Source organism: Pararhizobium capsulatum DSM 1112 (assembly GCF_030814475.1).
GTDB classification, from domain to species: Bacteria; Pseudomonadota; Alphaproteobacteria; order Rhizobiales; family Rhizobiaceae; genus Pararhizobium; species Pararhizobium capsulatum.
In genome coordinates, this window is record NZ_JAUSVF010000001.1 from 2,204,157 (window position 1) to 2,259,219 (window position 55,063).

Annotated in this window: 61 protein-coding genes (2 of these 61 only partly in view); 37 read left to right on the forward strand and 24 right to left on the reverse strand. The window is 58.8% G+C overall.

Features of this window, described 5'->3' with window-relative positions:
- The 4 genes from QO002_RS10765 to QO002_RS10780 all read right to left on the reverse strand — a co-directional run.
- Positions 1–338, reverse strand: partial view of an ImuA family protein gene (locus tag QO002_RS10765; protein WP_307229427.1) — the beginning only. It extends 454 nt beyond the left edge of the window; 338 of the gene's 792 nt are visible here — the first part of the coding sequence; its start codon is at positions 336–338; its stop codon lies beyond the left edge, outside the window.
- Positions 339–379: 41 nt separating this feature from the next.
- Entirely contained in the window at positions 380–1,423 is a 1,044-nt protein-coding gene (gene ligD / locus QO002_RS10770) for a non-homologous end-joining DNA ligase (protein ID WP_307229429.1), read from the reverse strand.
- A 402-nt stretch (positions 1,424–1,825) separates the two neighbouring features.
- Complete coding sequence (locus tag QO002_RS10775) at positions 1,826–2,044, reverse strand: hypothetical protein (protein ID WP_307229431.1); 219 nt, start codon at positions 2,042–2,044, stop codon at positions 1,826–1,828.
- Positions 2,041–2,370 carry a hypothetical protein gene (locus QO002_RS10780; RefSeq protein ID WP_307229433.1) on the reverse strand — a complete coding sequence of 110 codons (330 nt, stop codon included), beginning with the start codon at positions 2,368–2,370 and terminating at the stop codon, positions 2,041–2,043. Before QO002_RS10780 ends, QO002_RS10775 begins: the two co-directional genes overlap by 4 nt.
- Before the next feature lie 170 nt (positions 2,371–2,540).
- On the opposite strand from QO002_RS10780, the gene ku (QO002_RS10785) reads away from it, so the two are divergent.
- Both ku (QO002_RS10785) and ku (QO002_RS10790) read left to right on the forward strand, forming a co-directional pair.
- Positions 2,541–3,398, forward strand: coding sequence for a non-homologous end joining protein Ku (gene ku / locus QO002_RS10785; protein ID WP_307229435.1), 858 nt, complete (start codon positions 2,541–2,543; stop codon positions 3,396–3,398).
- Positions 3,399–3,401: 3 nt separating this feature from the next.
- Positions 3,402–4,211: a non-homologous end joining protein Ku gene (ku, locus tag QO002_RS10790; RefSeq protein WP_307229437.1), complete on the forward strand. Its 810-nt coding sequence runs from the start codon at positions 3,402–3,404 to the stop codon at positions 4,209–4,211.
- Positions 4,212–4,758: 547 nt separating this feature from the next.
- On the opposite strand, the gene QO002_RS10795 is transcribed toward ku (QO002_RS10790), so the two are convergent.
- Positions 4,759–5,259: a peptide deformylase gene (locus QO002_RS10795; RefSeq protein WP_307229439.1), complete on the reverse strand. Its 501-nt coding sequence runs from the start codon at positions 5,257–5,259 to the stop codon at positions 4,759–4,761.
- Positions 5,260–5,518: 259 nt separating this feature from the next.
- Here QO002_RS10795 and mgtE point away from each other — a divergent pair, with 259 nt between their 5' ends.
- Positions 5,519–6,937 carry a magnesium transporter gene (gene mgtE, locus QO002_RS10800; protein ID WP_307229441.1) on the forward strand — a complete coding sequence of 473 codons (1,419 nt, stop codon included), beginning with the start codon at positions 5,519–5,521 and terminating at the stop codon, positions 6,935–6,937.
- A 134-nt stretch (positions 6,938–7,071) separates the two neighbouring features.
- Positions 7,072–7,458, forward strand: a complete 387-nt coding sequence (locus QO002_RS10805) for a MerR family transcriptional regulator (protein ID WP_307229443.1) — start codon at positions 7,072–7,074, stop codon at positions 7,456–7,458.
- Between the two features lie 105 nt (positions 7,459–7,563).
- Here QO002_RS10805 and QO002_RS10810 read toward each other — a convergent pair whose 3' ends face one another.
- The 3 genes from QO002_RS10810 to QO002_RS10820 form a co-directional block, all read right to left on the reverse strand.
- Complete coding sequence (locus tag QO002_RS10810) at positions 7,564–8,040, reverse strand: methyltransferase family protein (protein ID WP_307229445.1); 477 nt, start codon at positions 8,038–8,040, stop codon at positions 7,564–7,566.
- Between the two features lie 3 nt (positions 8,041–8,043).
- Positions 8,044–9,048 (reverse strand): heparan-alpha-glucosaminide N-acetyltransferase, encoded by a 1,005-nt coding sequence (locus tag QO002_RS10815; RefSeq protein ID WP_307229447.1) that lies wholly within the window; start codon positions 9,046–9,048, stop codon positions 8,044–8,046.
- Between the two features lie 68 nt (positions 9,049–9,116).
- Positions 9,117–9,800 carry a DUF599 domain-containing protein gene (locus tag QO002_RS10820; protein ID WP_307229449.1) on the reverse strand — a complete coding sequence of 228 codons (684 nt, stop codon included), beginning with the start codon at positions 9,798–9,800 and terminating at the stop codon, positions 9,117–9,119.
- A gap of 240 nt (positions 9,801–10,040) precedes the next feature.
- On the opposite strand from QO002_RS10820, the gene QO002_RS10825 reads away from it, so the two are divergent.
- Both QO002_RS10825 and QO002_RS10830 read left to right on the forward strand, forming a co-directional pair.
- A complete protein-coding gene (locus tag QO002_RS10825; protein ID WP_307229451.1) occupies positions 10,041–11,441 on the forward strand; it encodes an L-serine ammonia-lyase in 1,401 nt (466 codons plus the stop codon).
- Positions 11,442–11,531: 90 nt separating this feature from the next.
- A complete protein-coding gene (locus QO002_RS10830; protein WP_307233316.1) occupies positions 11,532–11,969 on the forward strand; it encodes a DUF1489 family protein in 438 nt (145 codons plus the stop codon).
- A gap of 77 nt (positions 11,970–12,046) precedes the next feature.
- Here the strand turns inward: QO002_RS10830 and QO002_RS10835 are convergent, their stop codons facing one another.
- The 4 genes from QO002_RS10835 to QO002_RS10850 all read right to left on the reverse strand — a co-directional run bounded on the left by QO002_RS10835 (position 12,047) and on the right by QO002_RS10850 (position 15,631).
- Entirely contained in the window at positions 12,047–12,316 is a 270-nt protein-coding gene (locus tag QO002_RS10835) for a hypothetical protein (RefSeq protein WP_307229453.1), read from the reverse strand.
- Positions 12,317–12,391: 75 nt separating this feature from the next.
- Entirely contained in the window at positions 12,392–13,846 is a 1,455-nt protein-coding gene (locus QO002_RS10840) for an SPOR domain-containing protein (RefSeq protein ID WP_307229455.1), read from the reverse strand.
- Positions 13,847–14,014: 168 nt separating this feature from the next.
- Positions 14,015–14,743, reverse strand: a complete 729-nt coding sequence (locus QO002_RS10845; protein ID WP_307229457.1) for a hypothetical protein — start codon at positions 14,741–14,743, stop codon at positions 14,015–14,017.
- A 276-nt stretch (positions 14,744–15,019) separates the two neighbouring features.
- Positions 15,020–15,631: a transglutaminase-like cysteine peptidase gene (locus QO002_RS10850; RefSeq protein WP_307229459.1), complete on the reverse strand. Its 612-nt coding sequence runs from the start codon at positions 15,629–15,631 to the stop codon at positions 15,020–15,022.
- A 311-nt stretch (positions 15,632–15,942) separates the two neighbouring features.
- On the opposite strand from QO002_RS10850, the gene QO002_RS10855 reads away from it, so the two are divergent.
- Positions 15,943–16,200 carry a hypothetical protein gene (locus tag QO002_RS10855; RefSeq protein WP_307229461.1) on the forward strand — a complete coding sequence of 86 codons (258 nt, stop codon included), beginning with the start codon at positions 15,943–15,945 and terminating at the stop codon, positions 16,198–16,200.
- 43 nt (positions 16,201–16,243) lie between these two features.
- Here QO002_RS10855 and QO002_RS10860 read toward each other — a convergent pair whose 3' ends face one another.
- Together QO002_RS10860 and QO002_RS10865 are read right to left on the reverse strand one after the other, a co-directional pair.
- Positions 16,244–16,852: a PilZ domain-containing protein gene (locus QO002_RS10860; RefSeq protein ID WP_307229463.1), complete on the reverse strand. Its 609-nt coding sequence runs from the start codon at positions 16,850–16,852 to the stop codon at positions 16,244–16,246.
- Between the two features lie 122 nt (positions 16,853–16,974).
- Positions 16,975–17,610: a PAS domain-containing protein gene (locus QO002_RS10865; protein ID WP_307229466.1), complete on the reverse strand. Its 636-nt coding sequence runs from the start codon at positions 17,608–17,610 to the stop codon at positions 16,975–16,977.
- A gap of 361 nt (positions 17,611–17,971) precedes the next feature.
- On the opposite strand from QO002_RS10865, the gene QO002_RS10870 reads away from it, so the two are divergent.
- Positions 17,972–18,706 carry a rhomboid family intramembrane serine protease gene (locus tag QO002_RS10870; RefSeq protein ID WP_307229468.1) on the forward strand — a complete coding sequence of 245 codons (735 nt, stop codon included), beginning with the start codon at positions 17,972–17,974 and terminating at the stop codon, positions 18,704–18,706.
- Between the two features lie 214 nt (positions 18,707–18,920).
- Positions 18,921–19,349 (forward strand): CBS domain-containing protein, encoded by a 429-nt coding sequence (locus QO002_RS10875; protein ID WP_307229470.1) that lies wholly within the window; start codon positions 18,921–18,923, stop codon positions 19,347–19,349.
- Positions 19,350–19,404: 55 nt separating this feature from the next.
- Here QO002_RS10875 and QO002_RS10880 read toward each other — a convergent pair whose 3' ends face one another.
- From QO002_RS10880 to folE, 3 genes are all read right to left on the reverse strand, one after another.
- On the reverse strand, positions 19,405–20,370 hold the full coding sequence (locus QO002_RS10880) for a patatin-like phospholipase family protein (RefSeq protein WP_307229472.1): 966 nt from the start codon (positions 20,368–20,370) through the stop codon (positions 19,405–19,407).
- 210 nt (positions 20,371–20,580) lie between these two features.
- Positions 20,581–21,033 carry a phosphoribosyl-AMP cyclohydrolase gene (gene hisI, locus QO002_RS10885; RefSeq protein WP_307229474.1) on the reverse strand — a complete coding sequence of 151 codons (453 nt, stop codon included), beginning with the start codon at positions 21,031–21,033 and terminating at the stop codon, positions 20,581–20,583.
- Positions 21,034–21,056: 23 nt separating this feature from the next.
- Positions 21,057–21,674 carry a GTP cyclohydrolase I FolE gene (gene folE / locus QO002_RS10890; protein ID WP_307229477.1) on the reverse strand — a complete coding sequence of 206 codons (618 nt, stop codon included), beginning with the start codon at positions 21,672–21,674 and terminating at the stop codon, positions 21,057–21,059.
- Positions 21,675–22,017: 343 nt separating this feature from the next.
- Between folE and QO002_RS10895 the strand changes: the two genes are divergently transcribed.
- The 6 genes from QO002_RS10895 (at position 22,018) to QO002_RS10920 (ending at position 27,073) form a co-directional block, all read left to right on the forward strand.
- Positions 22,018–22,461, forward strand: a complete 444-nt coding sequence (locus QO002_RS10895) for an iron-sulfur cluster assembly scaffold protein (RefSeq protein ID WP_307229479.1) — start codon at positions 22,018–22,020, stop codon at positions 22,459–22,461.
- Positions 22,462–22,679: 218 nt separating this feature from the next.
- Positions 22,680–23,048 carry a membrane protein insertion efficiency factor YidD gene (gene yidD, locus QO002_RS10900; RefSeq protein WP_307229481.1) on the forward strand — a complete coding sequence of 123 codons (369 nt, stop codon included), beginning with the start codon at positions 22,680–22,682 and terminating at the stop codon, positions 23,046–23,048.
- On the forward strand, positions 23,045–23,587 hold the full coding sequence (locus QO002_RS10905) for a DUF1697 domain-containing protein (protein WP_307229482.1): 543 nt from the start codon (positions 23,045–23,047) through the stop codon (positions 23,585–23,587). The genes yidD and QO002_RS10905 overlap by 4 nt, the downstream gene beginning before the upstream one ends.
- 121 nt (positions 23,588–23,708) lie before the next feature.
- Entirely contained in the window at positions 23,709–25,712 is a 2,004-nt protein-coding gene (gene thrS, locus QO002_RS10910; protein WP_307229484.1) for a threonine--tRNA ligase, read from the forward strand.
- 98 nt (positions 25,713–25,810) lie between these two features.
- Positions 25,811–26,650 carry a lysophospholipid acyltransferase family protein gene (locus QO002_RS10915; RefSeq protein WP_307229487.1) on the forward strand — a complete coding sequence of 280 codons (840 nt, stop codon included), beginning with the start codon at positions 25,811–25,813 and terminating at the stop codon, positions 26,648–26,650.
- Positions 26,651–26,716: 66 nt separating this feature from the next.
- Positions 26,717–27,073, forward strand: a complete 357-nt coding sequence (locus tag QO002_RS10920) for a VOC family protein (protein ID WP_307229489.1) — start codon at positions 26,717–26,719, stop codon at positions 27,071–27,073.
- An 8-nt stretch (positions 27,074–27,081) separates the two neighbouring features.
- Here the strand turns inward: QO002_RS10920 and QO002_RS10925 are convergent, their stop codons facing one another.
- Entirely contained in the window at positions 27,082–28,086 is a 1,005-nt protein-coding gene (locus QO002_RS10925; RefSeq protein ID WP_370878479.1) for an RgsD C-terminal domain-containing protein, read from the reverse strand.
- 108 nt (positions 28,087–28,194) lie between these two features.
- Here QO002_RS10925 and QO002_RS10930 point away from each other — a divergent pair, with 108 nt between their 5' ends.
- Positions 28,195–28,779, forward strand: coding sequence for a nitroreductase family protein (locus tag QO002_RS10930; protein WP_307229493.1), 585 nt, complete (start codon positions 28,195–28,197; stop codon positions 28,777–28,779).
- The gene (locus QO002_RS10935) at positions 28,779–29,381 is read left to right on the forward strand and encodes a flavin reductase family protein (protein ID WP_307229495.1); all 603 of its coding nucleotides are present in this window, start codon (positions 28,779–28,781) and stop codon (positions 29,379–29,381) included. The genes QO002_RS10930 and QO002_RS10935 overlap by 1 nt, the downstream gene beginning before the upstream one ends.
- On the opposite strand, the gene QO002_RS10940 is transcribed toward QO002_RS10935, so the two are convergent.
- The gene (locus QO002_RS10940) at positions 29,333–30,025 is read right to left on the reverse strand and encodes a hypothetical protein (protein ID WP_307229497.1); all 693 of its coding nucleotides are present in this window, start codon (positions 30,023–30,025) and stop codon (positions 29,333–29,335) included. The genes QO002_RS10935 and QO002_RS10940 overlap by 49 nt on opposite strands.
- 72 nt (positions 30,026–30,097) lie before the next feature.
- Between QO002_RS10940 and QO002_RS10945 the strand changes: the two genes are divergently transcribed.
- Complete coding sequence (locus QO002_RS10945; protein ID WP_307229499.1) at positions 30,098–31,234, forward strand: DUF2336 domain-containing protein; 1,137 nt, start codon at positions 30,098–30,100, stop codon at positions 31,232–31,234.
- Between the two features lie 61 nt (positions 31,235–31,295).
- A complete protein-coding gene (locus QO002_RS10950) occupies positions 31,296–32,315 on the forward strand; it encodes an SDR family oxidoreductase (RefSeq protein WP_307229501.1) in 1,020 nt (339 codons plus the stop codon).
- A gap of 5 nt (positions 32,316–32,320) precedes the next feature.
- Here QO002_RS10950 and QO002_RS10955 read toward each other — a convergent pair whose 3' ends face one another.
- A complete protein-coding gene (locus QO002_RS10955; RefSeq protein WP_307229503.1) occupies positions 32,321–32,779 on the reverse strand; it encodes a hypothetical protein in 459 nt (152 codons plus the stop codon).
- Between the two features lie 219 nt (positions 32,780–32,998).
- On the opposite strand from QO002_RS10955, the gene QO002_RS10960 reads away from it, so the two are divergent.
- Complete coding sequence (locus QO002_RS10960; RefSeq protein WP_307233318.1) at positions 32,999–33,487, forward strand: GNAT family N-acetyltransferase; 489 nt, start codon at positions 32,999–33,001, stop codon at positions 33,485–33,487.
- A 63-nt stretch (positions 33,488–33,550) separates the two neighbouring features.
- Here the strand turns inward: QO002_RS10960 and parE are convergent, their stop codons facing one another.
- Positions 33,551–35,641: a DNA topoisomerase IV subunit B gene (gene parE, locus QO002_RS10965; RefSeq protein WP_307229505.1), complete on the reverse strand. Its 2,091-nt coding sequence runs from the start codon at positions 35,639–35,641 to the stop codon at positions 33,551–33,553.
- A gap of 217 nt (positions 35,642–35,858) precedes the next feature.
- On the opposite strand from parE, the gene QO002_RS10970 reads away from it, so the two are divergent.
- The 6 genes from QO002_RS10970 (at position 35,859) to QO002_RS10995 (ending at position 42,627) form a co-directional block, all read left to right on the forward strand.
- Complete coding sequence (locus tag QO002_RS10970) at positions 35,859–36,734, forward strand: alpha/beta fold hydrolase domain-containing protein (protein ID WP_307233320.1); 876 nt, start codon at positions 35,859–35,861, stop codon at positions 36,732–36,734.
- Between the two features lie 129 nt (positions 36,735–36,863).
- Positions 36,864–38,303: a UbiA family prenyltransferase gene (locus tag QO002_RS10975; protein ID WP_307229506.1), complete on the forward strand. Its 1,440-nt coding sequence runs from the start codon at positions 36,864–36,866 to the stop codon at positions 38,301–38,303.
- A complete protein-coding gene (locus QO002_RS10980; protein ID WP_307229508.1) occupies positions 38,303–39,625 on the forward strand; it encodes an FAD-binding oxidoreductase in 1,323 nt (440 codons plus the stop codon). Before QO002_RS10975 ends, QO002_RS10980 begins: the two co-directional genes overlap by 1 nt.
- A gap of 94 nt (positions 39,626–39,719) precedes the next feature.
- Entirely contained in the window at positions 39,720–40,151 is a 432-nt protein-coding gene (locus tag QO002_RS10985) for a DMT family transporter (protein ID WP_307229510.1), read from the forward strand.
- The gene (locus QO002_RS10990) at positions 40,148–41,158 is read left to right on the forward strand and encodes an NAD-dependent epimerase/dehydratase family protein (protein ID WP_307229513.1); all 1,011 of its coding nucleotides are present in this window, start codon (positions 40,148–40,150) and stop codon (positions 41,156–41,158) included. Before QO002_RS10985 ends, QO002_RS10990 begins: the two co-directional genes overlap by 4 nt.
- 17 nt (positions 41,159–41,175) lie before the next feature.
- Entirely contained in the window at positions 41,176–42,627 is a 1,452-nt protein-coding gene (locus QO002_RS10995; RefSeq protein ID WP_370878480.1) for an aspartate aminotransferase family protein, read from the forward strand.
- Between the two features lie 197 nt (positions 42,628–42,824).
- Here QO002_RS10995 and QO002_RS11000 read toward each other — a convergent pair whose 3' ends face one another.
- Complete coding sequence (locus tag QO002_RS11000; RefSeq protein ID WP_307229516.1) at positions 42,825–43,409, reverse strand: YceI family protein; 585 nt, start codon at positions 43,407–43,409, stop codon at positions 42,825–42,827.
- Positions 43,388–44,011, reverse strand: a complete 624-nt coding sequence (locus tag QO002_RS11005; protein ID WP_307229518.1) for a cytochrome b — start codon at positions 44,009–44,011, stop codon at positions 43,388–43,390. The genes QO002_RS11000 and QO002_RS11005 overlap by 22 nt, the downstream gene beginning before the upstream one ends.
- 183 nt (positions 44,012–44,194) lie before the next feature.
- Between QO002_RS11005 and tpiA the strand changes: the two genes are divergently transcribed.
- The 6 genes from tpiA to QO002_RS11035 all read left to right on the forward strand — a co-directional run bounded on the left by tpiA (position 44,195) and on the right by QO002_RS11035 (position 50,364).
- On the forward strand, positions 44,195–44,965 hold the full coding sequence (gene tpiA / locus QO002_RS11010; protein WP_307229521.1) for a triose-phosphate isomerase: 771 nt from the start codon (positions 44,195–44,197) through the stop codon (positions 44,963–44,965).
- A 154-nt stretch (positions 44,966–45,119) separates the two neighbouring features.
- A complete protein-coding gene (secG, locus tag QO002_RS11015) occupies positions 45,120–45,572 on the forward strand; it encodes a preprotein translocase subunit SecG (protein ID WP_307229523.1) in 453 nt (150 codons plus the stop codon).
- Positions 45,573–45,721: 149 nt separating this feature from the next.
- On the forward strand, positions 45,722–47,350 hold the full coding sequence (gene pyrG / locus QO002_RS11020; RefSeq protein WP_307229525.1) for a CTP synthase: 1,629 nt from the start codon (positions 45,722–45,724) through the stop codon (positions 47,348–47,350).
- Positions 47,351–47,373: 23 nt separating this feature from the next.
- Entirely contained in the window at positions 47,374–47,874 is a 501-nt protein-coding gene (locus QO002_RS11025) for a GNAT family N-acetyltransferase (protein WP_307229527.1), read from the forward strand.
- Positions 47,875–47,974: 100 nt separating this feature from the next.
- A complete protein-coding gene (locus QO002_RS11030) occupies positions 47,975–49,690 on the forward strand; it encodes a GH32 C-terminal domain-containing protein (RefSeq protein WP_307229529.1) in 1,716 nt (571 codons plus the stop codon).
- A 101-nt stretch (positions 49,691–49,791) separates the two neighbouring features.
- Positions 49,792–50,364, forward strand: coding sequence for a transglycosylase SLT domain-containing protein (locus QO002_RS11035; RefSeq protein WP_307229531.1), 573 nt, complete (start codon positions 49,792–49,794; stop codon positions 50,362–50,364).
- On the opposite strand, the gene QO002_RS11040 is transcribed toward QO002_RS11035, so the two are convergent.
- On the reverse strand, positions 50,361–51,275 hold the full coding sequence (locus tag QO002_RS11040; protein WP_307229533.1) for a LysR family transcriptional regulator: 915 nt from the start codon (positions 51,273–51,275) through the stop codon (positions 50,361–50,363). The genes QO002_RS11035 and QO002_RS11040 overlap by 4 nt on opposite strands.
- 136 nt (positions 51,276–51,411) lie before the next feature.
- On the opposite strand from QO002_RS11040, the gene QO002_RS11045 reads away from it, so the two are divergent.
- From QO002_RS11045 to eno, 5 genes are all read left to right on the forward strand, one after another.
- The gene (locus QO002_RS11045; RefSeq protein WP_307229535.1) at positions 51,412–52,176 is read left to right on the forward strand and encodes an SDR family oxidoreductase; all 765 of its coding nucleotides are present in this window, start codon (positions 51,412–51,414) and stop codon (positions 52,174–52,176) included.
- A 38-nt stretch (positions 52,177–52,214) separates the two neighbouring features.
- A complete protein-coding gene (locus tag QO002_RS11050; RefSeq protein ID WP_307229537.1) occupies positions 52,215–52,955 on the forward strand; it encodes an SDR family oxidoreductase in 741 nt (246 codons plus the stop codon).
- Between the two features lie 133 nt (positions 52,956–53,088).
- Positions 53,089–53,985: a VOC family protein gene (locus tag QO002_RS11055; protein ID WP_307229539.1), complete on the forward strand. Its 897-nt coding sequence runs from the start codon at positions 53,089–53,091 to the stop codon at positions 53,983–53,985.
- On the forward strand, positions 53,982–54,821 hold the full coding sequence (gene kdsA, locus QO002_RS11060; RefSeq protein ID WP_307229541.1) for a 3-deoxy-8-phosphooctulonate synthase: 840 nt from the start codon (positions 53,982–53,984) through the stop codon (positions 54,819–54,821). Before QO002_RS11055 ends, kdsA begins: the two co-directional genes overlap by 4 nt.
- Before the next feature lie 133 nt (positions 54,822–54,954).
- Positions 54,955–55,063, forward strand: partial view of a phosphopyruvate hydratase gene (gene eno, locus QO002_RS11065; RefSeq protein ID WP_307229542.1) — the start only. 1,166 nt of this gene lie beyond the right edge of the window; only the first 109 of its 1,275 coding nucleotides appear in the window; its start codon is at positions 54,955–54,957; the stop codon falls past the right edge of the window.

A 55,063-nucleotide genomic window follows, 5' to 3' on the forward strand; every position in this document is an offset into this window, starting at 1 on the left:
TGCGCCAGACCGGGCGCATAAAGGTCAGTCCGAGACAGACACCAAAAGACCGGTCCTTGTGTCCTGGCCGCAATGCCGGCTGCAAAGAGTGCGGATACCGCGCCTGCGACGGCACCCTGCCCGCCACCGCCGATCTCATGGATGGCGCCAAAGCTCAGTCCGCCATTTGGCAGGCGGCGGTCTATTTCGGGGACGCCGAACGCCAGCGTCTTGCGCACGCGCCTTGTCGAGCCGTCGATCCTGTCGATGGCTTCCCGTAATTCGGCAATAGTTTGTGCGTTCGCGCGCGATGGCACGTTGCGTATCCTGTGGATAGAGAGTGGATAACGCCGGCGCATGCATGGCGTTTGTTCTAATTATGTTCTCGCCTGAGGAAGAGTCAAGCTTCGTCCGTCAGCTTGTAGATATCCGCGTTGTCCTGACGCTCTCTGAGCCCTTTGTATGAGGCGTGCCTTAGCTTGCCATCGTCGGTCCACGCTCGATATTCGATCTCAGCGATGAGTGTAGGGCTGACAAGGACGACGTTTTTACCCGGTACCTTTACCTCAGGGGATTTCGTCTTCAGCCTGTCCAGCGTGGCCCGAAGCTCCTGCGCTTCTTTGTGTTTGAAGCCCGTTCCCACACTGCCTACATACCGGTAGCCGGTTTTATATCGTGCGCCGAGGAGGAGGCTGCCGACGGCGCCCGGAACGGAGGTTGACGGTTCGTATCCGACCACCACGAAACTGTCGCTTTGGATGCACTTGATCTTTAGCCAGTCGCCCAAGCGTCCAGAGCGATACGGCCTGTCACGATGCTTCGCGATGATGCCCTCAAGTCCGAGGGAACATGCCTGTGCAAGTAGCACATCAGGGTCGGCATCGATCTCCTCCGACAATCTGACAGGTCCGACTTTTTCGGTCACGACGTCTTCCAGGAGGTGACGGCGGGAACCGTACTCGACATGCGTCAGGCCGTGACCGTTGAGATATAGCAGATCAAAGGCATAGAAGATGGCTTCGTTTGACTTTAACTTTCCCCCGCGACCACCCAGTGATTTTTGCAAAGCGCCGAAATCGGAGCGGCCTTGCTCATCGAGGACGACGGCCTCGCCATCCAAGATCATGGTTGTCGGCCCCATGGCGGCTGCCGCTGCGGCGATGGCCGGAAATCGGTGGGTCCAATCGTGGCCGCCACGCGTGAGGATGCGAACGCCGCTCGGTTCTATGTGCACCGCAAGCCGGTAGCCGTCCCATTTAATTTCATAAGACCACTCAGCGCCGATGGGCGGCTTTGATTTCAGCAGTGCCAGGCAAGGTTCGATGCGGCTTGGCATCGGGTCGAACAGCAGTTCCGGTTGTTTTGGATCGCGCTTGCGCACACGCCGGCTTTGTCGCGGCGCATGGTCGTCTATCAGCAACTGCTTTGTAGGGCGCTTGGTCATGCGCCTATTGCAGCATTAAAGCATTAACGACTGCTGATCGCTCAGCAATGGGAAATCCTCACGCGGCTTCGCACGTATTTCGGAACTATTGAATGTATCGGTAGTTGGTCAGATACCGAAATCCATTGGGTTTCGGTGTAACTATGACCAAATACTTTAGGCCCGCTGGTGCAAGTAGCGCCAGCGGGCTGGTGCTCAATGAAGTCGCCGTCGCAACCTTTAAACGAGTAGATTGATACTGCAAGTGAGGGGCCAGTATTCCTCACTCAACGAAGTCGTTTGATCATCTCGTTTACCTCATCGTTGTCGTCCGCTCCGAGCATGAGATTGTCGGCCACTTCGATTACCGCCGCCAAAACCTCCTCAACCGTCCAGCCCGATAGGGAGGCGTCCGCGAATGAGTTAGTGAGACAAACCCACCCGCTGTTGGATCGCTTCAGCGAGGGCGGCGCGTCTCCATTCCGGCAGCTTTAGGATGAAGGTATCCATATCACGTCCAAAGTTGGTCCAGGCTTTATCACCCGCTTCGCCAGGATCGATCACGCCGGCCGCCTCAAGATCGGTCCTGTCCATGTTCACGCGAGCGAGTGAGATTTGGAGCAGATCCGTACCAGTGATCATCGGCTTAGCCCCTGTTGGCTCACATTCAACGTCCCATGGCTTGACTGTCGCGGCGTCAAGTCTTCCTCATCTGCTTCCTCTTGCACGACGAGCGCGTGGTAACAGGACTCGATGTCCTGGGCGATGCCATCCGCGTCGTAGAGGTAGCCGTCCGTTCCGCCGTCAGTCTCGATGATCTCGGCGAACGAGTTCATTACCACTCGACCGAGGCGCTGTAGGGCATCTCGATGGCGATCAGCCCCTTTCCTCGTGAATTCACGATTGGCCTCGTCCAGTGCTTGGCGAATGGCCTGAAATGATCCGTCGATATGGAGTTGCGCATTCATTGCACTGCTCTCCTGTCATGGATTACTGAAACAGACTCCCGTAACGCAATACCCGTGGATAGGTTCATCCTACTATAGACAGTCGACTAAATGCCACAATTGATTCGCGTATTAGCGGGAACAAACGTAATCTGCCGCCGTTGAAGCCGGGTTCATCGGGAGAAATCAACATGGCCGGACGTGCTCTCTGGAAGGGCTTCCTGAAGTTTGCCGAGATCAGTTGCCCCGTCGCGCTACACAGTGCTGCCTCGACGGCCGAGCGCGTCAGCTTCAACACTCTCAACCGGAAAACTGGCAACCGTGTGAAGCGAGAGTATGTCGATATCGACACCTGGAAGGTCGTCGAGCGCGAGGATCAAATCAAGGGATACGAAGTCGACGACAATCGCTACATCCTGTTTGAGCCGGACGAGCTTGCGGCGGCCGTCCCCCCGAGCGATAAGACATTGCGCATCCAGTCCTACGTGCCATTCAACGAGATCGATGATCTCTATTTCGACAAACCCTACTATCTTTTGCCCGATCGGATTGGCGAAGAAACCTTCGTCCTCATCCGGGATGCGATGCAGGAATCCAACGTTGGGGCGATCGCGCAAGCCGTGCTCTTCCGCCGGCTGAGAACTGTGTTGATCCGCGCCCAGGGTAGTGGCCTGATCGCGACTACACTCAATTTTGATTATCAGGTCCGCTCCGCAAAGGAGGCCTTCGCCGATATTCCGAAGCTGAAGATCGAGGGCGAAATGCTCGAACTAGCAAAGCATATCATCAAGACCAAGGCTGGACTTTTCGACCCACGAACATTCGATGACCGATATGACGCCGCGCTGGCCGACCTTGTAAAAGCGAAGATGGAGGGAAGGGCGGTCAAGGTGAAAAAGCAGCCAAAGGTCGAACCCTCGACGAGTCTCATGGAAGCGCTGCGCATGAGCGCTGGCTTCGGATCGGCGCGAGCCTCCAAACCTCGCGCGGCAGCAGCACAACGCGCCGCGTCGGTACCCCGGCGGGTTGCCGGCAAGAAGGCGAGCTAAGTCATGGCGGCCGTCAAACCCTATTGGAAGGGCTACCTGAAGCTCTCGCTGGTCACCTGTCCCGTCGCCCTGTCCCCAGCAACGAGCGACACCGAAAAGGTTCGGTTCCACACCATGAACCGGGCAACCGGCAATCGCGTCGCCTCTCGCTACGTGGATAGTGTCACCGGCAAAGAGGTGAACACCGAGGATCAGGTGAAAGGATACGAACGCGGGGAGGGCGACTACATCATTGTCGAAGAGGAAGAGCTGGACGCCGTGGCGCTCGAAAGCGTCCGGACGATCGAGATCGAGCTCTTCACGCCACGGGATTCCGTCGAATGGATCTGGCTGGAGAAGCCCCACTACCTCGTCCCGAATGACAAGGTCGGAGAGGACGCCTTCGCTGTCATCCGCGACGCAATGCGCTCGGAAAACGTGGTCGGGATTTCTCGTTTGGTATTCGGTCAGCGGGAACGCGCAGTGATGCTTGAACCGCGTGACGAGGGCATCGTCCTATGGACATTGCGCTATGGTGATGAGGTTCGGCTTGAAGAGGAATATTTCTCGGGGATCAAGGCAAAGCCTGAGGGTGGCCTTGGCCCGCTGATGAAGCAGTTGATCCAGAAGCAGACAAAAAAATGGTCTCCGGTTGTCGATCCCATTCAGGATCGCATGCTTGAGCTGATCGCGGAGAAGAAGAAAACTATGGGAAAAACCGCAAAAAGGGCGGGAGCGAAGAAGGACGCAGCAGCCGGCGCTTCGAATAATGTCGTCGACATCATGGCGGCGCTCAAAAAGAGCCTGGAAGAAGGGAAGCAGCGTGGCCGCTGAATGAGGGCGGTCCCTCAGGACGACGCCCCACAAACTCTCTGGGCACTTTTCAACTCTCGCCCCTGTAATTGCAGGGTTACGCATTTCGGAATTTTCAGCGAGGTTTAGCCAGCGCTCAAGGAGCCCCATGTTGATCCTTGGTCACTCCCTGCTGAGGAGCAGCCCACCGAGCGCCCGGTTCCCCCAAACCGGACTCGAGCCATCCTGCAACTACTCACGCAGGATGGCTCCACTTTTCCCGCAAGGGGGTGAATGATACGCTTTTCCACAGGCGTCGAAAACGGTGGATAATTGCCAGCGTGATCAGGACCAAAGAGAGAACATCCGTTGGACCACTTTCCGCTATCGGTTTGATTCTCTTTGGCGGATTTTAACGGGTGTTGGACCACGGAACCCTTTGTTTCTCAGGGTTTGCGTCGTGCGTACGGAGCTTCTCGACCGCACCAAAAAGAACCCGGCTCAGGCCGGGTTTTTTGCTTTTTATCAATAGGTTGCAAATTTTTCCTGTGACCCGTTTACGAGCCTCCTCTGGCGTCCCAGGTTGGCCTTAGCGGCGTTCTCTCTCCAGTTTTTCAAAGCGTTTGATGGCCCGTTCCCGCTTCAGTCGCGATAGTCTTTGAAGCCAGAAAATCCCGTCGAGCTGATCGACCTCGTGCTGGAGACAAACGGCCAGAAGCCCCTCGACTTCCGCTTCGCGGGTCACGCCATCCAGGTCCTGGTAGGTGATGCGGACGGCCCGCGCGCGGGTTACGTCCTCGGTCACCCCGGGCATGGAAACGCTGCCTTCCGGATGGACGATCGGCTCCGCAGAAGACCAGGTCACACGCGGGTTGACATAGATCCGCACGATCCCGTCTTCCAGCTCGATCACAGTCAGGCGTTCGGCCACGCCGATGTGGTTTGCGGTGATGCCGATACCGGGCGCCGCCCGCATCGTATCCAGAAGATCCTCCGCGAGAGCTGAAAGGGCAGGGTCGAAGGCGGTGATCGTACGCGCCGGCAGGCGCAGGCGTGGATCGGGAAATCGAACAAGGGTGCGAATGGCCATAGCACTTTCCTGACGATGCGGATGCGTTCACCCTGAGCTAAACAATTCACATGAATTTGCAACAGCTTGGGTAAAAGTTGCGAGCGCTGAGGTCCGATCGTGCATCCAGCTGTGGACCTGCCGCGGGCATTGCGGTAGCAGAATAGGGCGCGTGTCAACATTGAGGCGGCGCGCGCAATCAACCGGTATGTAAACGCCTTCCTGCTCCCCCCGGTCCTGCCGGCGTCTTGGATGGCTGAAATTCTGCGAGGGCGGGCACATGAGCTATACCGGCGACGACAATCGTATGAATGCTGAAGACGTCGACGTCTCGGACATCTATGCCGAAGACGGTTCGGTGCGTTCCGATTATCTCATGCATGTCGGCGCAGCGATTGCCGACCGCGATCTTCTCTATTTGCGCCAGCATGTTGCTAGGCTGCACGCGTCCGAAATGGGCGACTTGCTCGAGGCCATCCAGGCTGACCAGCGCCGCGCGCTCGTTTCGCTACTTGGCAACGATTTTGACCTTTCCGCGCTGACCGAGGTCGACGAAGCCATCCGTCTCGACATCGTCGAGCACCTGCCGAACGACCAGATCGCTGCCGCGCTCGGCGAAATGGATTCGGACGATGCCGTCTACATCCTGGAGGACCTCGATCAGGAGGACCAGGAAGAGATTCTCGCCAAACTGCCCTTTACCGAGCGAGTCCGTTTGCGGCGTTCGCTTGACTATCCGGAAAGCACGGCCGGCCGGCGCATGCAAACGGAATTCGTCGCGGTGCCGCCGTTCTGGACCGTTGGCCAGACGATCGACTACATGCGCGATGACAGTGAGCTTCCCGACAGCTTCACCCAGATTTTCGTCATCGATCCTACCTTCCGGCTGCTTGGTGCAGTCGATCTTGATCGTATCCTGCGCACGAAGCGCTCGGTGAAGATCGAGACGATCATGCGCGAGACCAACCATCCGGTGCCGGCCGAGATGGACCAGGAAGAGGCTGCCCAGCTTTTCGAGCAATACGACCTTCTGTCCGCTGCCGTCGTGGATGAAAACAATCGGCTGGTCGGCGTCCTGACCATCGATGACGTCGTCGATGTCATCCAGGAAGAGGCCGAGGAAGACTTGATGCGCCTCGGCGGCGTCGGCGATGAAGAACTCTCCGACAGCATCGCCAGCACATCTCGATCCCGTGTTCCGTGGCTTATGGTCAATCTGTTCACCGCGTTTCTTTCCGCCACGGTGATCTCGCTCTTCGATGCTTCGATACAGCAGATCGTGGCGCTTGCGATCCTGATGCCGACGGTTGCCGGCATGGGCGGTAATGCCGGATCCCAGACCATGACCGTGACCGTGCGTGCATTGGCGACCCGCAATCTGGATATTCACAACGCCTGGCGAATCGTGCGGCGTGAGGCAGGTGTCGGCTTGCTCAACGGCATGTTGTTTGGCGTGCTTGTCGGCTGCGTTGCCGGGGTCTGGTTCCAGGATATCAATATTGCCGGTATCATTGCGGCGGCGATGCTGATTAACATGACCGCGGCGGCGCTGGCAGGTATTCTGATCCCGCTGCTGCTGGACCGGTTCGGCGCCGACCCGGCGGTGTCCTCCGCGGTCTTTGTCACGGCTGTCACGGACATGACGGGGTTCTCGGCGTTCCTCGGACTTGCCACCTGGTGGTTTCACATCGGCGGCTAGACGTCACGAAAATTTGACTTTTACGTCAAGGTCAATAATATGGGTCGATGCGCACGGCGGCGCGCAATTGAGCCACGTTGTTGAGAGATGCTGGGGCTCTGGCGTGTTTGTCGCGACAAACGAGGCGAGGCAGAGTGAACAAGTACTATACCATTACCGAATTGACGCGGGAATTCGGCGTTTCTACGCGCACACTTCGTTTCTATGAAGATGAGGGCTTGATCCATCCTGAACGGCGCGGTCGCACGCGGTTGTTCCGCACTGCTGATCGCCGTCTCATTCAGGAAATCCTGCGGGGCCGCCGCATCGGCTTCTCGATTGCTGAAATCCGCGAAATTATACAGGTCTACAAGGATCCTCCGGGGGAATCGGGGCAACTGCGCCTCCTGATGAAGCGTGTCGAGGAAAAGCGCGAAGAGTTGAATCAGAAGCGCAAGGACATCGAGGAAACCCTCGAAGAACTCAACAATGTCGAAGAAGCGTGCCTTACGCGTCTGGCCGAAATCGGCGTCGGCACCTGAAGCGTCATCAAAGCGTGTCGCGCAAAAGCGCGGAGCGGTTTAGCGAAAATGACATGTGTAAAAACTTAAAGCGCCAAGAGCGAATCTGAAAGATCGGCGCGCGCTTTAGATCCAGCGGCTCGTGCGGCGGCAGTAGCGCTCGAATTCTATCCCGAAACGTGAGAGCAGATGCCGTTCTTCGGCGCGCACCGCAAAGACGGTGGTGATGATCACGGTCACAATCGCCAGGACGAAGAACCACGGGTTGAGGGCGACCATGCCTATGCCAATCATGATCACGGTATAGCCCAGATAGATGGGGTTTCTGCTGAGGCGGAAAGGCCCGCAGGTAACCAGATGTGAGGAGCATCGGTTTGGCAGTACCGTGGTCTGCCGATCAAGCAGTGTGCGGATGGCCCACAGGCAGAGAACGACGCCGAGCGTTGTGAAGATTGCCCCGATCGTCCAAGGTATCCATTCCCCGTAGGTATTCTTGACCGGGATCGGCAGAACACGCTTCAGCGCCACCGCCGCGATACAGGCAAGCCCGTGAAGGGCAACTGGCCAGGGGTATCGCAGCGATTTGGAACGATAAGCGTTCATACCCTATTCCTTGGCTCGGGCATCCACGGTGCATTGTTCGGTGATGGTGGCGATGCGGGGGTCTGTATTGATATCGATCTGGCCGGCGTTGAGCGCCGAAAAAAGGTCCTGCTCTACCAGTCTGTCGAGTGTGCAGCCGCAGAATGCGGCGCAGAGTGTCGGGGATTCGGTCTTGCTGCAAGTGACCGTGCAATTGTTTCTGAAACCCTCGGTTGGGTCGGGCTGCGGTGCCGGAAAAACCAATGCAAACAGGTAGACGAGGGAAAAAAGGAGAGGCTGGTGAATGAGGTAGACGGCAAGGCTGTGGCGTCCACCGAACGACAGGCCGCGGGCAAGACGCCCCCTTGTGTTGATCGAAGCCATACGCTCCGTCAGGCCCGTTGACAGGGCAATCCGCGCAAGGGCGAGTCCTGCGAGGAAAGGTGCCAGCCAGGGCAACAGAGGCACGTAATCATTCGAGCGCGGCAAGGTCTCGGAGAGCCCGACCCACCAGAGGGCCGGCATGTCGAAGACGGGCGAACGCAGATAGAAGGGCGCGGCAAAAGCGGCGGCAGCAACAGCGAGCGTCAGCACCGGCGGCAGTCGCAGGAACAGCAGGCCGATAACGCTGGCAGCCGCGATCGAATGCAGGATACCGAAGAAGATGAAGGCATCCGGAAAGGCGAACCATGTTGCAACCGTGATTACCAGCGCTGCCGCAACGATCTTGCCGAGCCGGATCAGGAAGCCGCGAGCCTTGAACTCCGGATAATTCCCGAGCACGAGGCTGAAGCCGGCCAGGAAAAGAAAGCTGCCGGCAATCAGCCGCGCAAAAAGTTTCCACCCGCCAGAACCGACGGTTCCGGGCTCGAGATAGTGGAAATATTCGAGATCCCAGGAAAAGTGATAGATCGCCATGGCAATCAGGGCGATGCCGCGCAGCACGTCGATCACACCGATGCGCCGCCGGGATCTTGGTTCCGACGTTACCTCGCTGCCGCTGTGGATCGCTGCATTTTCCAGGGACATGGTACATTCTTTCGATCTTGAAAGCATAGGGATTCGAGCTTGCGCCAGGCACAATCGATTTGCGTGTCCTAGGGCTCAAGCAAGGCTTCGCGCGCCTCTGAGAAGAACTGGCGGCGGATGAGAACGAAGATCACGAACGCCGTCAGCACCATGAACACATAGGGGCTGATGAACCAGCCGAGATAGCCAATCGACAGAAATATCGCCCTTAAACCGGCATTGAAGTGCTTGGCCGCGTAAATATTGATTTTGACAGCGCGCTCCGCACGGCGGCGCGCCTCCTCGATGTCCTGATCAAGGTCGCTCATCATCGGAATGCCGCCGACCAGGATCGAACAATAGTTGAACAACCTGTAGGCCCAGCCGAATTTGAAGAAGGAATAGCCGAACAGGCAGGTAAGCCCACCGACTTTCAGTTCGAACGCGGTGCGTCCGCCGTGGAAAACATAGGGCAGGTCTTGAAAGATCGCCTGCGCCTGTTCGGTGGCGCCTAGAAGGGCAAAGCAGCCACCCAATGCAAAGATTGTTGTCGACGCGAAAAAGGCAGTTCCTGCCTGCAGGCCCGCGATGATCTGAGTGTCGATCATCTTCAGGTCGCGCTTCAGCGAATTCATGATCCATCGCCGCCGGTTTTCGGTCATCAGGCGCGATAGACTCATGCGGCTGCGAAAGATTCGTCCGTCCACTGTCCAGTTATAGCCTGTCCACAGCAACACGAAGACGGCCAATGCTATGTAATCCGCGTAAGTCATTGCGCTGTTTTGTCATGCCGGGATGAAATTGCAAGAGAGGACAAAACTTTGTCGAACACCCTTGCAATTGTGCAGCCAGCATGACGATCTCCTGTCGGAGAATGACCTTTTCGCCGTCGCCGATGTCGCATGCGTAGAACCCGATGTCGGTCGATCGCCTTAGAGGTCTATGGGAATGGCTTAAGTCTTGCAGCATGGTGCACGGCGACCGGTTCATCGGGCCTTGAGGGCGGAGTTGAAATGTTTCTTTCTGTTTTTGATGTGTTCAAGATTGGTATCGGGCCGTCGAGCTCGCATACGATGGGACCGATGTCTGCGGCTAATCGATTTCTCGATCTGATCCTGTCGGCGGATTGGCCGCGCCCGTCCAACGCGGTCGTGGCTTCGATCAAGGTGAGCCTCCACGGCTCGCTCGCCCACACAGGCATCGGCCACGGGTCGGGCAGGGCTGTCGTTCTGGGGCTTATGGGCGAGAAGCCTGATCAGGTCGATCCCGACACCATGGACGGGATCATCGACGGTGTTGAGCGCAGCGGCAGGATTACTCCACCAAGGCATCCGGGTTATTTCTTCCAGCCCAAGATCGATCTGGTTTTCGACAAGAAAGTGCCGTTGCCGGGCCATGCCAATGGCATGTCGTTTTCGGCCTTCGACCGGGATGACCGTTTGCTGTTGAAACGCATCTATTATTCCATCGGTGGCGGCTTCGTGGTTACCGACACGGAACTTGAAGCGATGAGGGCCAGCAAGGCAAAGCCCGGTGGGGTGAAGGTGCCTTATCCCTTTGCCAGTGCCAAGCAGATGCTGGAAATGGCCGGCCGCTCGGGCCTTTCTATCGCGCAGATGAAACGTGCCAACGAAGAAAGCGCCATGTCCTCTGCAGAGCTCGATGCCGGCCTCGACCGGATCTGGGCCGCGATGAAGAGCTGTATCGATCGTGGCCTGACCCATGAGGGCATTCTCCCGGGCGGGCTGAAGGTTCGCCGGCGTGCCGGCGCCATTCATGACAAACTCAAGGAAGAGTGGCGTTCCAACAAGGCCAACCCATTGCTCGCCAACGACTGGCTGAGCGTCTACGCCATGGCAGTCAACGAGGAAAATGCGGCCGGCGGCCGGGTCGTCACGTCGCCGACAAACGGGGCGGCCGGCGTCGTGCCGGCTACGATCCGCTACTATCTGCATTTCCATGAGGATGCCGACGATGCCGGCATTCGCGACTACTTGCTGACGGCTGCCGCCATTGGTGGCATCATCAAGTTCAACGCCTCGATTTCCGGCGCCGAAGTGGGCTGTCAGGGCGAGGTCGGCTCGGCCTCCGCGATGGCCGCGGCCGGGCTTGCTGCCGTGATGGGCGGTTCGCCGGAGCAGATCGAAAATGCCGCCGAGATCGCGCTGGAGCATCATCTCGGCATGACCTGCGATCCCGTCGGCGGTCTCGTCCAGGTACCCTGTATCGAACGCAATGCGCTCGGTGCCGTCAAGGCGGTAACGGCCGCATCGCTGGCGCTTAAGGGAGACGGCAGCCATTTCGTCCCGCTCGATGCCTGTATCGAGACCATGCGCCAGACTGGCGTCGATATGCACGACAAGTACAAGGAAACATCGACCGGTGGTCTTGCCGTCAATGTCGTGGAGTGCTGAGCCACCTGTTGCCCAACCCGTAGCCGCGCGACTGTGGAGCGGTCACAAACCCACTTGACCCCGACCGCCTGCCGGGTGTTCAAATCGGCCATGGCTCTCAATCTCATCAAGCTCTGCGTCGGCGCGGATTCCATCGAAGATCTTCGGGAATGGGTCTCTCGCCGATCGCTGGTCGCGATCGCAGCCGGTCTCGAACCGCATTCGTCCCATACCACCCGGATGGTGCCGAAACGCGTTGAAGAGCTGCTGAACGGCGGCTCTCTCTACTGGGTCATCAAAGGCCAGGTTCAGGCGCGGCAAAAGCTGCTCGAGATCGAGACGTTTACGGATGCCGACGGCATCGGACGCTGCAATCTTGTCCTCGGCCCGGAAGTCATCGACACGGAATATCAGCCGCGACGCGCCTTTCAGGGATGGCGATACTTGACCGCGGAGGATGCGCCGCGTGATCTGGCCGCTCTTGGCGAAGGAGCTGCCGAAATGCCGCTGGACCTCCGGCGTGAACTGGCTGAGCTCGGGCTTCTTTAGGCGCTATCCACCGACATTCCTACAGGAAGCAGAAAAGCCCGGCGGGACCGGGCTTTTCTGCTTCCTTTTCGGAGCGCTCAACGAACCCGCAAGCGGATCGGATAGCGCCCGGAGGGGGATGTGACGTGGACGTGGATGCAGGCATGCGGCTGGGTCGAGCGCCAGGCACGTGCTCCGTGGGTAAGAAGCAAGGTTACCAGATCCTTGGTGCGCGAGCGCGGACGGGCAATCCCGAGTTCGGCTATGCGCATCGCAGCTTCATGCAGCGGATGCAGGCCGGTTCGGCCCGGTTTTCGTTTCTTCTCCGGCCCGGGCGTGAGGCCCGTGCCGTTTTCGTTCATTGCCATAACTGACCTCGTACGCACTACTAAAACCGAGGAGGGATGCCGGCGAAACAAAGCCGGTATCCGAAACTGATGAAATTATTGGGCGCTGGCCCAGCAGGCGAACCCGGCGCGCTTCAGCGCCTTGCAAGCGTTTACAGCCTTGTCCTGGTTGGAGAAGCCGCCGAAGCGGGCGCGATAGAGCTGGCTGTCGCCGCTGGCAAAGGCAACCGTGAACGGCGTCGCGTTGCGAAGCACAGTGCCACCCTTGTCTTGGGCATGCTGAAGCATGGCAAGCGCCTGGTCCTTGCTCGGCGTTGCGCCAATCTGGACGATCCAGCCCTCTGGCATGGTTTCCGAGGCTGCGTCTGTCGGCTTGGCGGCTGCAACGGAGTTGGTGACCTGAGCGTCAACCGCTTCAGCGGGAACCGCAAGACGCTGGCTCTGGGCCTGCAGTGTGTTGGGCTGTGCCTGCTCCTGAACCAGCGGATTTTCGCTGATCTTCGGTGCGGCTGCGTAGGCTACTTCAACGCTCTGGGTCGTCTCGCCCTGATAGCGGAAATCCGGAACAGGGCCTTCATGCGGAAGGTTGAAGCTTCCGCCTGTCGCTGCTACCGTGGTGCTGGCCTGCATGGTCGGCGCATCGGAGGTTTCCGCAACAAGATTGCCGCTGCCACGACGCGAAGCGGACGGCATGTATTTGGCGACGAGCGCGCGCATCTGGGCGTCGCGGCTGCCACCGGACTTGCCACCCAATACCACGCCGACGATGCTGCGCCCGTCCGCCTGGGCAGAGGTTACGAGATTGTAGCCGGCGGCGCGCGTGTAGCCCGTCTTGATGCCATCGACACCGCGCACATTGCCCAGCAGGCGGTTGTGGTTGCCGATGAGCTGCCTGCCGAACTTGAAGCTGCGCGTAGAGAAATACGAATAGTACTGCGGAAAGTGCTGGCGAAGGGCCATGCCGAGGCGGGCCTGATCACGTGCCGTCGTCATCTGCTCATCGTTGGGCAGGCCGTTGGCGTTGCGGTAGGTGGTCCGTGTCATGCCGAGCGCCCGCGCCTTGTTGGTCATGATCCGGCCGAAGCGATCTTCCGAGCCGCCGAGGAATTCGCCGAGTGCGGTAGCAGCGTCGTTAGCCGAACGTGTCACCAGTGCCTGGATTGCCTGATCGACAGTAATCGACTGGCCGGCGCGTACGCCGAGCTTCGATGGCGGTTCCGATGATGCGTGCTTGGAAAAGGGGACTTTGGTGTCCTTCGAAATCTTGCCGGCTTCCAGCGCTTCGAAGGTGAGATAAAGTGTCATCATCTTGGTGAGCGAGGCTGGATAGCGCAGGCTATCGGCGTCTTCACTATACAGCACCTTGCCGGTCTTGGCGTCGACGACGATCCCGGCATATTGGGCTGCCTTCGCCGGGACGGCGGCAAATGTGAATGAGGCAACCAGGGAGACCATTGCAACCCGGCAAGCCATCCTGAAGAAGGGCGCCGAAGAGCGTTGAGCGGAACCGTTGAACAGAAATTTGGACACTACACTTCTCTTCATTCTCATTTCACAGATGTCGTCCGGGCGCCGCCTCCACAAACGACCGTTCCGAAGAGACTACCGGCATAGCGTTACCAATCGGTTTATGATGAATGATTGGTTTCTATATTTTGGGGGGATGTTGCATTTTAGGGGCGTCTTGAATGCAAAGGCGGTAAGCGCCGCTGGATGAGGTCATGGAGCCAGTCGTTCGTTGATGAATTTGATGACGGCTTTGTCGATGGCTTGCCATTGTGGCAGCAATTGGCTGGAAAACCGATAAAGTACCACGAGGTCGGTTCCGATGTGGATATCTCGCTGGCAATCGGCGCTGGTTGCACCGTCGGGCGTCTGCGGCAGCAGGCAGCGTACGGCATAGGGCGTGTCTTGGCCGCGATCTGCCGTCAGCAATGTTTCATGGCCATAGCCGGACGTTTCGCGCATGTGGTGTTTTACGAGACCTGACGGGCCGGGCGAGGGCGCACCTTCGAACAGATGCTTGTAAATAGGGTCGACGCGTCCGGACATGTCCCGCGACATCGTGCTCTGGGATATCTGCATGAAAATGAGAGCGTCCGAACGGTTGATATCGTTGAAAGAGTGGCGGGTTGCGTCACTATAGCCCTGCATTTCCGGCCAGGTCGCGTAGAGATCGACGCGCTCGGTCGCGCCGGTTGCTCTCTGATCCGCAAAACGGATCGTGTTCGAAGCAAGGCGCAAGTGGTCCTGCCCTATGATGATGTCGTTGATATCTGTGTTTTCGGTGTGACCTGCAAGCGCGAGGCTGCCGCCATACCATTGGCCCGCAAGGCTGATGAGACTGGTCAGGGCCGCCAGCGTGATGGCGACAGCCGTCACACTATAAAGAAAACGCTTGCCGATCAGCGGGGCGTGGTCTTCCGTTGCGGGTTGCTCGGCGGTCATGCACGGCTCCTGGCTTTGTCGGCTTTGCATCTGCAGGGAGGCAATTCATTGCAGACGGTGCTGGTCTGGACCTTGTGGGAGGCGCAACATGGAGCGACGCTGCGGCAAGCGCGGTTGATGTTTGGTTAAAGTGGGATGGATGGCGGCGTTGAAATAGAAGTGGCCGGTTCCGGGGACAGCGGAACCGGCCGGGAGGGCGGGTCTGACACGGGGACAGGGGACTGACCGGCGCCCTTCTCGTTCACGATCCGGACATAGGAGCCGGATCGTGAATTTTTACTGGGTGCTCACGCTACCCACTGCAACGGCGCGGCCGTCCTGCAGCTTGACCCAGCGGCCGGAATTGTTTTCCGACTGGCGCTTGAGGAAAGTGTACTCGGTCTCCGACCACAGCATCACCTTGTTGCGCATGTTGTCGAGAATGAAGTCGCCGCGATCGGTGCGGACGGTAAGCACCGCATGACCGTCGCCATTGGGCTGCAGCACGACCGTGATCAGAAGGTCCGACGGAGAGAAGCCTGCATCGATCAGTTTCTTGCGCTTCAGAAGGACGTAGTCCTCGCAATCGCCGACCTTGTCGGGGTAGGCCCAGTACTCTTCGACGCCATAGATATCCTTGTCGGTCATCGGAGTAACTGTCTGGTTGGTGTCGTAGTTGACTTCCAGGATCTTTTTCCAGCCTTCGCGCGTCAGGACGCCCGGTGCGCCGCTGGATGGATTGGCCTGACATTCCTGCGGCATGCGCTTGCAGAATTCATAGTGACCGACGGGCGGATTGGTTGCGCCATCTGTGGTCATGTTTGCAGGAAATGCGAAAGCTGCGGGTGCAAGTACAAAAGTCAGAAGAGCGCCAAAAACGCCTGCTTTCAAGGATGTGTTGTTCTTCATGTCTGTCTCCCCGTTCTGGTTTGACAATGACACAGAGTTTTTTACTGCTCGCCAATTTTTGAAGTAAAATTAAGAACAAATGCGAAGACAATAAGTATAAAATGAAAACCTATATTTATGTTATTTTGAATTGTATTTGATTTTGTTTTGACTAAAATTTTCGAGATATTTTAATTATCGCCTGAGGGGTAATCATGTGTTTACCAGCTAAAGTCCCGTCAATCCTGGATCTTTCGCGCATGCGTATTGAGAGTGAGTCGGGCGTGGCTTCGGGCAGGAAGTGGCGGGCTATATCCGGGAGGTGTTTGAGAATGGATGAAGCCCACGTCGAAGACCGCAAAAGCCGGCCGAAGCCGCAAAAGACAACGAAACCGGCGAAAAATATTTTTGCGTTTTTGTTGGAAAAGTCGCTGCGTATCGGGAAAGCACGGTCGGTTCTGTTTCAAATCGAAACAGATACGGCTTATTCCCGGTGGTGTTCGGGCTTTTGCGGAGCAGGTGGTTCGCTTTGCTCACGGCGCCACAAACAAAACGCCCGCGACGGACGTGTCAGCGGGCTGGTTTTTTAAAGCTATAAAAGTCAAATGAAGAGATGGCTGTCTGCCGAGCCGATCAGAGGAATTCCCGCAGAGCGTCGCGCGATTGGACGCCGAGGAACTCGATCGCCATGCCTTCCTGGAAGTGTCGGACGACACGACCCTTCATGCCGCCAAGCTGAACGCCAGTCCCTAGCGGAATGCGGCTCTCCGTATCAACCGCGGCGCCCGAGAGCGAAAGGTCGATGATACGGCATGCGTATTTGCTGCCGTCTTCAAGCGTCAATTCTGTGCGGATCTTGCGTGGGGCAAGGCGATCGTGACGGCGGTCTTCCGGCAGGCCAAGTTCGTGCTTGTTGGCGATCCAGGTGAGCTGCGCGGCAAGCTTTTCGCGCTTGCGATCGGTAGCGTTGATCTTGATGACAAAGGCATCGTCCGTAAGGCGAGAAACCGTGCCTTCAAGGCGACCGACATGGTCGATATAGGCGATGATGCGTTCGCCGGTGCGCGGGCGCGCCTCGCAGGTAAAGAACGCATCGCCGGGCGACATGTCCGTTGCCGTGCATTCGAACTCATCATGATTTGCAAGCATCAGGCGGCCTGCAAGATTGACGGAGACGCGCTGAAACGCACCTTCGTCATGCTGCTTTGGACCGGCGGATTGTGCCTGCTGAAATGAATACATGACCACACTGTCGAGACGTCGATCTTAGGACCGCTTCTACACCAGCCAAGTTAATAGAACGTTTGTCCGGTGATCATGCTTGCATCCAGATGCAACTTGAGCATGCGTTTTTGAACGACGCGCTAAGGCTGCTTCTCCTTGCCGCCTTCCACGACGCGAAGATGAAGCACCCGTCGAAGCGCGCCACCGAGCCCGTACAGTTCGGGGCGAGGAGGGAGGGGAGGAAGCTTTATCTCCGGCCTGTTCTGCAGGAAGGGAGCTGCCTTGGTCACGTCAAGTACGCGTACGCCGTTGAGCTCCAGATAGTTGGCCGGCGTCGCATCCAGCCACAGCGGACGTGAAAGCGGGACAAGCGCGCCGAGAATGCGATCCATTTTGCCCTCGGACGATCTGAGCGGCAGAAGCACCACTTCCGTTGGCAACCGTTCGGGGCTTCCACTAAGCGCCATTGCCGACAGAACGACTGGAAGCTTTTGTGTGAGGACGTCGTGCAGGATGCAGTCGATCTTGGAAGCCTGTTCTGCGACCCAGAGCGCATCGAAGCGAGAGCCTCTGAGTTCGCGGGAGAAAAGTGCACAAATCCGCGTACCGGCCAGTCGAAACCGGATTTCGTTGTCCGCGCGATTTTCGAGAATGAACAGGTCGGCCAGCAGCGTACGGATGTGTCCTGGTTCGATCTGGTCGCGCGAGGGGGCTTCGCCATGACCGCGCAATTCGTTCCAGTAACTGAAGATCCCGATCGCGGCTTTGCTGCGCATGCTTCATTCCATTCATTGCAATTGTGCCGCAATGGCACGACTGGCGACCGCAAGCCGCCGTAGAATCCTGACGCAGCGAATTCCGTGCCAGCCGGAAATTAAGGTTAACAAGTGGTTTAGATTGCGCCTGTTGTGCCTTCGTGGCATCAGGGGACATCACTTCACGAAGGGTTGCCTTCGGCACACAGACTTAGGGTCCACGGGGATTTCGGGGACTTGCGGCCGTTCAGTTCAGCTGGACGGCCATTTTTTTGCATGCTGTTCAAGCTCTGCCTGCCCCTGTCGGTGAGGGGGTGAATCGGCTAGACCCAACGGACCGGCAGAGCCACGCCGTGAGACAGGATGTAGAGAGCGAGACAGCATGACGGACGAACCGGAAGCCCCAGGTGCCCCAGCGGCAAACGGCGAGCAGGTCAGCGAGCGTCGACACGAACCTGCCTTCAATCTGCCCGGCGGGCTGGTTGTCATTCTGGCCGTTCTGGTCGTGATACATGCCGCCAGAACTTATCTGTTGCCGACGTTGATCGATAATGAGCTGGTGTTCAACTTTGCCTTTCTTCCGGCGCGCTACGACCATCCTTTGGCAGAGCAGAGCCTCGCCTGGCTCTGGAGTCCTGTCACCTATTCCTTCCTGCACGGAAGCTGGGAACACCTGATCTTCAACGGCTTCTGGATGGTCGCCTTCGGGGCTCCGGTGGTTCGGCGGATCGGCATGGCACGGCTTGCCGTCTTCTGGTGCCTGTCGGCTGCCGCAGCCGTTGCGCTTCACCTTGCCTTGCACTGGGGAGAGATGACGGTGGTCGTCGGCGCCTCCGGCGTGGTCTCGGGCCTGATGGGTGCGGCGGCGCGCTTTGCGTTTTCGCCAAGCGGTCGCATCAGCCGCCAGTTTGCTCATCTCAACCGCCGACTCACTGTTGTCGAAGCGCTGAGCAATCGTTCGGTGCTGGTTTTTGCAGGAATATGGTTCCTGACGAATTTCATGATCGGTCTAGGCGTTTTTGCATTCGGCGGCGCAGGTGCGATCGCCTGGGAGGCCCATATTGGCGGTTTTCTCTTCGGTTTTCTGCTTTTTGACCTCTTTGACCCGCGAAAATAACCGAGATGCTGCTGGTTTCTTGATTTTCCCGCCCGCTCGGCGCACCATTCCATGCGTTGGTGCCGAAGTACGGTTCGAGGGAGCGGCTTCCAACGCTTGAAAGTGCGAGTTGGAGGACGTCTGTCGTGTGGACCGATCCGCGCCCGAAATGCGCATTGTCGTATATCCGGCCCGCCGTTCTGCCTGCCAGACAGCATTGAAGCGGAGGTTTCGAATGTCTGTGAAAGCTATACTCGATGAAAAGGGACGGCAGGTTCATACTGTCGATCCGCATGTGACTGTACGTGACGCCGTTGAGGCGCTGCACAAGCACCGTGTCGGTGCCGTTGTCGTCACCAAGCCCGGCGATAAGATTGCCGGTATTCTCTCAGAGCGCGACATCGTCGCGGGTGTCTCCAAATACGGGGCTGGCTGTCTCGACAAGCCGGTTTCGGCTTTGATGACGTCGAAGGTTCATGTCTGCAATGAAGAGATGAGCATCAACGATATCATGGAAATCATGAACCATATTCGCGCCCGCCATCTTCCGGTTGAGCGCAATGGTCGTCTGGTGGGTATCGTGTCGATCGGGGATGCGGTTCGCCGGCATATCACGGCGATCGAGCAGGAGGCCGAACAGATCAAGGCCTATATCGCCAGCTGAGTTTTACATCTTGAAGTGAGAATGGCGCGTCGGTCTGCGGCGCGCCATTTCCGTTTCAGCGGATCATCACGTCCTGCAGGCGCTTCAGCTCGCCGAGCTTCGCCTTGGTTTCGTGATAGCCGCGGTCGATTGCCTCGCCGGCCCGATGGAATTCCGAAAGTCCGATATCGCTGAGCTTGGGATGCAGCTGCAGATCCGGCGGGTCACCTGCGAGGCGGGCGCGGGAGATGCGATCCTGGATGATGTTGAACGCCTGCACCATGACGCTGGTCATGCCGAGCTTGGTGGCAGTGTCGATCGGTGTATTTATCTGCGGTTCGACAACCGGACTGGTCGCGCGGTGCTTGATGACGGCCGAGCGGCCATAGAGATCGTAGTGGAGGTTGACGGCAACGACCAGCTGCTCTTCATGGGCACGGCAGACGGAAACCGGAACCGGATTGACCAGCGCGCCGTCGACTAGCGTACGATTGTTGCACTTGACCGGCTCGAAAATGCCGGGCAGCGCATAGGAAGCGCGAATAGCCGTAATCAGCGGGCCTTCACCGATCCAGACTTCATGTCCGGAGTTGATCTCGGTCGCAACGGCCACGAAGGTCCGGTCGAGATCTTCGATGTTGGTTTCCAGCAGGTGCTCCTGCATGCGCTTGGTGAGCCGTAATCCGCCGAGCAGGCCGCCGCCGCCGATTGCGAAGTCGAGAAGACCGGCAATGCGCCGCATGGTCAGCGAGCGGGCGAAGGCTTCGAGTTCATCGAGTTTGCCGGCGAGGTAGCAGCCACCGACGAGCGCACCGATCGATGTTCCGGCGATCATGCCGACATCGATGCCGTCTTCGTCAAGCGCGCGCAGTACACCGATATGGGCCCAGCCGCGGGCGGCGCCACCGCCAAGCGCGAGCGCAATGCGTGACTTCGAAGGTTGTGTCTCCGGCGGAGGTTCCTGGGGCTGGCTGAGGGAAGGGCCGCCGGGCGCCGAAGCGTCGGCCGTTGTGGCGCTGCGATTAAATGTCCAGTTCAACATCCGGCACCTCCATGCCGCAGACTCTATTGCTACGTCCGATAATGTCAGCGGTTGCGGCCGCGAGGACGATATCGGTCAGGCAACTCTGCGTGGTTACCGGTTTTTCCGCTGTAACCGTGGGAACCACCCCCGCCTTGCCTCAGATTACGCGCCTAGCTGATTGCCAATTCGTGAATCCACGGAAAAACCGCTCCGAAAAGCGTCAGATGCTTAATTTTTGCCGTAGATCTCGTCCGGGTGAAAGTGAATTTTGTCATCGACAACAACTACTTTCGCGGTATCGCCGTCCTTCTCGATTGTCCGATAGAAGCAGGAACGGCGGCCCGTGTGGCAGGTTGCGTCATGCCCTGCGACCTTGACCTTCAACCATATGGCATCCTGGTCGCAATCTGTGCGAAGCTCGATCACGCTCTGTAGGTTTCCCGACGTTTCGCCCTTCTTCCAGAGCTTGCCACGCGAGCGGCTGTAATAGTGGGCGATCCCTGTCTCGATTGTCAGCGCCAACGCCTCGTCGTTCATATGGGCCACCATCAGCAGCTCGCCGTCGCCAGCATCGGTGACGACGGCCGTGATCAGTCCGTTGGCGTCGAAGCGGGGGGTGAAGGCGGGGCCGGATTCTAGCTCCGCCTTGTCCTTGGAAGGGGCCTGGAAGGAAATGGTCATCGTCAGCTCCGCAGGGACGGAGCTTACTTGAAGCCCCGAAGCATGGTCATGAAGCGCGCCTGCTCGGCGGGCTCGGTCTTGAAGGCACCGGTAAAGGTCGTCGTCAGGGTTGTCGAGCCCTGCTTCTGGACACCGCGCATGGCCATGCACATATGTTCGGCTTCGATCATCACGGCAACGCCGCGGGGCTGAAGCGTTTCATCGATCGCTTTGGCGATCTGGGCCGTCATGGTTTCCTGCGTCTGCAGGCGACGCCCATAGATTTCTACGACGCGGGCGATCTTTGAAAGGCCGAGCACCCGACCGTTCGGCAGGTAGGCAACATGCGCCTTGCCGATGATCGGCACCATATGGTGCTCACAGTGAGAGAAGAAAGGAATGTCCTTGACGAGGACGATGTCGTCGTAGCCACCGACTTCGTCGAACGTGCGGCCCAGCACGTCTTCGGGAGCCAGATCGTAGCCGGAGAACAGTTCCTTGTAGGATTTGGCGACGCGGGCGGGCGTATCAAGAAGCCCTTCGCGTGTCGGGTCATCACCGGCCCAGCGCAGAAGCACGCGAACGGCGTCCTCGGCTTCCTTCTGGGTCGGGCGGCTGTCGGCACCTGCTGGTACCGGAAAATTCTTCACGATGGCGTCCATAAAATGGCCCCTTGCTTAACGCGGGTTACGCGACGTTTATCTTTTCGGACAACTCGCCACTGGCCATTCACCTGACGCACTGCAGGCCTTGGTTTCCGTTGGCGGGCTCCGGGGCTTTCAGATTGACAGAGGTTAAGGGCTCTGGATCATCCGGCACGGTTTCCCAAACAACAGGCGACGGTTTGGCCTTGCCAAGCTGTCGCCCCCACACAACATAGCATATAATATGCATGAACTGATGTGAAAGAGGCGTATTGGGAGACGCTGTGTTTTTTTCCCGTATACAATGGAAAATCATGCGCAGTTTGCCTGAAAACGCGAAAAATGAACCGGATAGCGCCGAATGATAGATGACATCTACAACAGCAGGATTCTTGAATTCGCCGGCAATATCCCGCGCATCGGTGCTCTTGATGACGCGGATGCGCAGGCGCAGGCGCATTCCAAGCTCTGCGGATCGAAGGTCAAAGTTTATATCAAGATGGATGGTGATACCGTCAGCGACTTCTCCCATGAGCTGAAGGCCTGCGCGCTGGGGCAGGCCTCTTCATCCGTCATGGCCCGCCATGTGGTCGGCGCGACATCGGCCGAAATTCGCCACGCGCGTGAAGAAATGCTGGCCATGCTGAAAGCAGGCGGCGAGGGGCCTTCCGGCCGCTTCGAGGAGATGCGGTTCCTGCGGCCGGTGAAGGACTACAAGGCGCGACATGCGTCGACAATGCTGACGTTTGACGCCGTGGTCGATGCTATTGCGCAGGTCGAGGCGAAGCGGGTTGCTGCGGAGTGACGCTCTGATGATGATGTTGACTATGGCGCGCCTTACTCCCCTCTGTCACTTTGTGACACCTCCCGCTCAAAGGGGAGGTTGGTGGCGGCTGCCTCTGAGGCTGCCATCGTCTTCCAGCCTGCGGTGACCTGATCATGTGCATGTATTGCGTAGGGAAATCGCAGGATGCAGGAGAGCTTGAGAGGCCGTCACAGCCGATCTCTCCTCTTGAGGGGGAGATGTCGCGAAGTGACAGAGGGGGGCATCCTTCCGCCAGCTCAAAAGGCCGCAACTATTCCGGCCCCTTCCGCAAAACCCCTGGCCGCCTATTCGGCATGGGCTTCATCCGCTTCTACCAGCTGACACTTTCCGGTTTCATCGGCAATTCCTGTCGCCACCTGCCGACCTGCTCGGAGTACGGCTACGAGGCCATTGCTCGATACGGCTTCTGGCGCGGAGGATGGATGGTGCTGTTCCGGGTCATGCGTTGCGGCCCCGGTGGAACAAGCGGCTTCGATCCGGTGCCGGAAGCGCTGGAGGTCTCAAAACATTGGTGGGCGCCATGGCGGCTTTGGTATCTTGGCGACCATCAGCAGATCAAGCCATGACGCAATACGTGGCTTTGCTGCACAATGTCGTGCTTTCGCCGGGACAGCGCGTGGTGATGGAGAAGCTGCGGGACACCACCGAGAGCGTCGGTTTTCGCTCCGTACGCACGCTGGTTTCAACCGGCAATCTGATTTTTGAAACGGATGATGTCGGCATCGCGGATATCGAAGGCCGGCTCGAGGCCGGCTTCGAACGCGATTTCGGCAAGGCAGTGGACATCGTTGCGCGAACGGCTGACGCATGGCGCGTGCTTGCTACCAAAAATCCGTTTCCCGAGACGAGTGAAACGAATGGGCAGAATGTCTGCATTCGCGTGATGCGCGAGCCGCTGGAGGTCCCCGTGCTCGAAAAGCTGGCGCGCTACTGCACGGCAGGCGAACGGATAGCGCTCGTGGGTGGCGATCTCTGGATGGATTTTGCAGCAAAGCCCAGCATGTCGAAGCTTCTTTCGGCCTTGACACCAAAGCGCCTCGGCATTGGTACGATCCGGAACTGGAACACGGTATGTGGACTGACCGCCATGCTCGACACTGCCTGACGCGTCCTTTACTCCGCTACAAAAACGATCTATCACCCGCGCGTCAATTTGCTGGAATGCCAAGCGTTCCGGCCTCTACAACCACCCGCATTCGTTGGCGGGACTGGGCAAGGAAAAACATATGTCTGACGCTGTTTCCCTCACATTTCCCGATGGTTCCGTTCGCGAATACACAGCTGGCGTAACCGGTCGCGAAGTTGCCGAATCGATCTCGAAGTCGCTCGCCAAGAAGGCCGTCGCGATCGCGCTTGACGGCACCGTGCGCGATCTGTCCGATCCGGTCGAAACCGGGCGCCTTGAAATCGTCACTCGCGAAGACGCCCGCTCGCTCGAGCTGATCCGCCACGATGCCGCCCACGTCATGGCCGAGGCCGTGCAGGAGTTGTGGCCCGGCACGCAGGTGACCATCGGCCCGGTCATCGAGAACGGTTTCTACTACGACTTCGCCAAGGACGAACCCTTTACGCCGGACGATCTGCCGAAGATCGAAAAGCGCATGAAGGAGATCATCCAGCGCAACAAGCCTTTCACCAAGGAAGTCTGGAGCCGGGAAAAGGCGAAGGAAGTCTTTGCCGCCAAGGGCGAGAAGTACAAGATCGAACTGATCGACGCGATCCCGGATGGCCAGGATCTCAAGATCTACTATCAGGGCGACTGGTTCGACCTCTGCCGCGGGCCGCATATGGCCGCCACCGGCCAGATCGGCACGGCCTTCAAGCTGATGAAGGTGGCCGGCGCCTACTGGCGTGGTGACAGCAATAATCCGATGCTGACCCGCATCTACGGCACGGCCTGGCATACCCAGGAAGAGCTCGACACCTACCTGAATATCCTCGCCGAAGCCGAGAAGCGCGACCACCGTCGCCTCGGCCGCGAGATGGACCTGTTCCATTTCCAGGAAGAAGGCCCGGGTGTCGTCTTCTGGCATGGCAAGGGCTGGCGCATCTTCCAGACACTGGTGTCCTACATGCGCCGTCGCCTCTCCGGCACCTATCAGGAGGTCAACGCGCCGCAGGTGCTCGATACTGCGCTCTGGGAGACCTCCGGTCACTGGGGCTGGTATCAGGAAAACATGTTCGCGGTGAAATCCGCCCATGCCTTGACCCATCCGGATGACAAGGAAGCGGATAATCGCGTTTTCGCGCTGAAGCCGATGAACTGCCCCGGCCATATCCAGATCTTCAAGCATGGCCTGAAGTCCTATCGCGAACTGCCGATCCGTCTGGCTGAGTTCGGCAATGTCCATCGCTACGAGCCCTCAGGCGCGTTGCATGGCCTGATGCGCGTGCGCGGCTTCACGCAGGATGATGCCCACGTCTTCTGCACCGACGAGCAGATGGCGGCCGAATGTTTGCGCATCAATGACCTGATCCTGTCGGTCTATGAGGACTTCGGCTTCAAGGACATCGTGGTCAAGCTCTCGACCCGCCCGGAAAAGCGCGTCGGCTCCGATGCCCTCTGGGATCGCGCCGAAAGCGTCATGATGGACGTACTGAAGCAGATCGAAACCCAGGCGGAAGGCAAGATCAAGACCGGCATCCTGCCGGGCGAGGGCGCTTTCTATGGTCCGAAGTTTGAATACACACTGAAGGATGCCATCGGCCGTGAATGGCAGTGCGGCACGACGCAGGTGGACTTCAACCTGCCGGAACGCTTCGGTGCCTTCTACATCGACAGCAATTCGGAAAAGACCCAGCCGGTGATGATCCATCGCGCCATCTGCGGTTCGATGGAACGCTTCCTCGGCATTCTCATCGAGAATTTCGCCGGCCATATGCCGCTGTGGATCTCGCCGCTGCAGGTCGTGGTCGCGACCATCACCTCCGAGGCCGACGACTACGGTCGCGAGGTTGCCGAACTTCTGCGCGATGCGGGCCTGACGGTCGAGACCGACTTCCGCAACGAGAAGATCAACTACAAGGTCCGCGAACACTCGGTCACCAAGGTTCCCGTGATCATCGTCTGCGGCATGCGCGAGGCCGAAGAACGTTCGGTCAACATCCGTCGCCTCGGCTCGCAGGCCCAGACGCCGATGTCGCTTGATGACGCGATTGCGGCCCTGATCGACGAAGCGACGCCACCGGACTTGAAGCGCAAGGCGCTAGCCAGGAAAGCCCGGGGTTAATTCCCCGGGCAACCCCCCTGTCAGAAAGTGTTACATTAGCAGTCTATCCGTCGCCGATGCGCCAAGCATCCACCGACATTTCTGGAACGGGGAAAAACGTGCAGTTCAAAGAGCTGTCCTACGCCAATGAAAACGATCGCCGCCTGAAACGCTGGTTTATCCGTGCTATGGAGGGCTTGAGCGGTCGCAATCGTTACGCCCGGCTGTACACCCACTGGCGCCATGAAGTCGTCGGCAAGAGCGAGCGCATTTTCGGGCCGATGCTCGAACTGATCGACGTCAGGATGCGGGTTCAGGGCGAGTGGCCGCCGCGAAATTTGCCGGATACTCCGATCGTCATCGTTGCCAACCATCCCTTCGGCATAGGCGACGGCATAGCAGTTCTTTCGCTGGCCGAGCAGCTCGGTCGTCCCTTCCGGGTTCTGATCAACAATGAACTGTTGAAGGTGCCGGAAATGGCGCCCTATTCGCTTCCGGTGTCCTTTGAGGAAACCAAGGAAGCGCTCGCCATCAACATGCAGACCCGCCACGAGGCGATACGACTGCTGAAGGAGGGGGTGACCGTCGTGGTGTTCCCCGCCGGGGGCGTCGCAACAGCCAGGAAGGGCTTCGGCAAGGCGGAGGATTTGCCTTGGAAGATTTTTCCGGCAAAGCTCATCCACGCTGCGAAGGCGAGCGTCATTCCGATCTATTTCGAAGGTCAGAATGGACGTCTGTTCCACCTCGCAAGCAAACTGTCGATGACGCTGCGAATCTCCTTGCTGATCCGCGAGTTCCGTCGCCTGTCGGGCACGACAATTTCCTCTCGCATCGGTCCGACCATCCCCTGGGAAGAACTCAGCACCTGCGGTGACCGCAAGGACCTGCTGACCCGCATCTATGATGCGGTGTTTTGCATGGCGCCGCGTCGTGTACGCGTCTTGCGCAAGGCAGGGTGATCTCAAGCCTGTTCGATCATCGGACGACAGCGTGGGATTGTCGCCCGTGTTCAGAGGAGAAGGGTTTTGGCGGTAAAGCGGATTGTTGCAAACATAGAGGCCTCCAACCCGGAAAGCGCCAGGCATTTCTACCAGGACACTCTCGGCATGGACGTTGTCATGGACCACGGCTGGATCATGACCTTCGCTTCGCAACAGCATGCAATGGTTCAGCTCAGCGTTGCGAGCGAAGGCGGGTCTGGAATGCCTGTGCCGGCGTTGTCTATCGAAGTCGATAATCTGGATGAAGTTCACGCGCGGATGGTGGAAGCTGATATCCCCATCGAATATGGCCCTGCGTCGGAGCCGTGGGGGGTGCGTCGCTTCTACGTTCGCGATCCGTTTGGCACGCTCGTCAATATTCTTACCCACGAGACGGATTGAGGTATCGCTCAGTCCTGCGCGTCGATATTGGCGGCCGCAGGCTGTGCGCTCTTTTCATTCAGCAGCACTTCGACATCTGTATTGATGCCGGCCTGAACGGTGAAATCTCGCTGGTAGATCTTCTCGTCATTGCGGGCAATCGCGGTATAGCCGCCCTCGGCGAGCACGAGGGTCGGAAATGCGCCGACGCTTTCGCTGACCACGTCGCCGGAGGAGGTCAGGATCGACCAGGCCGTATCGGCGATCGCCTCGCCGCCGGGCTCGGAAACGAGCTTGAGCGTTAGCTTGGCAGCCCGGTGCTGGATTGTCGCTTCCGTGAGCTTTCCGGCTTCCACCTGGATATCGGCGCGGATCACGGCATTGACGGAGCCGTAGTTGGAGACCACGTGATAGGTGCCGGTGTTGAGCCGGATGACGTTGTCGGGCTTGACGTCGGCCACGACCAGCGCCCGTTCGCCGTCTTCCTTTACATCGGACGAGAAGATGGAAAAACTGAGCTCGTTTGGCGGAATGCGCACGTCACTGCCCGATACGGCGTTGAGCATGATCCCGCCCGCATCGAGTACCAGAATCTGCGTTTCCGCAGGGCCGTTTTCAGGGACCCTTATCTTGCGCGTCGCGCCGGCTCTGCCAAAGGCGACGTTGACGAAATATTCACCGGGAACGAGCTGGAAGGCAGCCGTGCCGCCCTCCGAGGTCGCCAGGAGCGGCAGTTTTCCATCAGAGCCGGGAATGGGGCTGAAGACACGCCAGGTCAAGCCCTGTTGAACCGGATCGCCTTTCTCCTTCAGCAATGCTTCCAGCTTGATGTCCTTCAGCGTCGCCCCTTTTGTGGCTTCGCCGGGCATCACGGGATTGAAGCTGTTGAGTTTCGGCATTTTCTGTGGAGACGAAATCGAAGGGAAGCTCTGGAAAGGGTCGGCCTTCTCCTGGGCGAACACCGGCGGGATCAGAATAGCGATAACGACGAGGGCCGAAGAAAACGTGCGGAGCAGACCGGCGGTGATGCGCATGACAGTAGTTGACTTCCTGACTGGGTGGCTCCACTTGAGACGCCGGTATGGCATTTTCGTGGCTACGGCCGCGATAAGCCCCTAGCAAACTAGTGGAAATGGACCGCGATGAAAACTGAAATCGGCTTGCGTGATTATCTGTCAACCCGACGCTCGATACCCGCCTTCCAGATGTGCGAGCCGGGGCCGGAAAAGCAGGAAATCGAGGACATGCTGAAGCTTGCCTCGCGCGTTCCCGATCATGGCAAGCTCGCCCCCTGGCGTTTCATCGTCTATCGCGGCGAGGAGCGGGCGCGGATTAGCGCGGAGCTGGCGACGATGGCACTTGCTGCAAAGCCCGATCTCTCGCAGGAAATGATTGCCGTCGAAAATACGCGGTTGACGCGTGCGCCCGTCGTGGTCGCCGTTGTCAGCACCGCCGCGCCCCATTTCAAGATCCCGGAATGGGAGCAGATCATGTCGGCCGGTGCAGTGTGCCTCAATCTTCTGATGGCCGCCAATGCGCACGGCTATTGCTCCAACTGGCTCACCGAATGGTTCGCCTTCGATGAGAAGGCCTATCCGCTGCTCGGCGTGAAGCCGGGTGAAAAAATCGCGGGCTTCATCCACATCGGCTCGCCTCAGGTGCCGCCGACGGAGCGTCCTCGCCCGGAGCTTGCAGAAATCGTCACCTGGGTCGGCGAGGAAGCTTAGTGTTCTACGAGACATCCACCAATATTCACGGGCTTGCCCATGATCCGTTCAAGGCGATCGTTTCGCCCCGCCCGATCGGCTGGATCGGCTCGCGGGCCGAGGACGGCAGCTACAATCTGGCCCCCTATTCCTTTTTCAATGCGATCAGCGATACGCCGAAGCTGGTGATGTTTTCTTCTTCCGGAAAGAAGGATTCGGTCAGCAACATCGAAGAGACCGGCGAATTCACTGCCAGTTTTGCGAGCCGGGATCTTGCCGAGCAGATGAATATGACGTCGATCGCGGCCCCGCGGGGGGAAAGCGAGTTCGAGATCGCCGGCCTGACGCCTGTTGTCGGCAATCTGGTTGCTGCGCCGTTCGTTGCGGAGGCTTACGCGGCGCTCGAATGCAAGGTGACGCAGATTTTCCAGCCAAAGACATTGACGGGTGATTATTCGGATAATCACATGGTCATCGGACAGGTTGTCGGCATCCATATCCGCGAGGAAGGTATTCGCGGGGGTCGCTTCGATATGGGCAAGGTCCGGCCCATCGCTCGCTTGGGTTACATGGATTACTGCGATGCCGGCGATGTGTTCGAGATGTTTCGGCCCAGGCGTTGATCCAGTTGTTGCTGAGGATCGCCCCCGCACAGGACGACCCTACCGCTGAATTCCTCTGCGGGACCGTCCCCCAACAGATAGCTGGATATGCGTGCCTGCGCGGCCATCAGCAGTGTCGAGGTACGCATGGTGTCGACTGCGGCATTGGTTCCTTTGCGTTTTTCGGTTCCGGTTGCCGCGATTGCAGCATCCTCGCTAAAGATGGCGGCTGAAAGCCGCGAGGAAGCGAGAGGGCGGGGAGGCAGGAAAGCTTCGATTACCCCTCCAAGCTCCGCCATGATCCGTGTGGAGCCATCCGTTCGATTTGCATTTGCCTCCGCGACGCGCAGGAGCGTTGCAAGATGCTGGATATGGCGTGTCCCCGAGCAGCCGGCCAGCACAATACCCTCGATACCCATTGCCAGAAACCTTGCCAGAGCCTCTTCACAAGCATCGGGAAGACTGTCTATGCGAAGAAAGAGAGTGCCGTTGGACGGGCACGAAGCGCGCAGGGCCTGAATATGGGGTGAGGTGCTTACGGATTGCCAATCCGTGCCGGGATCGATGATGAGCGCAAAGGTCTCAGCCGTCGGCAACGGCGGGGTGGAAGGCCCCAGCGGTACCAGAAGAACCTGCGGAAAAATGTTCGGCGCGTTAACGGACATGGTGAACCAATCTTAAACGTTTGCCCGCTAATCTTTGAACCATGAAGTGACAGTCGGTGTAGTGGGGCATTCGTGATCATTCAAGCATTTCTTCGCTGGGTCGAAACAGCCAAGGCTGGCGACCGGGCGCGAGCGGCAAGCGCGCTTGGTCGTGCCTATGCGGTCTCGGATATGAACACGATCGATCGTCATGCCGCTGAAATGGCCATGACATTCCTGCTGGATGATCCCTCGCCGAAGGTCCGCATAGCGCTTGCCGAGGCGATAGCTGATTGTGCAGCCATTCCGCGCAGCATCATCCTGCCACTCGCCGAAGACCAGCCGGAAGCCGCTTTCGCCGTCATCTCGCGTTCGCCTGTTCTGACAGACATGGATCTGGTCGATCTTGCGGCGCGCGGCAATCATGAGACCCGTGCTGTTATCGCCGCCCGGCAGTCGATGTCGCGGCCAGTCGCTGCGGCGATCGCCGAGATCGGCGGTGAGGATGAGGTGCTCATCCTGCTCGAAAATCCCGCTGCGGAATTCTCGGGCCGCGCCCTGAAAAGACTGTGCGACAGGCTCGGTCACCTTGCCTCCGTGCGCAATTGCCTGCTCGACCGCGATGACCTGCCGGTGGATGCGCGCCATGCACTGGTGGAAAAAGTCAGCGCCGCCCTTTCCAGCTTCCCTCTCGTTCAAGCAGCAATCGGCGAGCGTCGTGTTGAACGGATCACACGTGAGGCTTGTGATACGGTCGCGGTTGGCATGGCCGGCAGTGTCGAGGCCGGTGAGGCTTTTGCGCTCGTCGAGCATCTGCGGGAATCCGGTCGTCTTACGCCTGCGTTTCTGATGCATGCGCTGTGCTCGGGGCGCATCGATTTCTTTGCGGCAGCAATTTGCGATCTCTCAGGCGTCGTGGAGAAGCGGGTTCGCTCCATTCTATCCCACGGACGCGTTCACGCCGTTCGTGCGTTGTTCGAACAGGCCGGACTCGGCCGCGACGTTAGCGAACAATTCGCCGATGCCCTGTTTCTGTGGCGGAAGGACAATCATCAGAACGAATCGTCGATGGCATCCATGTCCACCATGCTGCTCTCGCGATTGCGCCGCCGCAAGGTCGTTGAAGGCGCAGCGCACGGCCTCGCCGAGATGGTCGAGAAACTGTCGATTGCGGAGCAACGGCAGACCGCTCGCAAGTACGCGCTGCTGGCGGCGCGGGAAGCAGCCTGATAGTCCTTCCCCTCCAAGCGTCGGCCTCTTCTCGCCGGCGTGCTGAGGTGAGGAGTAAAAGATGCCAGAGGAACGTCGCAAACTGGTCGTGGTGACAGGAGCCGGAGGTTTCCTCGGCGGGCACATCGTCGCCCGTTTGCTTCTTGCCGGCTATGATGTGCGCGGCACCTTGCGGTCTCTCAGCCGAGCGAAATCGGTCGAAGCCGATATCCGGAAATTCGCCGATGCGGGCGGCGAACTCTCGTTCGTCGAGGCCGATCTCCTGTCCGATCGCGGCTGGCAAGAGGTCATGGCCGGCGCAGATTATGCCATCCACACGGCATCGCCATTTCCATCATCACAGCCAAAGCATGAGGAGGATCTGGTCAAGCCGGCCCTCGAAGGTACGCTGCGCGTGCTTGGAGCGGCCAAGGCCGCGGGCATCAAGCGTGTCGTTGTGACATCTTCGATCGCAGCGACCAACTACGGCGGTGGCAATCCGCCCTTCACCGAGGACGACTGGACGGATGTCGATGGTCCCCTGACAGTACCCTATTACAAATCCAAGACGGTGGCCGAGAGAGCCGCCTGGGATTTTGCCCGGCAGGAGGATCTGGAGATTGCCGTCATTAATCCAGGCATGGTGCTGGGGCCGATCTTGGGGCGTCGGACAGGGACATCGACGGGCGTGATCCGCAGCCTATTGAAGGGCAAGTATCCGGCGTTGCCGGATTTTCGGGTTTCCGTTGTCGATGTGCGTGATGCCGCCGAAGCGCATGTTCTGGCGATTGGAGTGCCAGAGGCAGCCGGGCAGCGCTTCATAGTCGCGACAGAAACACTCTCGATGCGTGCCATAGCCGATATTCTGCGGCAGTCGTTTCCCGGAGAGGCGAAGAAGGTACCGCGGTTCGTTCTGCCGAACTGGCTGGTGCGGCTTGCGACGCCATTCGATGCTGGCCTCAGGCTGATCGTGAAGGAACTTGGCCGAGATGCACGGGTCTCGAATGAAAAGGCGCGACGTATCCTCGAATGGAAGCCACGAACAGCCGAGGAGGCAGTTCAAGCGACTGCCGCCAGCCTGCTTGATGCCGGAATGGTTTAGCCATCTTAATCGAAGCGGCGCGCGACCCAGGAGTAGCCATTCTGGATCGAATGGACCGGGGCAGTGACCACGTCACGCAGTTTCGTCGCATCCGGTAACGCGCCGGACAGGAACGCGAATGCGCGTTTCGGCAGGTTCTGATCCGGCTGCTGGGCAGTCGCTGTCGCCGTGGTGGAAGCCACGCCGCTTGTCTCAGCGGACTGAGCCGGCACCGCCAACGGTGCGTTGCCTGGAACGGGCTGCTGAAGCTGCGCGGGCGTATCCGCAAACTTCTCGCCGGATGTCTCGCACATCGCGACCACCACCGGATAGTTGCTGTTGGTGAATTTCGGCAGTTCCTTCTGCGATGCTGCGTCGCAAACGGCGACCGTCTCCCAAGTGCCCCGTACGGTCGAGATGTAGTGGCACTGGCTGACACTATCGTCGCAGCCGAGAATTGTCATGACGATCAGTGGGGCTATCATTGTGCTCCTTCCCGCAGGCGGCATGGATTCGTTTTGCTGTCTGCTGTTCTAGGAATGGCTTCCTGCGAAAGTAAGGCAATCCCGCCACAGCAGACGGGAAAATTGTTTCGGCTTGTTTCCTGCCGGGATCATCCGCGTTTACGTCTTTTGCCGTATGGCTACTACCGTGACCGCGGGGTAGTGAGCGTTGCCGCAGGCATGAATCTCTTTGTGAGGTTTATGAATCGAATTTTGAAGGATCAAGGCCAAGTGACCGTAACCATTGAGAAAGAGCCACCACGCCAGCCGGAGATCCTCCATCTTCTGCACCAATCCGACCTTTACGCGCAGTCGCTCTATCCCGCCGAAAGCAACCATCTCGTGGATATCAAAACGCTGGAGAAGCCAGAGGTCGGCTTCTTCGTGGCGCGCCACGATGGGGCGATCGTTGGATGCTGCGCACTGGTCGATGCTGGGGACGGGACGGCCGAAATCAAGCGCATGTTCGTCGATCCGAAGGCGCGCGGGTTGAAGATAGGCCGCAAGCTCCTGGAGCGCATCGAGGCCCATGGTCTGGAGATCGGACTCAACGCCATTCGGCTCGAAACGGGCATTTACCAGCCGGAGGCGATCAATCTTTATCGTTCCGCCGGCTATGCCGATATCGAGGCTTTTGGCAACTATCTGCCCGATCCGCTGAGCCTTTTCATGGAAAAGCCGCTTGGATGATCCGGGCGGCTTTGCTGGCTTCTCATTGCCGTTCAGGGCTTCCCGCGAAGGGGTCGGAAAGACTCAGATATCGAGGTTTTCGGCGAAGACAGCGCGCTCTTGGATAAACCGGAAGCGCGCATCGGCCTTGGTGCCCATCAGGTTATCGACGGCATCACGCGTCCCTTCGAAATCCACCTCGTCAATTGCCACCTTCAGGAGCGTTCGCTTGGACGGATCCATGGTGGTTTCCTTCAATTGCGCCGGCATCATTTCGCCGAGGCCCTTGAAGCGACCGATCTCGACCTTGCCGCGGCCGGAGAATTCCTTCTCCATCAGCTCGACGCGATGGGCGTCGTTACGCGCATAAAGCGTCTTCGACCCTTGAGAGATGCGGTAGAGCGGCGGTACGGCCAGGAAGAGATGCCCGCCACGGATCAGCTCCGGCATCTCCTGATAGAAGAAAGTGATCAGCAACGAGGCGATATGGGCGCCATCGACGTCGGCATCGGTCATGATGATGACGCGCTCGTAGCGCAGGTCCTCTTCACGATATTTGCTGCGGGTGCCGCAGCCGAGCGCCTGGGTGAGATCGGCGATCTGCTGGTTGGCACCGAGCTTTTCGCGACCGGCGCTGGCGACATTGAGGATTTTGCCGCGCAAAGGTAGGATCGCCTGATTGGCGCGATTGCGCGCCTGCTTGGCCGAGCCACCGGCCGAATCACCTTCTACGATGAAGAGTTCCGCCCCTGCAGCCGAATTCTGCGAGCAGTCGGCCAGCTTCCCCGGCAGGCGAAGCTTTCGCACTGCCGTCTTGCGGCTGACTTCCTTTTCCTTGCGTCGGCGCACGCGCTCATCGGCGCGTTCGATCACCCATTCCAGAAGCTTGGCCGCTTCGTTCGGATTGTCGGCCAGGAAGTGGTCGAACGGATCGCGAAGCGCATTCTCGACAAGGCGCTGTGCCTCGACGGTCGCCAGCTTGTCTTTGGTTTGGCCAACGAATTCCGGCTCGCGAATGAAGACGGACAACATGCCAGCTGCCGATATCATCACGTCGTCGGTGGTGATGATCGCCGCGCGCTTGTTCTGCGTCAGTTCGGCATAGGCCTTGAGACCCTTGGTCAGCGCAATGCGTAAGCCGGCCTCGTGCGTGCCGCCTTCGGGCGTCGGAATGGTATTGCAATAGGAATGGACGATGGAATCGCCGCCGTACCAGGTGACCGCCCATTCCATCGAACCGTGACCACCGGATTTTTCAGTCTTGCCGGCGAATATCTCGCGGGTAACCGTGAATTCCTTGCCCATCGTCGCCTGAAGATAATCTTTCAGGCCTCCAGGAAAGTGGAACACGGCCTTTTCAGGCGTTTCCGTGCCTTCGACCAGCGAAGGATCGCAAGACCAGCGAATTTCAACGCCGCCGAAGAGATAGGCCTTCGACCGCGCCATGCGGAACAGTCGGGCGGGGTCGAATTTGGCGTGAGGTCCGAAAATGTCCGGATCGGGATGGAACCGGGTCTTGGTGCCGCGTCGGTTCTGGACGTCGCCAAGCTCTTCAAGTCCGCCTTGCGGAATACCGCGGGAAAATCGTTGGCGATAGAGCTTGCGGTTGCGGGCAACCTCGACTTCCAGGATGTCGGACAGCGCGTTGACGACCGATACACCGACGCCGTGCAGACCGCCGGAGGTCTCATAGACCTTGCTGTCGAACTTGCCGCCGGCATGCAGCACGGTCATGATCACTTCGAGTGTCGACTTGCCAGGAAATTTCGGATGGTTTTCGACGGGAATACCACGACCGTTGTCCGTGACGGTCAGGCAGCCTTCGGCATCAAGATGCACGTCGATGAAATTGGCATGACCGGCCACGGCCTCGTCCATCGAGTTGTCGATCACTTCGGCAAAGAGATGGTGCAGCGCCTTTTCGTCCGTGCCGCCGATATACATGCCCGGCCGCCGCCGAACGGGCTCAAGCCCTTCCAGCACCTCGATCGCAGAGGCATTGTAATCCCCCGTATCCACTTTCAGGGGAGCGGGTCTCGAAACGGGCGTTGCCGCTTGCGCCTCGGCAACGGGTGCAGCAGGAGGCGCAACCGGCTTCGGTGCGGACGCGGGCTCAGGCGTTGCCGATGCGGGTGCCTGCGGAAGGGCGGAGAAAAGGTCGTTGCTGTCGTTCATGGAGCGTTCGAAAATCTTTCCATTCTGGCGGCTTCGGTTTGGCGCGATAGGGACGGTTACGGTTCGCAAACCGCAGTTCCATCAGTTTGCCCACAAGAGATACCGGGAGGTTCGCACTCCCATCGGGCGTGTTGCCGAAGCATGCCTTCAATAACCCCAAGTGTTGCGTTTCGAAAGCGCTAATGGCAAGGCTTGGATCAAAAGAGGAACATTCCCCATGCGGCTGTCCACAGTTCATTTCGTTGTTTGCGCGTTCGTGTCGCTTCTTGCCGCGGCATGGCCGGTGTGCGCGCAGGATATAGGGCCTTTCAAGGACGATTTGTTCTCCTATGGAAAGGTGCTCGATAGCGCCGACAACGGCGATTTCCGCGTGATTGACTACGACAAGCCGCGCGATATCTGGAAACGTGACTTGGAACCGGAGCATCGTGTACGTCGCGCCTATGTGTCGCTCGGAGTCAGAAAGATGCAGGCGAACGAGACACTCGATGTCGGCGGACGTCCGTTGGACATCGGGCGGGTCGGCAATCCCGACGGCGCGGCTTTTTCCGTGATCTTCGTTCACGGGCGCGGTGGCGACCGGCGGCTTGGCATGAACGATTATAATTTTGGCGGTAACTTCAATCGCCTGAAAAATCTTGCGGTCGAAAATGGAGGGGTCTACTACGCCCCCACAATCCGTTCCTTCGATAGGGCCGGGGTTGCCGATATCAGCGGATTGATCGCCTATGCGCAGCAACACTCACCGGGAAGGCCGATCGTGCTGGCTTGTGCATCGATGGGCAGTTTCATCTGCTGGGGCATAACGCGCGAGGTCGCGGCCGTCAGTGCGTTGAAGGGCATGGTGATCATGGGAGGGCCTTCCGACGGAACCTTTCCCGCGAGTGCAGCTTACAAAGCCAAGCTGCCGATCTATTTTACGCATGGTACGCTCGATATCGTCTACCCTTATCAAGGGCAGATCGATTTCTATCGATCCCTGAAAGACAAGGGCTATCCTACGCGTTTCGTCCTTTTCAACACCGGTTCACACGGTACGCCCGTCCGCATGACCGACTGGCGCGATGTTTTGAATTGGATCGGTGTGGGTTGAAATTGAACGATTTTCGCCTGACTTCATTAACCACCCCGGCAGTTTTGAGGCCGTAACAATTCGGTTATTTGTATTTCCGAAAGTTGCGTGTGTGATTTTCCCAGGCATTGTTCCTGGGGTTGCTTTCACATGGATGCTCGCACCGATATCAGATACATTCCGCTCTGCGTGGATCTCGACGGCACTTTGCTGGCTGCCGATACGCTTTGGGAAGGCGTTGCGATTGTACTTTTTCGAAATCCGTTCATGCTTTTTGCGATGCTTTACTGGCTCAGCACGGGCAAAGGGCGGTTGAAACATGAGATTGCCCTCCGCTCCGGCAGGCAGGCAGCGGATTGGCCCTACCGTGAGGCTGTGCTCAAACGTCTGGTCCGCGAACGCGAGACAGGTCGTCCGATCATCCTCGTGACGGGCGCTGCCGAGAGCGTGGCGCATGGTGTTGCCAAGCATACCGGTCTGTTCTCTTCCGTCCTTCACAGCTCCCCTGATCTGAACCTGACGAGCAGCCGTAAACGCGATGCCCTGATCAAGCGCTTCGGAGAGGGCGGCTTTGACTACATGGGCAACAGCCGCGACGATGTTCCGGTTTTCGATGCGGCCCGCAAGGCCATTGTCGTCGCCCCGGATACGGCTGCCGAAAACTGGCGCCGCAAGCATGATGCCGAGCGCCTGGATACGGGCAAGGTCAGCGCTTTTGCGACGCTCAAATCCATTCGCGTTCATCAATGGGCGAAGAATGTACTCATCGGCGTGCCCGCGGTTCTCAACCATGACATCCTGAACATCCAGGCTGTGCTCAATTCGATATGTGCCTTCTTCGCCTTCAGCTTCCTGGCGTCCGCCGTTTACGTGATCAACGATCTTTCCGATTTGACGAGTGATCGTCGTCATCCAAAGAAGCGGAACAGGCCGCTTGCAAGTGGCGAGATGTCGGTGCCCATGGGGCTTGCGATCGCGATCTGCCTGATCCTGGCATCCTTGTCGCTGACCCTGCTGCTGCCGCTGGAATTCGCTATAGTGCTGGCGTTCTACGCCGTGACCACAACCGCCTACACCTTCTTTCTGAAACGCAAACTGCTGGTCGACGTCTTTGCACTTGCGGGGCTCTATACGGTGCGGATTGTTGCAGGTTCTGCCGCGACTGATACCGAACTTTCCTTCTGGCTTCTCTCCTTCTCGATCTTCTTCTTCCTCAGCCTGGCTCTGGTCAAACGCTATGTCGAGCTGCATGAATACGATGGGGAAGACGGCGCGCAAGTGCCTGGCCGGGGTTACATGGCCGATGATTACGAGATGGTCGGGCAGGCGGGCGTTGCCTCCGCGTTCACCGCAGCGCTCGTTCTCGCGCTCTATATCCACAGCAAGGAAATGTTGGAGATGTACACGGTACCGTGGGCGCTGTGGCCGCTCTGCCCGCTGGTGTTGTACATGCAGCTGCGGATCTGGATGCTGGCCCGCCGCGGCATGCTTCATGAGGATCCTGTTGTTTTCATCATGCGCGATTGGCGAAGTCTCGTGACGATGACGATAGGGGCTTGCCTCGTTGTCTTCGGTGCGCTCGGAGCGTGATGACGACCTCCGACTATCAGAGCTGGGGCCGCCTGGATCGGCGCGCGCGTCGTGCCATCAGCGTGCATGCTTTCGAGGAGGAGGGACGGGACGCTGCGCCCGGCGCCTTCCTGCCGTTCGGCAATGGCCGCTCCTATGGAGACAGCTGCCACAACAATGCCGGTGCCCTGATCGACAGCCGTACGCGCAGCCGCATCAATTCCTTTGACCCCGGCACGGGCATCCTGTCCTGCGATCCGGGCGTCACGTTGAAGCAGGTGCTCGAAAGGGCAATCCCCAACCGTTTCTTTCTTCCGGTTACACCCGGTACAGCCTTCGTCACCGTCGGCGGTGCTGTCGCAAACGATGTGCATGGCAAGAACCATCATGCCCGAGGTACCTTCGCTCACCATGTTCTTGGTCTGACGTTGCTGCGCTCGAATGGTGATCTGCTCGTGTGTTCACCTCGGGAAAATTCCGATTTCTTCTTCGCGACGATCGGCGGCATGGGGCTGACAGGCCTTATCCTTTCCGTCGACCTGCAGCTGATGAAGGTGCCATCCGCCCATATCCAGCAGCATGCGATCCGCTTCGATCGGCTGGACGACTATTTCGCCATGGTTGACCGGATTGACAGCGAGCACGAATATTCCGTCGCATGGATCGACCAGCTGGCCACCGGAAAATCGATGGGGCGAGGGGTGCTTCTGGCTGGTGACCATGCCGATGCGTCCTGCGAGTTTCCGGACATGCCGCGCGGGTTGAAGCTTGGCGTCCCCTTTTCGCCGCCGTTCAATCTCCTGAACCGGCTAACGCTCAAGGGCTTCAACGAGCTCTACTACCGGAAGGAAAAGCCGGTCGAGATCGTCTCCACGGTTAAATGGCCGGGGTATTTCTATCCTCTGGATGTGATCACGAACTGGAACAGGCTCTACGGCCCGAAGGGGCTTTACCAGCACCAGAGCGTCTTTCCGGCAGAAGAAGCGCCGGCAACTACTGCGTTGCTGATGGAGACCGCGCGCAAGGCCGGTCACGCCTCTTTCCTGACCGTGCTCAAGAAGTTCGGCGACCGGCCGCAACGGGGTATCCTTTCCTTCGCGCGCCCGGGTTTTACGCTGACTTTGGACTTCGCCAATCAGGGTGAACGAACGCTTACGCTTCTCGACGCGCTGGATGCGATAGTTCTGGAGGCAGGTGGGGCCATCAATCCCTACAAGGATGCGCACATGAGCCCTGAAACCTTTGCGGCGTCGTTCCCCGACTGGAAAAAGCTGGAAGCTTTGCGCGATCCGGCCATGGTTTCGAACTTCTGGAAACGGACGGCTTTGCTTTTGCCAAAATGAGAATGTCTAAAATTTTATTCAAATAAACCGACGACTTAAACCGAATGTACTTCTCTTTGATGTAGATCGATCTGCAGGAACAGGGAGTAACAACGTGAAATATATTGTTTTCATACTCTTCACGGTGCTGACCAATGCTGCCGCGCAGCTGATGCTGAAGCAGGGCATGCTGTCGCTTGGGCCGTTAAGCTTTACGGCGGATACCGCCATCGCACGCATTTTCCAGATTATCTTCAATCCATGGGTCTTTGCCGGTCTTGCGACCTTTGTCATCTCCATGGCCTCGCATCTCTACGTCCTGTCGAAGGTCGAACTGTCCTTCGCCTATCCTTTCCTGAGCCTCGCTTATGTAGCGGTCGCTCTGTTTGCCTATTTCATCTTCCACGAAGACCTGAATGCATGGCGCATCGCCGGCATCGCCTTCATCTGCGTGGGCACCGTTCTTATCGCCCAGTCAGGCATGTCGTCCCATGACGAAGGCCATGTCGTCGAGGGCGCAACAGCAAAAATCGGGAGTGCATCATGAAGCATGTCATTTTCGGCGGAGATGGTTTCGTCGGTCGGCACCTTGCCCAGAAGCTTGTCCAGGAAGGCCAGGACGTTCTGGTTGCTGACATCACCAAATCGGACCTTCCACACTACGCCCGCACCCGTTTCGTCCATTGCGACGTGACCAAGGAAGACGACGTCATGAAGGTTGATATCGGCCCGGATGACATGGTCTACAACATGGCGGCCAAGATGCTGTCGCCGTTGCAGGTCAAGGCAAAGCGCTGGGAGTTCTTCTGGCCGGTCAACTACTACGGTGCCGAGAACATCATGAAGGCGACGTCCCGCTCGGGCGCGAACCGTCTTGTGCAGTTCACGACCGACATGATCTACGGCCACACTGTCCAGTCGCCGCAGACCGAGGATCATCCGGCCGCTCCGCTCGGCGAATACGGCAAGTCCAAGTGGGCGACCGAGCAGCTCGCCGCCGAATGGCGCAAGCAGGGCATGAAAATCACCATCTTCCGCCCGCGGCTGATCATCGGCCCCGGCCGTCTCGGTATTCTGGAAAAGCTGTTCAAGCTGATCGACGCCAACCTGCCGGTGCCGATGATCGGTTCGGGAAAGGCGCCGTACCAGTTCATCTCGGTCTTCGATTGCGCCGAGGCTGCCCGTCTCGCCTGGAAGGGCGGCGTGCCGAACGAAGCCTATAATCTCGGCTCCGACAATCCGCCATCGGTGCGCAAGCTGCTCGGCGATCTGATCGCCCATGCAGGCTCGAGGTCGTTCCTCATCCCGACCCCGGGCTTTGCCGTCAAGGCGACGCTGGCCGCCTTCGACGCCGTCAACCTGCCGATCATGGATCCGGAACAGTACCTGATCGCCGACGAGATGTGCGTTCGCGAGACAGGCAAGCTCAAGCGCGACCTCGGCTGGAAGGCAGAATACAAGGATAGCGACATGCTGGTCGCCGCCTATGACGAATATCGCGCCAAGAAGGCCGGCCATGTTTCGGTCGCGGCCTCTGCCGTACCGGCTGAATGAACGAGGGGACAAGGACAATGCTCGACAAGCCAGCTCGCGTCATGATCGACGCTCCCGCCCTCGATGGCGGCATGAAGAAGCCCAACCTTCTGACGGTCGAACAAGCCAAGGATATGAGCGTCGCCGACATGACGACGCTGTTCAAGGATCACCTGAACCCCGGCCAGCTGCATTTCATGAAGCTGCTCGGCTTCAACAAGATCAAGATCGAGACCGCCGAGGGCATGTATTACGTCGACCAGAACGGTCGCAAGATACTCGACCTCTTCGGCGGCTTCGGTTCGCTGGCGCTGGGCCACAACCATCAGCGATTGATCGCGGCGCGCAAGCAGTTCCAGGATGAGAATCGCCATGAGATCGGCATCGCCTTCATGTCGCAATACGCGGCGGCGCTTGCCAAGAACCTGGCGGAAATCGCGCCGGGTGACCTCGACATGGTGTTCCTCGGTTCATCCGGCTCGGAGGCCATGGAGGCCGCCATCAAGCTCGCCGAGCGCGTTGCCGGCCCGAAGCGGCCGGGCGTCGTCTATGCTGAGAATTCGTTCCACGGCAAGACGCGCGGCGTCCTGTCTATCACCGACGGTCCGCTTTATCGTGGCGAGTTCAAACTGCTCGAAAACAACGTCAAGGTGCCGTTCGGTGATATCGATGCGATCCGCCGTGCCTTCGAGACCGATCCGACGATCGGCGTTCTCGTGCTGGAAACCATACAGGGCGGCGGCGGCATCAACATTGCACCGCCGGAGTTCTGGCAGGAAGTCCGCACGCTCTGCAACAAGCACGGCGTGATCTGGGTGGCCGACGAGGTGCAGTGTGGCGTCGGTCGCTCCGGTCGCTTCTTCGCCTTCGAATACGCCAACGTGGTGCCGGACATCACGGCGGTTGCCAAGTCGCTCGGTGGCGGCAAGACGGCCATGGCGGCCATGATCGCCCGCCGTGACATCTACATGAAGGCCTATGGTACGCCGAAGACCGCGATGATCCACGCCCACGCCACCTTCGGCGGTATCGGCGAAGCCTGCATCACGGCGATCGAGACGCTGAACGTTCTCTATGACGAGGATCTGATCGAAAACGCTGCCGTGCAGGGCGATTACCTGCTCGAGCGCCTAAATGCGCTCAAGGCAAAGTATCCGAAGATCATCAAGGATGTTCGTGGCCAGGGCCTGATGGTCGGCCTCGAATTCCAGGATTTCAGCCAGACGCTGCCGCTCGTGCTGCGGCCGGTCGTGGCATTGCTGGACGACAAGCTGAAGGGCTCGTTGTCGGGCTTCATCGGCGCATTGCTGCTGCGTGACTACGACACGCTTGTGGCGTTCACGGAGTACAACCGCAACGTTATCCGCCTGCTGCCGCCGCTCATCTGCGAGCGCCAGCATGTCGATCAGCTCTGCGACGCCCTCGACGACCTGCTTGGCCGCGGTATCGTTCGTATCGTCAAGGATTTCGTCGGCAGCCAGCTCAGCTGATTTCAGTCGGCAAGAGTCTCGAATACTTTGGAAAACGGCGGGTTACCGCCGTTTTCTGATTCAAACAGGTAGTCGGCTCGATACTGCGTACGCAAAGCCGGATAACCGGCGGAAAAGACTCACAATCCGACCTCGCATGGATGCCTTTATGAAAAGGTGCGAGCCGTCGACTGCGGCGACTTTTGGCAAACAGTATCCTATCGGCGCATTCCGTTTACCGTCATGTTGAATTGCACGACGTTGGAATAGATCGGAATACTTACCGCCATATTGTACGGCGCGCGAAATATGCTTCCCTCTATGCGGAAGCTAATGACACGAGCGTTCCATTTCGTCAGCTTGGCTTCGAAATGTTCTGTGCGCGTCGTGCCTTTTGCCGTCAATTTCCCTTCGATTTCCGCCGTGTCTTCTCCCGTTTGTGTGATCTTGGTCGAGCGGAAGACAATTTGCGGAAAATGTTCCGCATCGAAGATTGCCCTGGAGCGCAGGAAGCTTTCTACGCGCGGCTCGCCGGTTTCGACGGCCTCCGGGAAAAGCGAGAATTCGACCACCGAACGGCGGATATCGTTTTGGTCGAGTTTGAATGTGCCCGAAAACTTCGAGAAGTTTCCAGATATGCCGCCACCGCCGACCTGCCCAACCGAAAAGCCGATCCGCGATGATCCATCGATTGAATAGCGACCGGCTGCCTCGTCGAGGGAGAGTGTGCGGCTCCAGCCAGGAGTGGCTGCAAGCAGCACCAGACCGACGACTACCGTTCCTAACGTTGCCCAGCGTCCCATTTTTTGCTTCCAGCTGTAGATGTGTCTGGGTTTGACGCTGGTCTGTGCGGCAATATTCCCAACATCCGGCGCAAAACCTCATCTCGACGCAAAAAGTGATGGAAGAGAGCAGCTGTCGCGTGCAGAAACACGATCCCTGCAAGCCCATACGCCAGCCAGCCGTGTACCCCCGTCCAGAAGGTTTCCGCCGCCGCGGACTTTTCAAACGGCAGGTGCGGGATCACGATCAGGTTGAAGAAGAAGGTAGGGATGGCAAGCGTCGATGTGGAGGCGATTGCCCAGCCGGTCAGCGGGACCGCAAGCGTCAGCCCGCGCAACACAGCGTGGACGCCTGATGCAGCGCGGGTTTCCATCCTTGAAAGGGTGGCTATGTGAGATGGATTGATGTTGACCAACCACCAGGCAATCCGAATGATCGTCAATGCCAGAGCCAGCATTCCGAAAGATTTGTGCCATTGGTAAAGCTGGAACTGTAATTCCGGGTCGATGTCGGCGCGTGTCATGGCATATCCCAGTGCGACGAGGCCGCCTATCAGAATGGCGATCGTCCAGTGAAGAACAATCGTGCCCCAGCCGTAGCCGTTCTTGTCGTTGCGCCACATAACCAATGCCCCCTGGCGGGTATTGCCATAGCATCCGCTTGGAAAGGGCCGGGAGCAAGCCAGTCGCACATCACGCTTGCGAGACTGACAGCCGACGGCGGGAGAGGCGGCGAAGCGCTTTCTTTTCTGTGGCTTATTTGCTACGGCCTTTGCCGGAAGAGGGAAGCACTGTGAGGAGATGTCATGACCCCTGAAATACGTCCGCTCGTTGCCGGAAACTGGAAGATGAACGGGGTCAGGGCTTCGCTCGATCAGATCAAGGCGATGTCTGAAGGGGTCAAGGGGCCGCTGTCGGCCAAGGTCGAAACGCTGATCTGCCCACCGATCACGCTGCTCTATGTCGCGACCGCCCTTTGCACCGACAGCCCGCTCGCGATCGGCGCGCAGGATTGCCACGAAAAGACTGCCGGTGCGCATACCGGCAACGTCTCGGCGGAAATGATCGCCGATTGCTTCGGCACCCACGTTATCGTCGGCCACTCCGAGCGCCGCACGGATCACCGCGAGGAGGATGCGCTGATCCGCTCGAAGGCGGAAGCAGCCCATGATGCCGATCTGGTTGCCATCGTCTGCATCGGCGAGAGCGAAGAGCAGCACAAATCCGGCCAGACGCTGGATGTCCTGAAGCGGCAGCTTGACGCTTCGGTCCCGGACGATGCGACCGCCGAAGACACTGTCATCGCCTATGAGCCCGTCTGGGCGATCGGCACAGGCCTCACGCCGACGGTTCAGGATGTGGAGGAGGCGCATGCCTTCATGCGCGCCGAGCTTGTGAAGCGCTTCGGCGATGAGGGCGCCAGGATGCGCATTCTCTACGGTGGCTCGGTGAAGCCGTCGAATGCCCGCGAGCTTCTCGGCGTTTCCAATGTCGACGGCGCGCTAATCGGTGGTGCGAGCTTGAAAGCCGACGACTTCCTCGCCATCTACCGGGTCTATGAGGAATTGACCGCCTGAGCCTGTGTGATTGCACCGGCGATTGCGGGTAGGGGCTTTTAATGCGCGGTTGCTTGGTATATGCAGCCGCCAACAAACTTTAATGGCATCCCGGCTGGCCGGGCGGACGTTCCGCTGGCTGCCGAAACGATGACCTTGGTCAGGACCGGATAAAATGCAGACCGTATTGCTCGTCATCTATCTCATGGTTGTTCTCGCGCTGATCGGCGTCGTGCTGATCCAGCGTTCGGAAGGCGGCGGTCTTGGCATCGGCGGCGGTTCGGGCTTCATGTCCGCCCGCGGCACGGCTAACGCTCTGACGCGCACCACGGCGATCCTGGCGGCCTTGTTCTTTGTTCTGGCACTCGGTATGGGCGTTCTCTCCCGTTACCAGCCGAACGCGACGGACGTTCTTGACCGTATCCCCGGCACGACCACCAACGGCAACGGCGTTCTCGATTCGCTCGGTGGCGGCGCAACCCCACCCGCCGGTGAAACGCCTGCCCAGAACGGCGCGACCAACGGCCAGGCTCCGGCCACGCAGACACCGGCGGTCCAGACCCCGGCGACCCAGACGCCAGCTACAAAGACGCCTGCCGACAATTCGGGCGTTCCCAGCGGCCAGTAAGGCCAACGCCTTTTGAAATCGCCGGCGGAAGATTTTTCCGCCGGTTTTCTTTTGTTTGAATTCCTGCCACCAACCTTTTGACGGAAAAATTCTGAAAGATGAATTTTTCGGTGGCGGAATCGTTTTTGAAACGGTATCCGGTGAAGCCCATGGCGCGATATGTATTCATCACTGGCGGCGTGGTTTCTTCCCTTGGAAAAGGGATTGCCGCGGCCGCTCTAGGAGCATTGCTGCAGGCCCGTGGTTATCGGGTGCGGCTTCGCAAACTCGACCCCTATCTCAACGTCGATCCGGGCACCATGAGCCCGACCCAGCACGGAGAGGTCTTCGTGACCGACGACGGCGCGGAGACGGATCTCGACCTCGGTCATTACGAGCGCTTTACCGGCCGTTCGGCGACCAAGACAGACAACATCACAACGGGTCGCATCTACAAGAACATCATCGACAAGGAACGCCGCGGCGATTATCTCGGCGCGACGGTTCAGGTCATTCCGCACGTCACCAACGAGATCAAGAATTTCGTCACCGAAGGCAATGACGACTACGATTTCGTCATCTGCGAGATCGGCGGCACGGTCGGCGATATCGAAGCGATGCCGTTCATGGAGGCAATCCGCCAGCTGAAGAACGACTTGCCGCGCGGTACCGCTGTTTTCGTGCACCTGACGCTGATGCCCTATATTCCGGCGGCCGGTGAATTGAAGACCAAGCCGACCCAGCATTCCGTCAAGGAACTGCAGGCGCTTGGTATCCACCCGGACATCCTGCTCGTTCGTGCCGACCGCGAAATCCCCGAGGCCGAGCGCCGCAAGCTGTCGCTGTTCTGCAACGTGCGCCCATCCGCCGTCATCCAGGCACTGGATGTCGCAAGCATCTATGACGTGCCGATCGCCTACCACAAGGAAGGTCTCGACTCGGAAGTTCTGGCAGCCTTCGGCATCGAGCCGGCGCCGAAACCGCGGATCGAAAACTGGGAAAATGTCGCCAGCCGCATTCGCACGCCAGAAGGCGAAGTCACGATTGCGATCGTCGGCAAGTACACCGGCCTCAAGGATGCCTACAAGTCGCTGACCGAAGCGCTCTACCACGGTGGCATTGCCAACCGCGTCAAGGTCAAGCTCGACTGGATCGAATCGGAAGTCTTCGAAAAGGAAGACCCGGCGCCTTACCTCGAAAAGGTCCACGGCATTCTCGTGCCCGGCGGTTTTGGCGAGCGCGGTTCCGAAGGCAAGATCAATGCGGCCCGCTTTGCTCGCGAGCGCAAGGTGCCGTATTTCGGCATCTGCTTCGGCATGCAGATGGCTGTCGTGGAAGCGGCCCGCAACCTCGCTGGCATCGAGAAGGCATCGTCCACCGAATTCGGCCCGACGGCGGAGCCGGTCGTCGGCTTGATGACCGAGTGGGTGAAGGGCAACGAACTGCAGAAGCGCACGGCATCCGGCGATCTCGGCGGCACCATGCGTCTCGGCGCCTACAAGGCGAGCCTGAAGAAGGGCACCAAGATCGCCGATATCTATGGTTCCACGGATATTTCCGAGCGCCACCGCCACCGATACGAAGTCAATATCGACTATAAGGATCGCCTCGAAAAATGCGGTCTTGAGTTCTCCGGCATGTCGCCGGATGGCATTCTGCCGGAAACCGTCGAGTACCCGGATCATCCGTGGTTTATCGGTGTCCAGTACCATCCGGAGCTGAAATCGCGGCCGCTTGATCCGCATCCGCTGTTTGCGAGCTTCGTCGAAGCCGCCGTCGAACAGAGCCGCCTCGTCTGAGGCGGCTGACGGGAGGCGATGACATGCCGGACAAGGCATCGGAAATCGAAATTTCTCGTTATCGCAGTGGTGACGAGCGCGACATCGTCGCCCTGATCCTCCCGATCCAGACAATCGAGTTCGGAATCGAGACCTCTGCTGAAAAGCAGCCCGATCTTTTCGATATCGCAAATTTCTATCAGACCGGTGCCGGCGATTTCTGGATCGCCAGGCACGGCCCCGATATCGTCGGCACGATCGCCATGAAGGATATCGGCAACGGTCAGGCGCTGATCCGCAAGATGTTCGTGGCTGCGGCATTCCGGGGGCGCGAATACGCCCTCGCAGCGCGCCTGCTGTCTACGTTGGTCAACAAGGCCCGCACCGCCCAGATGTCCGAAATTTTCCTCGGCACTATCGACATCTTGCGGGCTGCCTGCCGGTTCTATGAGAAGAACGGTTTTGCGCAGATCGGTCGCGAAGATCTGCCGGCAGCATTCCCTGTCATGGCGGTCGACAACACGTTCTACAGGCTGAAGCTCTGACGCTTCGCCCTTGGCGGGCGTGACTGTTTTACCCTTTACATCGATGGATTTGACCCTAGCTCGACCTTCATGAGGCACAATTGCCGAGGAAGGATGCTGCATGAGTGAGGTTCTCTCGCCCCCGCAAACGGACACGATCGCCGTGCTCTCTGCTGATGTTCCCGTCAGTGCGACCCTGCACGTCTGGCTGAAGGCCAAGGGGCCGAATGCGCCGGGAACGATGGCATTCGTCTGCCGCGGCGAGAAGATCGGCGAGGTCTCCGTCGAAAACAGCGAAGAATACGTCTTTCGCCCTTTCGTTGTGGTCAGCGGCGGTGCGCTGGACTGCCTCTACGATACCACGACGACGGCAGTTTCGGTGGCCTATTTCTTCAACGCTGCGGAAGTCGTGGAAAACGGCATCACGGTGCTCCACACCAGTGTCGCCAATGCGCCGGCGCCGGTCAGGGACGGCTATCACTTCCGCCCGCCCTTCGGCTGGATGAACGACCCCAACGGGTTCGGACGTTTTGGGGGAAGACCGCATCTCTTCTACCAGCACTATTCCCACGGTCTGCGCTGGAACACCATGCACTGGGGCCACGCCGTTTCGACCGATTATCTGCGTTGGCACCATATGCCGATCTTCCTGTTCCCATCGGAAGACCTGACGGCAAGGCCCGACAAAAGAGGCGGCGCCTTCTCCGGCTCCGCTATCCCGCTGATGGGCGATGCCGGTATACGGGTATTCTTTACCGAACAGGTTATTGAAAGGACCCCGGAAACACAGATCCAGCTGACGGCCACATCGCACAACATCATCACCGCGAGCGAGGCACATGTCATCCTGCCAAACAGGCCAAGCGACCTCGGGCTAACCCTCGATTTTCGCGATCCCTACGTCGTGCGGGGGCCGGATGGACTGTGGAAGATGGTGCTTGGCAGCCTCAGCCAGCAGGGCGGAGTCGTGTTGCTCTATGAAACCGACGACCCTGCGGCAGCCGACGGCTGGCGGTTCGTCGGCACGTTGCTGCTTGAAGATCGATATGGAGCAAGTGTCATCGAATGCCCTTGCCTGCTGCCCCTGAATGGTCCTGCCGACGCGCCTGAAACGCGCTGGGCCTTGCTCTATGGCATGGTCAACAGTGTCGATGTGCGGACCGGTCGCAAGAACCTCACCTTGATTGCAGTTGGCAGCTTCGATGGCGTGCGTTTTCTGCGAGATTTCGAGCAGGAGCTCGATTTCGGCACTGATAACTACGCCTTTCAGGCGTTCGTCGATGGTGAAACTGCTGTCGGTATCGGCTGGCTGGCGAACTGGGCGGACGTTTCCCACGCCGTCGATTTTCCGACCGCCATGACCCTGCCGCGCCAGTTGATCCTGAGAGGGGACAGGGTACTCACGCCGCCAGTGCCGACCGTGGAAACTCTTCGGCATCAGCTTGTCGACGATCGTAAGCTTCTCGCTGGGCAACCTGTCGGGTTCACCTCCGGGGCCGTCGAGATTACAATCGAACTATCCCACGCGGGATCGCCATTCGAACTGCTTTTTGATCATCCTCACACCGAGGTCGGCGTTGAGGTGAACGATGAGGGGCTTGCGATCCGGTTTCGTCGCAGCGGAGACGATAGCGAGGTGCCACGCTACATAGTGGCCGGTGCCAAGCCCTCGAGGATTTCGATATTTCTCGACACGGGTTCCATCGAAGTCTTTGCCGACAACGGACGGTGGGCCGGTACGAAGCGTATCGATGGGTTTGAACCGGTTCGTGGTGCCCGGTTACTGGCGGAAAGCGGAGCTGTGCTTTCCGCAAAAATCTTCAGTTTGTGCCTATGAATCGAGGCGAGATCTCCGAGATCCCCGTGACCGCAGTTGCGTAAAAACGTCTCTTTAACGTTTACCTGCCAGTAATCTCTCTGAAAGTGAGAGATCGTGCGATGCGTGTATTGCTTATCGTCGCCCTTCTCGCGCTGGCGGGGTGTGCAACCGCGCCGAAGAACACGCGCAATGCCTGCGCTATCTTCGAACAGCGCGATGGCTTGTTCAACAATTGGGAACGCGCTGCCCGCAAGGCTTCGCGCGAATACGGCGTGCCCGTTCCGATCCTGATGGCAACCATCTATACGGAATCCGGTTTTCGCCCATACGCACGCCCACCCCGCACAAAGCTCTTCGGTTTCATTCCCTGGAAGCGCCAATCCACGGCCTACGGCTTCTCCCAGGCTCTGGACGGCACATGGTCGCGCTACAAGCGTGAAACCGGCCATCTGATGGCGCGCCGTACAAACTTCGCCGACGCGATCGATTTTGTCGGTTGGTACCACAGCAACAGCCACGAAAAGAACGGCATCGCTCTCAACGACGCCTACAATCTCTATCTGGCCTATTATTCCGGTGACGCCGGATATGCGCGCGGGTCGTGGCGAGGCAATGCCCAGCTTCGAAAGGCGGCACAACGCGCCGCGAGTATCGCCAGTGCTTATGCTTCGCAGCTGCGCAGCTGCAGCTAACGGACCGTCGGGCCGCGATCCCAATAGGGCGGTGTGCCGAACTTCTGGCGAAGGTGATCGGCGATAGCCCTCAGTTTTGCCGAAGGGCGCCGTCCATCCGGGTGGACGATATGGATATATTCGAGTTCCGGCTGAACCCCGATATCGATCTCGCGCAATTCTCCGGCAGCGATCGCCGTTCCGACCACGAACATCGGAACCAGCGCGACTCCGATGCCCGCGATCGCTGCATCGCGCAGCATGTCGCCATTGTTGAGGCTTAGCCCCATGCGTCCGCGCACGAGGATGGTGCCGGCCGGACTCGGAAAGCGCCAATCCGCGATGCCTCGATTGGAATAGAAGATGCCTTTGTGCGTCTCAAGTTCTTCGATCGATCCGGGTGTGCCATTCTTCTCAAGGTAGCCCGGTGAGGCGACGAGTACACGTCGGCTTGGCGCGAGACGCCACGCCATCAGCCGAGAATCGGCGATCGGGCCGTTTCGTACGACGGCATCGTATCCGTCTGCAGCGGCGTCCACCCGCCTGTCGTCGAGATCGAGCGTCAACTGCAGATCCGGGTGATCGGCAAGAAAGCCGTAAAGCGCGGGTCCCAGATGCATGCGCCCGAAGGTTACCGGTGCCGACAGCCGCAGGGGGCCAGATATTGTTCCCCGCCGTTCGGCCATGTCAGTGGTGGCTTCCTCGATTTCCAGCGTAATCCTCTGGGCGCGCTCCAAAAAATAGTGGCCGTCCTCCGTTAGGGTGAGTTTGCGGGTGGTTCTGTGCAACAGCTTCGAGCCGAGAATGCGCTCAAGCTCCGCCAGCCTCTCGCTGACGACTGATTTCGACAAGCGCAACCGCCGCGCCGCTTCGCTGATCGAACCACCTTCGACGATGGCGACAAAGGAAAGGATGCCTTCGAGCTTAATCATTGTTCGGAATATCCGGAAACGAGTTTCATTTTCTGCAGACTAATCCGAACGATTAAATAAGGCCATATTCACCTCAAGCAAACGGTTTGGAGGGAGCCCATCAGGTTCCCGCCGCTTCGCCAAGAGGATCAAGACCATGGAACGTCTTTCTGGAAAAGTCGCAGTTATCACGGGTGCCAGCGCCGGTATCGGCCGCGCCACCGCAAAGCTGTTCGCAGCTGAAGGTGCAAAAATCGTCGTCGGCGCCCGCCGCCAGAATGAACTCGATGAACTCATCGCCGAAATCAAGGTAAATGGCGGCGATGCCGTCGCGCTTGCCGGCGATGTCCGCTCGGAGGACTACGCCAAGGCGCTCGTCGCTCTTGCCGTCGAAAAATACGGACGCCTCGATGTCGCCTTCAACAATGCCGGAACGCTCGGCGAAGCCGGTCCTTCGACCGGGGTTTCCGAGCAGGGCTGGAACGATGCAATCGCTATCAATCTCACCGGCTCGTTCCTTGGCGCCAAGCACCAGATTGCCGAGATGGTTAAACATGGCGCAGGCTCGGTGATCTTTACCTCGACTTTTGTCGGCTACAGCTTTGCATTTCCAGGTGTTGCCGCCTACGCTGCCTCGAAGGCCGGGTTGATTGGCCTGACGCAGGCGCTCGCAGCCGAGTTCGGTTCGCAGGGCGTGCGTGTCAATGCCATCCTGCCCGGTGCCGTTGATACCGCGATGTATCGCGAGATGAACGACACACCTGAATCCCAGTCCTTCATCACAAACCTGCATGCGCTGAAGCGGGTTGCCACGCCGGAAGAGCTCGCTCGCTCGGTGCTTTACCTCGCCTCAGATGATTCTGCCTTCGTGACCGGTACTGCATCGCTTGTAGACGGCGGCGCCTCCATCACACGCACTTGAACCCATCATCAGAACCTCAGATCTCTAGGAAATTCATCATGTCACGCTTGCAGAACAAAACTGCCCTCATCACCGGCGGCACCAGCGGCATCGGCCTTGAAACGGCCCGCCAGTTCATCGCCGAAGGCGCCCGCGTCGCGGTTACCGGCACCAATCCGGCAACCATCGAAGCTGCCCGTGCCGAACTCGGCGATAAGGCGATTTTTATCCAGGCAAATGCCGGGGATGTGGCCGGGCAAAAGGCTGTCGTCGAGACGGTGAAGGAAAGCTTCGGTCATCTCGACATCCTGTTCATCAACGCCGGTGCAGCCGATTTCCGGCCCATCGAACAGTTTGACGAGGAGGCTTTCGATCGCTCGGTCGCGATCAATGTCAAAGGCCCGTTCTTCCTGATTCAGGCGCTTCTGCCGATCCTTGCCAATCCGGCCTCGATCGTGCTCAACACCTCGATCAACGCCCATATCGGCATGCCGAACACGTCAGTCTATGCGCTCACCAAGGCCGCCTTGCTGTCCTTTGCCAAGACCTTGTCCGGTGAACTGATCGGTCGGGGCATCCGCGTCAATGCTGTCAGCCCCGGCCCGGTCGCGACCCCGCTCTATGGCAAGCTCGGAATGTCGGCTGCCGATACCGACGCCATGGCCGCGGCCAAAATTCCCGTCGGCCGCTTTGGCAATCCGAGTGAGATCGCCAAGGCTGTGGTGTTCCTCGCCTCCGACGAATCGACCTACACCGTCGGCAGCGAACTCGTGATCGATGGCGGCATGAGCAATCTCTAACCAATGATCCGCATGGCCCGGTGTTTCGGGCCATGCGTTTCCAATGAACAAGAAGTTGTCTGTTCAACATTCCCTTGAAATCGGCGGCCAAAACGGGCAAAGCACCTGCCAACGCCCAGTTTCAGGGAAATTCATGAGCACTGCCTCCCGTACACCGCGCCTGCTCGACCATCTGGTCCTGCCCGTCATCGATCTGACAACGGCAAGGGGTCGCTATGAGCAACTGGGGTTTACGGTCGCAGCGGATGCACTTCATCCCTTTGGTACCGAGAACGCCTGCGTCTTTCTTGCCGACAAGACTTATCTTGAGCCGCTTGCCGTCGCGAGCCGTGAAGACTGCGAAGCTGCGGCGCTCGTCGGCAATGTTTTCATCGCTCGCGATCAGGCTTATCGCTTCCGCCGTGGTCAGGATGGGTTTTCCGCCATCGTGCTTTCGACGAACGATGCTGCGGGTGATCATCAGCGCTTCGTCGAGAAGGGAATATCCGGGGGTAAAACCCTCGATTTCTCGCGTTCGATGACGCTGCCGGACGGTTCGCAGGCTGAAGCAAGCTTCCGCCTTGCCTTTGCTGCCGATCTGCGCGCCCCGGATTTCTTCCTCTTTGCGTGCCAGCGCCTGAAATCGCTGCCTGCTGATCGCGCAGCGCTGGAAACCCACGCAAATGGTGTGACCGGCATGCAGGAAGTCGTGCTGTCGGAACCGAACCCGACGGATTTCCAGTATCTCCTGCAAGAAGCCGTCGATGAGCGGGAGGTCTCCGCCCATTCCTTCGGCATGGATATCGAAACACGCAATGTGAAGATTTCGGTGCTCAATCCGGCTGGCATGTCAGGCTTCTTCGATAAACGAACACCATCCCATTCCCGAGGCCTGCGCGGTCGCGCCGTGGTCTTTACGGTTTCCGATCTTGCGGCAACCGAGCATCTTCTTGCCGCAAATGCGGTTGAATTCATCAGAAAAGGCGAGCGCCTCATCGTCCCGGAAACGCCGGGGCAGGGCCTCCTTTTCGTATTTGGAGAAAAGTCATGAAGACGAATGCAGACGTCGTTGTCGGCGAAGGCTCAAAGCAGGTTACCTTTTCCAACAGCAAGCGCCTTTCGCTGATTGCTGGTCCCTGCCAGATGGAAAGCCGCGATCATGCCTTCATGATCGCCGGTACGATGGTTGAGCTCTGCGAAAAGCTCGGCATGGGCCTGATCTACAAGTCCTCCTTCGACAAGGCCAATCGCACCTCGATTTCCGGCAAGCGCGGTATCGGCCTCGACAAGGCGATGGAAATCTTCGCCGATCTTAAAAAGGAATACGGCTTCCCGGTTCTGACCGACATCCACACGGAAGAGCAGTGCGGCCTCGTTGCCCCGACCGTCGATATCCTGCAGATCCCGGCCTTTCTCTGCCGCCAGACCGACCTCCTGATCGCTGCCGCCAAGACCGGCCGCACCATCAACGTCAAGAAGGGCCAGTTCCTCGCGCCCTGGGACATGAAGAACGTGCTCGCGAAGTTCACCGAGAGCGGCAACCCGAATGTGCTGCTCTGCGAACGCGGCGCCTCCTTCGGCTACAACACGCTGGTTTCCGACATGCGCTCGCTGCCGATCATGGCAGGCCTTGGCGCGCCGGTGGTCTTCGATGCGACCCATTCCGTGCAGCAGCCGGGCGGGCAGGGTGCTTCTTCCGGTGGTCAGCGTGAATTCGTCGAAACGCTCGCTCGCGCAGCCGTTGCCGTCGGCGTTGCGGGCGTCTTCATCGAGACCCATGAAGACCCGGACAATGCGCCCTCCGATGGTCCGAACATGGTTCACCTCAAGGACATGCCGCGTCTGCTCGAAACGCTGCTCGCTTTCGACGACGTGTCCAAGCGCTGATCGCCCCGGCGCTTTGTGAAATTTTCTTGAAGTCCGGGCGCGGAACGGCATTGGCCTGCGCCCGGCATTGTAATTTCCCGGCCATGAATTATGACATGGCCATCCTTTCATCACCTGAAGCAGGGAAGAGATCATGACCGCAATCATCGACATCATCGGCCGCGAAATTCTGGACAGCCGCGGCAACCCGACCGTGGAAGTCGACGTCCATCTGGAAGACGGCAGCTTCGGTCGTGCAGCGG

Bases quoted from the DNA above. Each gene is read 5' to 3' on its own strand.
- ligD (WP_307229429.1), bottom strand. From the start codon at position 1,423: ATGACCAAGCGCCCTACAAAGCAGTTGCTGATAGACGACCATGCGCCG.
- QO002_RS10775 (WP_307229431.1), bottom strand. From the start codon at position 2,044: ATGATCACTGGTACGGATCTGCTCCAAATCTCACTCGCTCGCGTGAAC.
- QO002_RS10780 (WP_307229433.1), bottom strand. From the start codon at position 2,370: ATGAATGCGCAACTCCATATCGACGGATCATTTCAGGCCATTCGCCAA.
- ku (WP_307229435.1), top strand. From the start codon at position 2,541: ATGGCCGGACGTGCTCTCTGGAAGGGCTTCCTGAAGTTTGCCGAGATC.
- ku (WP_307229437.1), top strand. From the start codon at position 3,402: ATGGCGGCCGTCAAACCCTATTGGAAGGGCTACCTGAAGCTCTCGCTG.
- QO002_RS10795 (WP_307229439.1), bottom strand. From the start codon at position 5,259: ATGGCCATTCGCACCCTTGTTCGATTTCCCGATCCACGCCTGCGCCTG.
- mgtE (WP_307229441.1), top strand. From the start codon at position 5,519: ATGAGCTATACCGGCGACGACAATCGTATGAATGCTGAAGACGTCGAC.
- QO002_RS10810 (WP_307229445.1), bottom strand. From the start codon at position 8,040: ATGAACGCTTATCGTTCCAAATCGCTGCGATACCCCTGGCCAGTTGCC.
- QO002_RS10815 (WP_307229447.1), bottom strand. From the start codon at position 9,048: ATGTCCCTGGAAAATGCAGCGATCCACAGCGGCAGCGAGGTAACGTCG.
- QO002_RS10820 (WP_307229449.1), bottom strand. From the start codon at position 9,800: ATGACTTACGCGGATTACATAGCATTGGCCGTCTTCGTGTTGCTGTGG.
- QO002_RS10825 (WP_307229451.1), top strand. From the start codon at position 10,041: ATGTTTCTTTCTGTTTTTGATGTGTTCAAGATTGGTATCGGGCCGTCG.
- QO002_RS10830 (WP_307233316.1), top strand. From the start codon at position 11,532: ATGGCTCTCAATCTCATCAAGCTCTGCGTCGGCGCGGATTCCATCGAA.
- QO002_RS10835 (WP_307229453.1), bottom strand. From the start codon at position 12,316: ATGGCAATGAACGAAAACGGCACGGGCCTCACGCCCGGGCCGGAGAAG.
- QO002_RS10840 (WP_307229455.1), bottom strand. From the start codon at position 13,846: ATGAGAATGAAGAGAAGTGTAGTGTCCAAATTTCTGTTCAACGGTTCC.
- QO002_RS10845 (WP_307229457.1), bottom strand. From the start codon at position 14,743: ATGACCGCCGAGCAACCCGCAACGGAAGACCACGCCCCGCTGATCGGC.
- QO002_RS10850 (WP_307229459.1), bottom strand. From the start codon at position 15,631: ATGAAGAACAACACATCCTTGAAAGCAGGCGTTTTTGGCGCTCTTCTG.
- QO002_RS10855 (WP_307229461.1), top strand. From the start codon at position 15,943: ATGGATGAAGCCCACGTCGAAGACCGCAAAAGCCGGCCGAAGCCGCAA.
- QO002_RS10860 (WP_307229463.1), bottom strand. From the start codon at position 16,852: ATGTATTCATTTCAGCAGGCACAATCCGCCGGTCCAAAGCAGCATGAC.
- QO002_RS10865 (WP_307229466.1), bottom strand. From the start codon at position 17,610: ATGCGCAGCAAAGCCGCGATCGGGATCTTCAGTTACTGGAACGAATTG.
- QO002_RS10870 (WP_307229468.1), top strand. From the start codon at position 17,972: ATGACGGACGAACCGGAAGCCCCAGGTGCCCCAGCGGCAAACGGCGAG.
- QO002_RS10875 (WP_307229470.1), top strand. From the start codon at position 18,921: ATGTCTGTGAAAGCTATACTCGATGAAAAGGGACGGCAGGTTCATACT.
- QO002_RS10880 (WP_307229472.1), bottom strand. From the start codon at position 20,370: ATGTTGAACTGGACATTTAATCGCAGCGCCACAACGGCCGACGCTTCG.
- hisI (WP_307229474.1), bottom strand. From the start codon at position 21,033: ATGACCATTTCCTTCCAGGCCCCTTCCAAGGACAAGGCGGAGCTAGAA.
- folE (WP_307229477.1), bottom strand. From the start codon at position 21,674: ATGGACGCCATCGTGAAGAATTTTCCGGTACCAGCAGGTGCCGACAGC.
- QO002_RS10895 (WP_307229479.1), top strand. From the start codon at position 22,018: ATGATAGATGACATCTACAACAGCAGGATTCTTGAATTCGCCGGCAAT.
- yidD (WP_307229481.1), top strand. From the start codon at position 22,680: ATGTCGCGAAGTGACAGAGGGGGGCATCCTTCCGCCAGCTCAAAAGGC.
- QO002_RS10905 (WP_307229482.1), top strand. From the start codon at position 23,045: ATGACGCAATACGTGGCTTTGCTGCACAATGTCGTGCTTTCGCCGGGA.
- thrS (WP_307229484.1), top strand. From the start codon at position 23,709: ATGTCTGACGCTGTTTCCCTCACATTTCCCGATGGTTCCGTTCGCGAA.
- QO002_RS10925 (WP_370878479.1), bottom strand. From the start codon at position 28,086: ATGCGCATCACCGCCGGTCTGCTCCGCACGTTTTCTTCGGCCCTCGTC.
- QO002_RS10930 (WP_307229493.1), top strand. From the start codon at position 28,195: ATGAAAACTGAAATCGGCTTGCGTGATTATCTGTCAACCCGACGCTCG.
- QO002_RS10940 (WP_307229497.1), bottom strand. From the start codon at position 30,025: ATGTCCGTTAACGCGCCGAACATTTTTCCGCAGGTTCTTCTGGTACCG.
- QO002_RS10950 (WP_307229501.1), top strand. From the start codon at position 31,296: ATGCCAGAGGAACGTCGCAAACTGGTCGTGGTGACAGGAGCCGGAGGT.
- QO002_RS10955 (WP_307229503.1), bottom strand. From the start codon at position 32,779: ATGATAGCCCCACTGATCGTCATGACAATTCTCGGCTGCGACGATAGT.
- QO002_RS10960 (WP_307233318.1), top strand. From the start codon at position 32,999: ATGAATCGAATTTTGAAGGATCAAGGCCAAGTGACCGTAACCATTGAG.
- parE (WP_307229505.1), bottom strand. From the start codon at position 35,641: ATGAACGACAGCAACGACCTTTTCTCCGCCCTTCCGCAGGCACCCGCA.
- QO002_RS10970 (WP_307233320.1), top strand. From the start codon at position 35,859: ATGCGGCTGTCCACAGTTCATTTCGTTGTTTGCGCGTTCGTGTCGCTT.
- QO002_RS10975 (WP_307229506.1), top strand. From the start codon at position 36,864: ATGGATGCTCGCACCGATATCAGATACATTCCGCTCTGCGTGGATCTC.
- QO002_RS10980 (WP_307229508.1), top strand. From the start codon at position 38,303: ATGACGACCTCCGACTATCAGAGCTGGGGCCGCCTGGATCGGCGCGCG.
- QO002_RS10990 (WP_307229513.1), top strand. From the start codon at position 40,148: ATGAAGCATGTCATTTTCGGCGGAGATGGTTTCGTCGGTCGGCACCTT.
- QO002_RS10995 (WP_370878480.1), top strand. From the start codon at position 41,176: ATGCTCGACAAGCCAGCTCGCGTCATGATCGACGCTCCCGCCCTCGAT.
- QO002_RS11000 (WP_307229516.1), bottom strand. From the start codon at position 43,409: ATGGGACGCTGGGCAACGTTAGGAACGGTAGTCGTCGGTCTGGTGCTG.
- QO002_RS11005 (WP_307229518.1), bottom strand. From the start codon at position 44,011: ATGTGGCGCAACGACAAGAACGGCTACGGCTGGGGCACGATTGTTCTT.
- tpiA (WP_307229521.1), top strand. From the start codon at position 44,195: ATGACCCCTGAAATACGTCCGCTCGTTGCCGGAAACTGGAAGATGAAC.
- secG (WP_307229523.1), top strand. From the start codon at position 45,120: ATGCAGACCGTATTGCTCGTCATCTATCTCATGGTTGTTCTCGCGCTG.
- pyrG (WP_307229525.1), top strand. From the start codon at position 45,722: ATGGCGCGATATGTATTCATCACTGGCGGCGTGGTTTCTTCCCTTGGA.
- QO002_RS11025 (WP_307229527.1), top strand. From the start codon at position 47,374: ATGCCGGACAAGGCATCGGAAATCGAAATTTCTCGTTATCGCAGTGGT.
- QO002_RS11030 (WP_307229529.1), top strand. From the start codon at position 47,975: ATGAGTGAGGTTCTCTCGCCCCCGCAAACGGACACGATCGCCGTGCTC.
- QO002_RS11035 (WP_307229531.1), top strand. From the start codon at position 49,792: ATGCGTGTATTGCTTATCGTCGCCCTTCTCGCGCTGGCGGGGTGTGCA.
- QO002_RS11040 (WP_307229533.1), bottom strand. From the start codon at position 51,275: ATGATTAAGCTCGAAGGCATCCTTTCCTTTGTCGCCATCGTCGAAGGT.
- QO002_RS11045 (WP_307229535.1), top strand. From the start codon at position 51,412: ATGGAACGTCTTTCTGGAAAAGTCGCAGTTATCACGGGTGCCAGCGCC.
- QO002_RS11050 (WP_307229537.1), top strand. From the start codon at position 52,215: ATGTCACGCTTGCAGAACAAAACTGCCCTCATCACCGGCGGCACCAGC.
- QO002_RS11055 (WP_307229539.1), top strand. From the start codon at position 53,089: ATGAGCACTGCCTCCCGTACACCGCGCCTGCTCGACCATCTGGTCCTG.
- kdsA (WP_307229541.1), top strand. From the start codon at position 53,982: ATGAAGACGAATGCAGACGTCGTTGTCGGCGAAGGCTCAAAGCAGGTT.